Below are 57,671 nucleotides of genomic sequence, written 5' to 3'. Positions count from 1 at the left end.
GATGTACCTGCGCTGGGCGGAGCAGAAGGGCTACAAGACCGAGCTCATCGAGACGTCGTACGCGGAGGAGGCCGGCATCAAGTCGACCACCTTCTCCGTGCAGGCGCCCTACGCCTACGGCACCCTCTCGGTGGAGCAGGGCACGCACCGCCTGGTGCGCATCTCGCCCTTCGACAACCAGGGCCGCCGCCAGACCTCCTTCGCGGGCGTCGAGATCCTCCCCGTGGTCGAGCAGACCGACCACATCGAGATCGACGAGTCCGAACTGCGCGTGGACGTCTACCGCTCCTCCGGCCCCGGCGGCCAGGGCGTGAACACCACCGACTCCGCGGTGCGCCTCACCCACATCCCCACCGGCATCGTGGTCTCCTGCCAGAACGAGCGCTCGCAGATCCAGAACAAGGCCACCGCGATGAACGTCCTCCAGGCCAAGCTGCTCGAGCGGCGCCGTCAGGAGGAGCAGGCCAAGATGGACGCCCTCAAGGGCGACGGCGGCAACTCCTGGGGAAACCAGATGCGTTCGTACGTGCTGCACCCCTACCAGATGGTCAAGGACCTGCGCACGGAGCACGAAGTCGGCAACCCCGAGGCCGTGTTCAACGGAGAGATCGACGGCTTCCTCGAGGCCGGGATTCGCTGGCGCAAGCAGCAGGAGAAGTGACCCTCGCGCGACCCCGCGCGAACACCTCTTTGTCGACAAGGCAACTGCCGCCCACGGGGCGGCAGTTGCCTTTCGCTTGCCGGGGATGTCCGGGATTTACGTCACACTCACAGCTTCCTTGTTCCGCAAAGCGCGCGTAGCCGGACATCGCGCACGCAACGGCCTTGACGTTCTTTTGGAAAGTGGGAAGGGTGAAGCGTGGCATGCGTATCTCTGGGGCGCATGTGAACCGGGGGGCTCCACGACGCAGCAACCCCCGTTGATCACGGCCCCCGAGCGCCGCCTCATTGACGATGAGCTACTGGGGGTAGCAACCACATGACCAAGAAGACGCGGATCCGTGTCGCTCGGATCGCGGCCGGTGCCGTGATCGCGGCCGGCGCCTCGCTGACGGCGGCCGGCGCGGCCTCCGCCCTCGACATCGGTGTGAGCGCCGAGGCGAACGACGCGGGCCTCGCGGTCGGCGTAAACGCCGACCTTGACGACGAAAACCCGGGTGAAGACGACCCGGGCTGTGACGTCGGCACCGGCCCCGAGTGCCCGGGCGATGGTGGCGACACCCCGGGTGACCCGGGCGATGGCGGCGACACCCCGGGTGACCCGGGTGACGGTGGCGACACCCCGGGTGACCCGGGCGATGGTGGCGACACCCCGGGTGACCCGGGCGATGGCGGCGACACCCCGGGTGACCCGGGTGACGGTGGCGACACCCCGGGTGACCCGGGTGACGGTGGCGAGGACCCTGTCGAGGAGCCCTCGGAGGACCCGGCCGCCCCGGGTGACGGGAACGGCGACGGTGGCAACGCCGCCGACCCCAAGGGTGGCACCTCGGCCCAGGAGGAGGGCTCCTCGGCCCTCACCGACACCGGTGAGGAAGCCCCCGCCACCTCGGCCCAGGGCAACGGCAAGGAGCTCGCCGAGACGGGTGCCGCCGAGATGACCTTCCTGGTGATCGGCGCCGCCACGATGATCGCCGGCGGTATCGGCTTCCGGGTGCTGCCGCGCCTGATGACCGGCCGTGGTGGCGCCGCCGCCTGACGGTGGCGTCGCGTGTACGCACCGTACACATGACCTGACCCGGCACGAAGGGCCCGGAGCGCGTCACGCGCTCCGGGCCCTTCGTCACATCCTCGGGTCGGGTGTCAGACGGTCTGCTGGGCGAGCAGCGCCACCGCCGCGATCAGCACGGCCAGCAGGGCGATCAGCGTCAGGGGGTTCAGCCCCGCGAAGAAGTTCTCCTGCTGCAGCCGCTCGCGGTTCGCACGGCACACCGGGCACCGGCCCTCGCTCACGGGCGCGGCGCAGTTCGCGCACACCAGCCGGTCGTACGTCATGCGCTCGCCCTCCTCGCACCGGTTCCGTATGGTTCAACGCCCACGACCGGGTGGACGTTCCCCTCCCACTGTGCCAGGTTCCCGGTGAAGCCGCGCCGGGTCCCGCGGTTCCCCGCACCCCCGGGGGCCCGCTCCTGCCCGGAACAAAAGGGCCCAAGGCTTACACAACCCCTCCGGTGCCTGCGCTCGCCTCCCCGGTTCGCGTATGGTCACGCTCATCTACCCCCGGCTAACCGTGGTGCATCCGTGATCCGATTCGACAACGTGTCCAAGGCCTACCCCAAACAGAACCGTCCCGCCCTCAGGGATGTCTCCCTGGAGGTCGAGAAGGGCGAGTTCGTGTTCCTCGTGGGGTCCTCCGGCTCCGGAAAGTCCACCTTCCTGCGGCTGATCCTCCGCGAGGAGCGGGCCAGCCACGGGCAGGTGCACGTCCTGGGCAAGGATCTCGCCCGCGTCTCCAACTGGAAGGTGCCGCAGATCCGGCGCCAGCTGGGGACGGTGTTCCAGGACTTCCGCCTGCTGCCGAACAAGACGGTCGCCGAGAACGTCGCCTTCGCGCAGGAAGTGATCGGCAAGTCGCGCGGTGAGATCCGCAAGTCCGTGCCCCAGGTGCTCGACCTCGTCGGGCTCGGCGGCAAGGAGGACCGGATGCCCGGCGAGCTCTCCGGCGGTGAGCAGCAGCGCGTCGCCATCGCGCGGGCCTTCGTCAACCGGCCCAAACTGCTCATCTGCGACGAGCCCACGGGCAACCTCGACCCGCAGACCTCCGTCGGCATCATGAAGCTGCTCGACCGGATCAACCGGACCGGCACCACCGTGGTGATGGCGACGCACGACCAGAACATCGTGGACCAGATGCGCAAGCGCGTCATCGAGCTGGAGAAGGGCCGTCTCGTCCGCGACCAGGCACGCGGCGTCTACGGCTACCAGCACTGACGCTCCACGGAAAGGCTTGATCAGACGCCATGCGCGCCCAGTTCGTCCTGTCGGAGATCGGCGTCGGTCTCCGCCGCAACCTGACGATGACCTTCGCCGTCGTCGTCTCCGTCGCCCTGTCGCTCGCCCTGTTCGGCGGGTCGCTCCTGATGAGCGACCAGGTGAACACGATGAAGGGCTACTGGTACGACAAGGTCAACGTCTCCGTCTTCCTGTGCAACAAGAGTGACGCCGAGTCCGACCCCAACTGCGCCAAGGGCGCGGTGACCGACGACCAGAAGGGCCAGATCAAGGCCGACCTGGAGAAGATGTCGGTCGTCGACTCGGTGACGCACGAGTCGCAGGACGAGGCGTACAAGCACTACAAGGAGCAGTTCGGCGACTCTCCGCTGGCCAGCTCCCTCACACCGGACCAGATGCAGGAGTCGTACCGCATCAAGCTGAAGGACCCGGAGAAGTACCAGGTCATCGCGACCGCCTTCGACGGGCGGGACGGCGTGCAGTCGGTGCAGGACCAGAAGGGCATCCTCGACAACCTCTTCGGGCTGCTGAACGGCATGAACTGGGCCGCCCGCGCGGTGATGGCGCTGATGCTGGTGGTCGCGCTGATGCTGATCGTCAACACGGTGCGCGTGTCCGCGTTCAGCCGCCGCCGCGAGACCGGGATCATGCGGCTGGTCGGCGCCTCCGGCTTCTACATCCAGACGCCGTTCATCATGGAGGCCGCCGTCGCCGGACTCATCGGTGGCATCCTCGCGTGCGGATTCCTGGTGGTCGGGCGGTACTTCATCATCGACAACGGGCTGGCCCTGTCCGAGAAGCTGAATCTCATCAACTTCATCGGCTGGGACGCCGTCCTGACGAAGCTGCCGCTGATCCTGGCGACCAGCCTGCTGATGCCCGCGTTGGCCGCGTTCTTCGCGCTGCGCAAGTACCTGAAGGTGTGACTCTTGTCCAGAGGGGCGTGCGGCCAACGTGCCGTGCGCCCCTTCGTGTTGTCCTAGACTCACCGGCATGTCAGGTCGTGCCCTGTTCTGTCAGTCCCGCCGCATCGGCCGTGGGGCCGCCCTGACCTTGGTGTTCGCGAGCGTGCTCGTCGCCGGTGCGGCCACGGGGAACCTCCCCGGGGCGGACCGGGAGGACGCGGCGGACGGGGCCCGTTCGGCCGCCCCGGTGGGTCACCACAGGGACGTCGCCCGGGCGGCGGCGAGGGCCGCCGCGGACGGCACGTCCCCCATGGAGGCCGCCCAGCGCGCCGTCAGCCGCAGTGGCGACCGCTGGGCCGCCGTCTACTCGCCGGACGAGTACGAGGAGTTCGAGGAGTCCCTGGACGGCCGGTACACCGGCGTCGGCCTGTGGGCCCGCGAGCGGGACGGCCGTATCGAGGTGACGCGGGTGGGCAGCGACACGCCCGCCGCCGAGGCCGGGATCCGCGCGGGGGACCGGCTGCGCAGCGTCGACGGCCGGAAGGTCGACGGCCGGCCCGTCACCGAGGTCGTCTCGCTGCTGCGCGGCGACACCACCGGCGAGAGCGCCGGCACCACCGTCCGCCTCGGCCTGGAGCGCGGCCCGCGCGCGTGGAGCGAGACCGTGCGCCGGGCCCGGCTGTCCCGGGACACCGTCACCGTCCGCGAGCTCGCCTCCGGGGGCACCGTCATCGAGGTCGGCGCCTTCACCACCGGATCAGGTGAGCAGGTCCGCACCGCCGTACGGCGGGCCCCGGACGGCGCCGGGATCGTCCTCGACCTGCGGGGCAACCCCGGCGGACTGGTGACCGAGGCGGTCACCGCGGCCTCCGCCTTCCTGGACGGCGGGCTGGTCGCCACGTACGACGTCGAGGGCGAGCAGCGCGCCCTGCACGCCGAGCCCGGCGGCGACACCGCCAGGCCCCTGGTCGCGCTCGTCGACGGCGGGACGATGAGCGCCGCCGAACTCCTCACCGGCGCCCTGCAGGACCGGGGACGGGCGGTCGTCGTGGGTGCCCGCACCTTCGGCAAGGGCTCGGTGCAGATGCCGACGCCGCTGCCCGACGGCTCTGTCGCCGAGCTGACCGTCGGCCACTACCGCACCCCCTCGGGCCGGGCGGTCGACGGCAAGGGCATCACCCCGGACCTGGAGGCCGGCGAGGGGGCGCTCCGGCGGGCCGAGACGGTCCTCGGCGGACTCGGCCGCCCGGGCCCCCGGTAATCGGCTTCCCGCCGGCCCCCTCCGTAGTGCGAAAATGGGCGGCACTATGGCTAAGGAAAAAGGGCGCAAGCTGATCGCGCAGAACAAGAAGGCGCGGCACGACTACCTCATCATCGACACCTACGAGGCGGGGCTGGTCCTCACCGGCACCGAGGTGAAGTCCCTGCGCCAGGGAAGGGCGTCGCTGGTGGACGGCTTCGTCCAGCTCACCGACCACGAGGCGTGGCTGCACAACGTGCACGTCCCGGAGTACAGCCAGGGCACGTGGACCAACCACAGCGCGCGGCGCAAGCGCAAGCTGCTGCTGCACCGCGAGGAGATCGACAAGCTGGAGTCCAAGTCCCAGGAGACGGGGCACACCATCGTGCCGCTCGCCCTGTACTTCAAGGACGGCCGCGCGAAGGTGGAGATCGCGCTGGCCAAGGGCAAGAAGGAGTACGACAAGCGGCAGACGCTCAGGGAGAAGCAGGACCGGCGCGAGGCCGAGCGGACGATCTCGGCGATCCGGCGCAAGCAGCGGGCCTGACGCCCGGGAATGGGCTGGCACGGTCGTGCGTTGGTCACGTACGATGGCACTGCACCTCACAGCGGGTGCGCGTCCTCTTCGGAGGGTTTGAGAAATCAACATGGGGATGATCGGTTTCGACAGCGGTTGTCGAGGCAGGGGAAGCGTGTCGAGGAAGCGGCCATGATCTCGTAAACCACAGGCCGAAAAAAATAATCGCCAATTCCAAGCGCGATTCCTCCCAGCAGGCCTTCGCCCTCGCTGCCTGATCTCAGGTAGCAGAGCGAGCCTCCTACTAAAGGGAGTGTCAGCCCGGGGGTGTTCCCGACCCGGATCCTGGCATCAGCTAGGGAACTAAACCTTGATCCCGGTCACGGGGTGAAGAGGGAAACCACACAGTGACTGAGCCCGTCGGAGACTTGTCCGCGTGATCTCCGGGGCCGAGAAAAGCGAAGCGGACTGCACACGGAGAAGCCCTGGTTCTGCACCGTTGGACGCGGGTTCGATTCCCGCCATCTCCACTTACCCCATGTGGGCAGAGGCCCCGTCGCGTCGAGCGGCGGGGCCTTTGTCGTGCGGCCACATGATCGAGGCCTCCGGATGTGGGGCCCGGCTCCATATCGAGAGCTGGTTCACCCTTCTACCTTCCCTCCCCATGACACAGACCCGAGCCCTCACACAGACCCGGGGCGCACTGCGCCCCACCCTGCTGGCGGCCCTCCTGGCCGCCCTCCTCTCCGTCCTGCTCGCCCCCGCCCCCGCCTCCGCCGCCTCCCTCCAGGAGGTCACCGGCTTCGGCAGCAATCCCGGCGCCCTGAGGATGTACCGGTACGTCCCCGACGGACTGCCCGCCGGCCGGCCCGTGGTCGTCGCCCTGCACGGCTGCACCCAGAACGCCGCCGGCTACGCGGACGGCACCGGCTGGACGCGGCTCGCCGACCGCTGGGGCTTCTCCGTCGTGCTGCCGCAGCAGCAGAGCGGGAACAACCTCAACCAGTGCTTCAACTGGTTCCAGGACGCCGACATCCGGCGCGGGCAGGGCGAGGCCGCCTCCCTCGCCCAGATGGTCGACCGGCAGCTCGCCGACGTCTCCGGCGACGCCTCGCGCGTGTACGTCACCGGACTGTCCGCGGGCGGGGCGATGACCGCCGTGATGATGGCGGCGTACCCGGAGAAGTTCACCGCGGGCGGGGTCGTCGCGGGCCTGCCGTACGGCTGCGCGCAGGCCGCCGGATCGCCGTACGTGTGCATGTACGTCGGCGCCACCCAGACCCCGGGGCAGTGGGGCGACCGGGTGCGCGCCGCGCGGCCCGGGTACACCGGTCCCTGGCCGGTCCTCACGGTCCTGCACGGCACGGCCGACTACACCGTGAAGCCGGCCAACATGACCGACCTGGTGGAGCAGTGGACCGACGTGCACGGCGCCGACCGCTCCGCCGACGTCAGTGACACCGTCGCCGGTCACCCGCACCAGGTCTTCCGCGGCCCGGGCGGCGACGCGGTGGTCGAGACGTACAGCCTCACCGGCATGGGACACGGCCAGCCCGTCGACCCCGGGAGCGGCCAGGAGCAGTGCGGGGCGGCCGGGGCGTACTTCCTGGACGTGGACCTGTGTGCCGCGTACCGGCTCGGCAAGGCCTGGCACCTGGGCTGATCCGGCCCGTCACAGCCCGCGCGGTGCCGTGCTCGCCCGCTGGGTCGGGCGCGGCGGCAGCAGGGTGGCCCCCGGTACGGGAGCACCGGACGGTCCGCGCACCAGCAGGCGCACCGCGCGGGTGCCCGGTTCGGCGGACGGCACGGCGACCGGGGTGACCGGTACGCGGGCCGACGCGGCGACGGGCGCGGGGCCGACGGCGGTGAGGGACGACGCCCGGCCGGCCCGCGGCCGCCGTCCGCGCGACAACCCCGTTCGCGCACGGCGGCCGCGACCCGGCGCCGGGGCGCGTCGGGGACCGGACGCTTGCCGGTGAGCGCGAACGAGACCGTACGGGGCGAGACCCCGGCGCGCCGGGCCACCTCCGTGGTCTTCACCCTGGGGCGTCCTCGTCCGCACGGTCCGCGGGGACGCGGAAAGCGGGTTCGCAGCGCTTCGACGGGTGAAGGCACGGGCGGGACCCGCGACCGTCAAGGGGCCGGGAGGGAATCGGGGGTGCGGTTCGGCGGCCCGGACAGGACCAGGGCGCACAGCGCGACGAGGAGGGCGGTCGCCGCCGCCGCCACGGGCACGCCGTACCCGGCCGTCGCCGAGACGTGCTCCACCGTCCAGCCGCCCGCCGCGCTGCCGCAGGCGATCCCGCCGAGCAGACCGGTCACCGCGAGCGTCATGCCCTCGTTCAGCCGGCCCTCGGGGGTGTGGCGCTGCACCAGGGTCATGGTGGTGACCATCGTCGGGGCGGTCGCCATCCCGGCGAGCAGGAGCGCACCCGCCAGGACCAGCAGGGAGCCGGTGAGCCCGGCCGCGAGCAGCGGCAGGACCATCAGCGCGGTCATCGCGGCCAGGCACCACGGCAGCAGGGACCGGGCGGACCCGGCCGGGCGCACCGCCCCGTACAGCAGCCCCGCCGCGCAGGAACCGGCCGCCTGGAGCGCGAGCACCGCTCCGGACGCCGTGCGGTGCCCCTGGGCGTCCGCGAACGCGAGGGTGACGACCTCCATCGAGCCGAACACCGCGCCCGTCGCCAGGCACACGGTCAGCAGGGGACGCATGCCCGGTGCCCGCAGCGGCGCCCGCGCGGTCGAGCGCCGCACGATGGGCGGCTCGGTCGACCGCTGGGCCGTGAACAGCAGGACACCGGTCAGCAGCAGTACGGCACCCACGAGGGTGCCCGCCTCCGGGAAGAACGTCCCGCACAGGAGGGCCGCGAGCACCGGGCCGAGCATGAAGCACAGCTCGTCCGCCGCCTGTTCGAAGGAGTTGGCGGTGTGCAGCGCCTCGGTGTCCCCCTTCAGCAGGTGGGCCCACCGGGCCCGGGACATGCCGCCGGTGTTCGGGGTGGTGGCGGTGGCCGCGTAGCAGGCGAACAGGGTCCAGTCGGGGGCGCCGTGACGCACGCAGAGCAGCAGCGCCAGCGAACCGAGGACGGCGAGCACCGTGGCCGGCACGGCGACACGGGCCTGCCCGTGCCGGTCGACCAGGCGCGCGGTCCACGGCCCGACCACCGCCGTCGCCGCCAGGCCCGTCGCGGTGACGGCGCCGGCGAGGGCGTACGAACCCCGCGTCCCGGCGATCATCACGACCGCGCTCACGCTGAACATGCCCATCGGCAGCCGGGCGATCAGGTTCCCGGCGGTGAACGCGCGGGCGCCGGGCAGCGCGAAGAGACGGCGGTACGGGCCCTGCGCGCGGCGCCCGCCGCGGGTGCGCGGGCCGAAGTCGACGGCGACCAGGGTGTCGGCGGTGACCGTGAGCAGGGGAGTGTCCCGGGAGGTCGGCTGAGGCATGGCCTCACCGTCACCCGGGGGCGCGCGCCCGGTCCAACACCTTCCCGGTGCCGATTGACGCACCCGTGTTGTAGGTTCGCGGGATGCCCGCCCCTGTCGACCCGCGCCTCCTGCGCGCCTTTGTGACCGTCGCCGAGGAGCTGCACTTCACCCGGGCCGCCGCCCGCCTCTACGTCGCCCAGCAGGCGCTCAGCCGGGACGTGCGGAGGCTGGAACGGGAGCTGAGCAGCGAGCTCTTCGTCCGGACCACCCGGCAGGTGACGCTCACCGCCGACGGTGAACGCCTGCTGCCGTACGCCCGCGCCGTGCTCCAGGCGCAGGACGACCTGCTCGCCGCGGCCGGACAGGCACGGCCGCTGCTGGTGGACCTCAACTCACCGGGCCTCGCGACCCCGCGCCGCGTGCTGCACCGGGCCCGTGAACTCGCCCCCGGGCACGAGCTGATGGCCCGCTACGAGAGCGGGCTGACCGGAGCCGCGGGCGAGCTGCTCGCGGGGCGGATCGACGCGTCGTTCGGACGGTTCGCGGGGCTCGCCCCCGCGCTGCGGGCCGGACTCGACCACCAGCCCGTGCGGTACGAGCCGATGGCGGTCGTGCTGCCCGAGGACCACCGGCTGGCGGCGCTGCCCGAGGTGCCGCTGGCCGCGCTGGCCGGCGAGACGGTGTACGCCGGCGCCGGGAATCCCCGTACGCCGGAGTGGACGGACCTCGCGCGGTCGCTGTTCGAGGGGCGGGGGATCGTGCTCGCTCCGCCCGCGCCGCTGGCCGTCGGGGACGAGGAGTTCCAGCGGATCATGGCCAGGACGCGCCATCCGGTCCTCGCCGTGATCGATTTTCCGCCACTGCCCTCGATGGTGCTGCGCCCTCTCGTGGACCCGATTCCGCTGTCACCCCTGTCCCTTGTGTGGCGTAAAGGGTTGGTTCATCATGCTCTGGATGCTTTGCGGAGGGCGGCGGCCGTGGTCGCCGCGGAGGAGGGCTGGTTGCGGCGGCCGGTCGGGGGGTGGCTGCCCGACCGGGATACTGTCGTGATGGCGGCCCGGTGATGTTTCACTCCTGATACGAATGGCCGCACCGGGAACACGGGACCTCCACGTGCGCTACATTCGGTACCCGAGCACAGTGTGATAAACGGGGCGCTCGGAGCGGGTGGGGGCCCGGTCCGCCGACGGGTGCTCGGGTCGTACGCGCGCCGAAAGGGCCCTCTGGGGGGAAGTGCGTGCGCGTGGAAAAGTGGCGACAAGACGCCCAACCGGAACGGCCTGAGGGTGTGTCGGCGTTCGGCAGGAACACCGAGGACGAGGAGCTGCGGGAGACGAGTGTCCTCCCCCTGGGCGAGACGCCCGCCGGCGCGGACGTGCGCGAGGCCGGCTCCGGTGTCGGCTCCCTGGAGGACCGCTGGGCCCGCCTCGGCGTCCTCCCCAGCGGCAACGACCGGACCCGGCTCCTGCCCGATGCCGCCCACCGGCCCGAGCCGTGGGCCGGTGACGTCGGTGGCCCCGCGGCAGCGGGCCGGGCGGTGCCGTCCGAAGGCCCGGCGGACGGTTCCTGGGACAGCGAGCGCACCACCGCCCTGCGGGTCCCCCGTCAGCCGGGCGCCCACGGCACCGGGACGGCAGGCCCCTCCTCCCGGCCGGGCGGAGCACGCCCCTCGGGCGACCTCGGAGCGGCCGGTTCCCCGCCGTCCTCCCGACGTCCGTCGCCCGACTCCGGCACAGCCGTCTTCCCGGTGGCTTCCGGGCCGTCGTCCGACCCCGGCGCGCCGACCGAGTTCCTGCGCTCCGCCTCGGTCCCCGGCACCCCGACGGCCTCCCGCACCCCCGTCCGTGACCCCTGGCAGGAGGAGACCGGCGACTCCGCCGCGGCCACCCACGACCCGCACGAGGTGACGGTCCAGCTCGACTCCGTGCAGATCGGGGAGGGACTCGAACTGCGCCGGACGCCGGGCCACGCGGTCCGCGGGCAGGAGGCCGCCGGCGGACCCGTGTTCGTCGACGAGTCCGGCCGCCGCAGCCGCCTCTACCGCCGCATCGGCCTGGCCGTCGGCCTCGCCTGCGCCGGCTACGCCGTCGTCATGGTCGCCACCCTGCTGTCCGGCAACTCCGACGCCCCCTGGATGCCCGTCCCCGGCCAGGAGGACAAGCCCGCCGGTCAGGTCGAGACCACACCCCGGCCCGAGGAGACGGACAGCACGCCCAGCGCCGGCACCAGCCTCGTCCCGGGCGACACGTCGACCACCGGCACCCCGACGCTGCCCGCGCCCGACGCCACCGCTCCGGCGACGGACGGCGGGGCCGGCACGGCGGACCGGCCGGACGCCGCCGACCCGACACCGGCGCCGACCGGCAAGAACACCACGGCACCGGCCACCGACGGTGGCACCACCACCACGCCCCCGGACGACACCGTGAGCACGGCGCCCGCCGACCCGCCGGCGTCCGAGGAACCCGACCCCGTGACGACCGCCCCCACCGGCGGCGGTGAGGCCGGCGGCACCGACGACGTCGCCGGCGCCCCCGCCGACCAGCCGGTCGTCGTCACCGACGGCTCCGCCGCCCAACCGGAGCCGTCCACCACTCCCGCCGCACCGTCCCCGGAGAACGTCCTCTGATGGCATCCCGCTCCCCGCGCCGCCGGGCCGCCCGCCCGGCACGCGGCGGCTCCCCGCGCCGCCGTGTGCCCTTGCGCCTGCTGCTCCCGGTGCTCGTCCTCGTCGCCCTGGCGGCCATGCTCATGCTGCGCGGATACGTGCACAGCGAGATCCTCGCCGACCACCGCGTCCAGAAGCCCGCCCCCACCACGAACGTCCCCAAGGAGATACTCGAGGGCGGCCCGGTCATCGACGCCCGCGCCGGGCAGGCCCAGAGCCTGAGCGTGCCCGACCGCCGCCTCGTCCTCACCTTCGACGACGGCCCGGACCCGACCTGGACGCCGAGGGTGCTCGACGTGCTGAAGAAGCACGACGCGCACGCGGTCTTCTTCGTCACCGGCACCATGGCCTCCCGCTACCCGGACCTCGTCCAGCGCATGGTCGACGAGGGCCACGAGATCGGCCTGCACACCTTCAACCACCCCGACCTCGCCCTCCAGTCCGAGAAGCGCATCGACTGGGAGCTGTCGCAGAACCAGTTGGCGATCACCGGCGCGGCCGGCATCCGCACCTCGCTCTTCCGCCCCCCGTACTCCTCCTTCTCCGCCGCCATGGACAACGAGACCTGGCCGGTCACCCAGTACATCGGCAGTCGCGGTTACCTCACCGTCGTCAACAACACCGACAGCGAGGACTGGAAGCGGCCCGGCGCCGACGAGATCATCCGCCGCGCCACGCCCGAGGGCGGCAAGGGCGCCATCGTCCTGATGCACGACTCCGGCGGCGACCGCAGCCAGACCGTCGAGGCGCTCGACCGGTTCCTGCCCGACCTGAAGGCCAAGGGCTACGAGTTCGACAACCTCACCGAGGCCCTGGACGCGCCCAGCGCGCACAGCCCGGTCACCGGCGCCGACCTCTGGAAGGGCAAGGCGTGGATCTTCCTGGTCCAGGCCTCGGAGCACATCACCGACGTCCTGGTGGTCGGTCTCGCGATCATCGGCACCCTGGTCATCGGCCGCTTCGTGCTGATGCTCCTCCTCTCCGGCGTCCACGCCCGCCGCGTCCGCCGCAGGAACTTCCGCTGGGGCCCGCCGGTCCACGAACCCGTGACGGTGCTGGTCCCGGCGTACAACGAGGCCAAGTGCATCGAGAACACCGTCAACTCCCTGATGGCCGGCGAGCACCCGATCGAGGTGCTCGTCATCGACGACGGTTCCACCGACGGCACCGCCCGCATCGTCGAGGCGATGGGCCTGCCCAATGTACGGGTGATCCGCCAGCTCAACGCGGGCAAGCCGGCCGCGCTCAACCGGGGCCTGGCCAACGCCCGTTACGACATCGTCGTGATGATGGACGGCGACACCGTCTTCGAGCCGTCCACCGTCCGCGAACTCGTCCAGCCCTTCGGCGACCCCAGGGTCGGCGCGGTGGCGGGCAACGCGAAGGTCGGCAACAAGGACAGCCTCATCGGCGCCTGGCAGCACATCGAGTACGTGATGGGCTTCAACCTGGACCGCCGGATGTACGACATCCTGGGCTGTATGCCGACCATCCCCGGCGCGGTCGGCGCCTTCCGCCGCTCCGCCCTGGAGCCCATCGGCGGCATGAGCGACGACACCCTCGCCGAGGACACCGACGTCACCATGGCGCTGCACCGCGCCGGCTGGCGCGTGGTCTACGCCGAGAACGCCCGCGCCTGGACCGAGGCCCCGGAGTCCGTCCAGCAGCTGTGGTCCCAGCGCTACCGCTGGTCGTACGGCACCATGCAGGCCATCTGGAAGCACCGCCGCGCGGTGATCGACAAGGGCCCCTCGGGTCGCTTCGGCCGCATCGGTCTGCCCTTCGTCTCCCTGTTCATGATCGTGGCCCCGCTGCTGGCTCCGCTGATCGACGTCTTCCTGCTCTACGGCATCGTCTTCGGCCCGACCGAGAAGACGATCATGGCGTGGCTGGGCGTCCTGGCCATCCAGGCGGTCTGCGCGGCGTACGCCTTCCACCTCGACCGCGAACGCATGACCCACCTGATCTCGCTGCCGCTGCAGCAGATCCTCTACCGCCAGCTCATGTACGTCGTGCTGCTCCAGTCCTGGATCACCGCGCTCACCGGCGGCCGCCTGCGCTGGCAGAAGCTGCGGCGCACCGGCGTGGTCGGAGCGCCCGTCGCCGGAGCGGTGCCGGTCCGGAGCGACCGGCACAGCGATGATCGGAGGCCCGTGGCATGACCCACGGATACACGACCGGCACGGGCACGAGCCCGGAACCGGCGGGCCCGTACGGAACGCCGTACGCGGGGAACACGGGCGCGGCCCCGGACACGCCGTACACGCTCCCGCAGCAGCGCGCGACCGAGCCCGCTCCCGAGCCCGCTCCCGCCCCGGCGCCCAAGAAGCCGGGCCGCGACCGGTACCTGGACCTGCTGCGCTCCATCGCCCTGGTCCGCGTCGTGGTGTACCACCTCTTCGGCTGGGCCTGGCTGACGGTGGTGTTCCCGTCGATGGGCGTGATGTTCGCGCTGGCGGGCTCGCTGATGGCACGTTCGCTGAAGCGTCCGGCGCTGGGTGTGATCCGCGGTCGCGTCCGGCGTCTCCTGCCGCCCCTGTGGGTGTTCTCCGCGGTCGTGCTGGCGATGATGTTCGCCAACGGCTGGAACCCGTCCGAGGATCCGGACCACGGCGGCACCTGGGGCCTGATCGAGCTGTTCAACTACATCGTCCCGATCGGCGCCCCGCCCTACCCCTGGCACGTCGGCTCGAAGTCCGGCCTGCTGGAGGACACCTGGGCGGTGCAGGCCGCGGGCGTCCTGTGGTACCTGCGCGCCTACCTCTGGTTCGTCATCGCGTCGCCGCTGCTGCTGTGGCTGTTCCGCAAGGCCCCCTGGCCGACACTGCTCGCGCCGCTGGGCCTGACGGCGATCGTCGGCACGGGGTGGGTGACGATCCCCGGTGAGACGGGCAACGCGGTCACCGACTTCGCGGTCTACGGCGGCTGCTGGGTGCTGGGCTTCGCCCACCACGAGGGCCTGTTGAAGCAGATCCCCCGGTACGTCTCCGTGTCCTGCGCGTCCCTGGTGATGGCCTTCGGTCTGTGGTGGGCCTCGAACCACCTCGGCCCCGACGGCTGGGACCTCAACGACATCCCGCTGGCCCAGGCCACCTGGTCGTTCGGCTTCGTCGTGATCCTGCTCCAGTACTCCCCGTCCTGGCAGGAACTCCCGGGCCGGCTGGCGACGTGGGACAGGCTGGTGACCCTCTCCAACAACCGCGCGGTCACCATCTACCTGTGGCACAACCTGCTGATCATGGCGACCGTCCCGATCATCGACCTGGCCTACGAACTCCCGTTCATGCAGAGCGAGCGGGCCGTCGCCGCCCTCGACGGCGCGTACACCATCTGGATGTTCGCCCTCGTCTGGCCGCTCATCGGCCTGATGGTCCTCGCGGTCGGCTGGGTCGAGGACATCGCGGCGAAGCGCAGGCCGAGGCTGTGGCCGAACGGCACCAAGGGCAAGAGCCCCCGGCCGAGCGCCGGAGCGCACCGGGCCTGACGTCACGGTCGCGGCCGTGCGGAACGGGCGAGGGCCGTCGGGACCATGTTTCCGACGGCCCTCGCCCGCTCGCGTGGAGCCGCGGTTCACCCGATGGCGATGCGTGTCCTCCCGTGGCCCGACGTCCCGACGTCCCGACGTCCCGATGACCTCGGTGCCCGAGCCCGCGAGTGCCGTACGCCGCAGCCCGCGTACGGACCGCCCGGCCCCTGCGGCGCCCCGCCCAGCGGAACTTTTACGGGCAGCCCCCGCAGCGCTGGAAGCTCACGGCGCCGTAACACCTCTCACCCCGCCTCCGCCCGAGGTGAGAGCAACGTTCCCTACCGGTCACCGCCCGCCACAGCCACGAAACGCCCCCTCCCTACCTTCGGGATCAGCCCCTCGCGGTACCGCCCGCGCCCCGGAGAGCAGTGGAGGCCTCATGACAGCCCGCAGCGGCCGTTGGATCCAGCAGTGGGACCCGGAGGACGAGACCTTCTGGAACCGGACCGGAGAGAGGATCGCCCGGCGCAATCTGCTCTTCTCCGTGCTGTCCGAGCACATCGGCTTCTCGATCTGGACGATGTGGTCCGTGCTGGTGCTCTTCATGGGCCCGGAGTACGGGCTCACCCCGGCCGACAAGTTCCTGCTGACGTCGATGGTCACGCTGGTCGGCGCCGTGGTCCGGGTCCCGTACACCTTCGCCGTGGCGGTCTTCGGCGGGCGGAACTGGACGGTGATCAGCGCGGGGCTGCTGCTCGTGCCCACCGTCGCCGCCTTCGCCGTGATGGAACCGGGCACGTCCTTCTCCACGTTCCTGCTGGTCGGCCTGCTGGCCGGGATCGGCGGCGGCAACTTCGCCTCCTCCATGACCAACATCAACGCCTTCTTCCCGTTGCGGAAGAAGGGCTGGGCGCTCGGAATGAACGCCGGCGGCGGCAACATCGGCGTCCCCGTGATCCAGCTCGCCGCCCTCGCGATCATCGGCGCGAACGGCGGACCGCGGGTGCTGCTCGGCGTCTACGTCCCGCTGATCGTCGCCGCCGCCGTGCTCGCCGCCCTCCACATGGACAACCTCGCCTCGGTGCGGAACGACACCGGTGCCGCCCGGGACGCCGCGCGGGACGCGCACACCTGGATCATGTCCTTCCTCTACATCGGCACCTTCGGCTCGTTCATCGGTTACAGCTTCGCCTTCGGGCAGGTGCTGCAGAACCAGTTCGACCGCACGCCGCTCGAGGCCGCCTACGTCACCTTCGTCGGGCCGCTGCTCGGCTCGCTGATCCGCCCGGTGGGCGGCAGGCTCGCCGACCGGTACGGCGGGGCGAGGATCACGCTGTGGAACTTCGTCGCCATGGGCGCGGCGACCTCCGTGCTGATCGTCGCCTCCCTGCAGAAGTCGCCGGCGCTGTTCACCGTCGCCTTCGTCGTCCTGTTCGTGCTGACCGGCCTCGGCAACGGGTCGACGTACAAGATGATCCCCGGCATCTACCAGGCGAAGGCGCGGGCCCTCGGGCTCCGGGGCGAGGAGGCGGCCGCGTACGGGCGGCGGCTGTCCGGCGCGTCCATGGGGCTGATCGGCGCGGTGGGCGCGCTCGGCGGGGTCGGCATCAACCTCGCCTTCCGCCAGTCCTTCCTCTCCTCCGGCTCGGGAACCGGCGCGTTCGTCGCGTTCCTCGCCTGTTACGCGGTCTGCTTCACGGTCACCTGGGCGGTATACCTTCGCCGCTCGACGGCCCGCCCGGGCGGCACGAGCCCGGCACCGGAGGAGAAGCCGCAGCTCAGCTACGCCGATGTGTGACGGGACGTGACGTAACACTGGTGACACGAAGCCGAACCGGGCCCGTCATGGATCGTTGACAGGCTCGGCCGGCAGGGAGGTGGAGCCGCACCTCCCCGCGGTACACCGACTCGAGCCCGGGACGAATGCCATGTACGACGAAGAACAGCGACCGGAACACGGGCCACTCGCGGGTTTCACCGTGGGGGTGACCGCGGCGCGCCGTGCCGACGAGCTGGGCGCGCTGCTGGAGCGGCGCGGAGCCGCCGTGCTGCACGCCCCGGCCCTGCGGATCGTGCCGCTCGCCGACGACAGCGAACTGCTTTCCGCGACCAAGGAGATCATCGGGCGGGCCCCGGACATCGCGGTCGCCACCACCGCCATCGGCTTCCGGGGCTGGGTGGAGGCCGCAGACGGCTGGGGCCTGGGCGAGGACCTGCTGGCACGGCTGCGGGGGGTGCGGATCCTGGCGCGCGGCCCCAAGGTGAAGGGCGCGATCCGGGCCGCCGGGCTGACGGAGGAGTGGTCGCCCGCGTCGGAGTCCATGGCGGAGGTACTCGACCGGCTGATGGAGGAGGGCGTCGACGGACTGCGGATCGCCGTACAGCTGCACGGTGAACCGCTGCCCGGCTTCGTGGAGTCGCTGCGGGCCGGGGGAGCGGAGGTGGTGGGGGTGCCGGTCTACCGTTGGCTGCCGCCGGAGGACCTCGGTCCCGTGGACCGCCTCGTCGACGCGACCGTCGCGCGCGCCCTGGACGCGGTCACCTTCACCAGCGCGCCCGCCGCCGCGTCCCTGTTGTCCCGCGCGGAGGACCGGGGACTGCTCGACGACCTCCTCGCCGCGCTCGGTCACGACGTGCTGCCCGCCTGCGTCGGCCCGGTCACCGCACTGCCGCTGCAGGCCCGCGGCATCGCCACCGTGCAGCCCGAACGCTTCCGGCTCGGTCCGCTCGTCCAGTTGCTCTGCCGGGAAATGCCCGCGCGGGCGCGCGCGTTGCCCGTCGCCGGGCACCGGATGGAGATCCGCGGGCACGCGGTTCTGGTGGACGGCTTGCTCAGACCCGTCCCCCCGGCAGGGATGTCCCTGCTGCGGGCGCTGTCGCGGCGGCCCGGCTGGGTCGTCCCCCGTGCGGAGCTGCTGCGCGCCCTGCCGGGCGCGGGCCGCGACGAGCACGCGGTGGAGACCGCGATGGCCCGCCTGCGGGCCGCCCTCGGCGCCCCGAAACTGATCCAGACGGTCGTCAAGCGCGGCTACCGGCTCGCCCTGGACCCCACCTTGGAGTCCAAGTACGGGGACGACTGAGTACGGGGGGTTCCGGGGGCCGTGGCGGGCGGGCACTGTGGGAGGGGAACGGTTTCCCGGATCGCTCACCGGCCCCGCGCGCGGGGCCACCCTAGGCGGTGGCAGGAACATGGCACTGGGTACGGTCACGGCGTCCTACGAGCTGAGGTTCGACACCGGGCGGGTCTGTCTGGATCTGCTCGCGACCACCCACCCCGAGGAACGGCTCGACTCCGTGGCGGTGCTGCGCGCCTGGATCATCGGCTCCGGCCTCGTGCCCGGGGACACCCCGCTGGCGCACGCGGACACCTCCTGGCTGGTGGCCTTCCGCGAACTGCGCGGACAGCTCGCCCCGTTGCTGCGCGGCCGTACGGCGCCCGGCGTCCCCTCGTACGACCACGCGCTCGCCCGGGTGAACGAGTGCGCCCGCGCCGCGCCCCCGGCACCCCGCGCGGTGCCCGGTGAGGACGGCGCGCTGGTACGCCGGCTCGACGGGCCGCCCGGCCGGGACGCAACTCTCGCGGCGGTCGCGCGGGACGCGGTGGAGCTGCTCACCGACCCCGCCGTCCGCGCGAGCCTCAGGCAGTGCGAGGGCGACAACTGCCCGATCGTGTACGTCGACACGTCCCGGGGGCGCAGGCGGCGCTGGTGCTCGAGCGAGGTCTGCGGCAACCGGGAACGCGTGGCCCGCCACCGCCGCCGCGCGGCCCTGACCCGCGCCTGAGGTCAGGGCCCGGCTCAACCGCCGTGCCCGTGCGCGGCCTCCGGCAGCCGCCTCGGCGGGGCATCGCCGAAGTGGCGTCCGTCACACCCTTGTTCACTTCTCGCGCGGCGCGGCCGGAAGGGCCTTCCTCGCCGCCGTGTCGGAAATGTAAAGAAGTGGCGGGGGGAATGTGACCTCATGTCCCGGTCGTCGCCTCGGGCCGAAGAAAACTGTCGTCTCTTCTTGAACACCGGCCCCCCGCCGTCCGTACCGGTTGTCGAGCGACCGACTGGGGGAACCCCCGGACACCGGAGGTGGGCGTGCGCAAGGATGCGGCCGTGGCCAATGAACGTGGATCGAGGGCCCGACATCGCATGTCCTCACAGCCCTCGGAACCTGACGAGGAGCTGATGCGTGCGCTGTATCGCGAACACGCCGGGCCTCTGCTGGCCTACGTCCTGAGGCTGGTCGCCGGAGACCGGCAGCGCGCCGAGGACGTCGTGCAGGAGACGCTCATCCGTGCCTGGAAGAACGCCGGTCAGCTCAATCGGGCGACCGGTTCGGTACGCCCCTGGCTGGTGACGGTCGCCCGGCGCATCGTCATCGACGGCCACCGCAGCCGGCAGGCCCGGCCGCAGGAGGTCGATCCGTCGCCGCTGGAGGTCATCCCCGCGGAGGACGAGATCGACAAGGCGCTGTGGCTGATGACGCTGTCGGACGCGCTCGACGACCTGACCCCGGCCCACCGGGAGGTCCTCGTCGAGACGTACTTCAAGGGGCGTACCGTCAACGAGGCGGCACAGACACTCGGCATACCGAGCGGCACCGTCCGTTCCCGTGTGTTCTACGCCCTGCGGTCGATGAAGCTGGCTCTGGAGGAGCGGGGGGTGACGGCGTGATGAGTGTGTACGGGGGAGACCAGGGATTCGGCACGGGCGGTACGGGTATGTCTGGTGCCATGGAGGGATCACCGGTGCCGAACGAGCACGAGACCGTCGGCGCCTATGCCCTCGGCATCCTCGACGACGCCGAAGCGACCGCCTTCGAGGCGCACCTCGCGTCCTGCGAGTGGTGCGCCCAGCAGCTCGACGAACTCGCCGGAATGGAACCGATGCTGGCCGCGCTCGCGGATCTGCCCGGCACGGGGACGCCCGCGCTGGGCGAGTCGCTGTCCGCCAAGCCCTCTCCGCGCGTGGTCGAGAAGCTGGTCGACGAGGTCGCCGAGCGCCGCGCGCGCAAGCGCCGCCGCAACTTCTACATGGTGGCCGCCGCGGGCGCGCTGATCGTCAGCGGTCCGTTCGTGGCCGTGGCGGCGAGCGGCGGGGGCGACGACGGGAGCGGCGGGAGCGGTACCAACCGGACGCTCGCGGCCAACCCCGCGAAGGACGCCTTCGACAAGAGCTCCGACAAGATCATGGCGACCGATCCCGGCACCGGGGTGACCGCGACCGTGGCCCTGGAGAAGAAGCTCTGGGGCACCGAGATCGTCACGGAGCTGAAGAACGTCAAGGGCGAGCAGAAGTGCTCGCTGATCGCCGTCGGCAAGAACGGCGAGCGCGAGACGGTGAACTCCTGGTCGGTCCCCGGCGAGGGCTACGGCATGCCGGAGGCGAAGTCGGACAAGGCCAAGCAGCCGCTGTACGTCCAGGGCGGCGCCGCCTTCCAGCCGAACGAGATCGACCACTTCCAGGTCATCGACTTCGACGGCAAGATCCTCGTCGAGCTCGACGCGTAGCCTTCCGGGGTCCCCTTCGCGTACGGTTGACGGCTGCCCAGCACGTCAGAAGGGGGCCCGGTGGCCGCTCAGGCTCAGCAGGAATCCGCGGTCGAACCGGTTCACGACTCCGTTCGGGACCGGGAGATCCGCGTCGAACAGGAACACCTGGACCGGGTGTACCGGCGCCTAGAGGAGAAGATCCACGAGGCGGAGTTCCTCATGCGCGACGCCGCCCGGCGCGGCCACGTCGGCACGCCCGGCGCCCTCGCCGAGCGGGACGCCCAGGTCTTCCGGGCCGGCATCCACCTCAACCGGCTGAACAACGAGTACGAGGACTTCCTCTTCGGCAGGATCGACCTGCTGCTCGGCAAAGACGGCAAGAAGGGCCCCGACGGCGCGTACACCGCCGTCGAGCCCGCCGAGGGGGCCATCCGGCCCGACAGCACGGCCGACATCGCCGAGACCCTGCACATCGGCCGGATCGGCGTCCTCGACGAGGAGTACGCCCCGCTGGTCATCGACTGGCGGGCCCCCGCGGCCGCTCCCTTCTACCGCTCCACCCCGGTCGACCCCGGCCGGGTCGTGCGGCGCCGCGTGATCCGCTCCAAGGGCCGCCGTGTGCAGAGCGTCGAGGACGACCTGATGCGCCCCGAGCTGAGGGCGTCCCTGGACGGGCGCGAGCTGCCGGTGATCGGCGACGGGGCCCTGATGGCCGCGCTCGGCCAGGCCCGTACCCACACCATGCGGGACATCGTCGCGTCCATCCAGGCCGAGCAGGACCTGGTGATCCGGGCCCCCGCGGCCTCCGTGACCTACGTCGAGGGCGGCCCCGGAACCGGCAAGACCGCCGTCGCCCTGCACCGCGCGGCCTACCTCCTCTACCAGGACCGGCGCCGGTACGCGGGCGGCATCCTGATCGTCTCGCCCACCCCGCTCCTCGTCGCCTACACCGAGGGCGTGCTGCCCTCCCTCGGTGAGGAGGGCCAGGTCGCCATCCGCGCCATCGGCTCCCTGGTCGACGGCGCCGAGGCCACGCTGTACGACTCCCCACCGGTGGCCCGGGTCAAGGGCTCGTACCGCATGCTCAAGGTGCTGCGGAAGGCCGCACGCGGAGCACTGGAGCGACACGACGCACCGCGGCGGCTGCGCGTCGTCGCCTTCGGCCGGCGCCTGGAACTGGACGCGGAGGAGCTGGCGGACATCCGCCGCACGGCCCTCGGCGGCACCGCCCCGGTCAACCTCCTGCGTCCCCGCGCCCGCAAGCTGCTCCTCGACGCCCTGTGGGAGCGCTCCGGTGCCGCGGCCCGGCACACCGACCCGGAGCTGGCCGCCGAGCTGCGTTCCTCCTTCGACGAGGACGTCACCTCCGAGGACGACTTCACCGCCTTCCTCGACGCCTGGTGGCCGGAGCTGACCCCGGCCGCCGTGCTGGACGCCATGGCCGACGAGAAGCGACTGGGCCGCTGGGCCCGCCGCGTCCTCAATCCGGGCGAGGTCCGCAGGGTCGCCCGCTCGCTGAAGCGGGACGGCCACTCCGTGCACGACATCGCGGTGCTCGACGAGCTGCAGGCCGTCCTCGGTGCTCCGGCCCGTCCCCGCAAGAAGCGCGAGATCGACCCGCTGGACCAGCTCACCGGCCTGGAGGAGCTGATGCCGGTACGCGAGGAGACCCAGCGGGAGCGGGCCGAGCGGCTCGCCCAGGAGCGCGTCGAGTACGCGCACGTCATCGTCGACGAGGCGCAGGACCTCACGCCGATGCAGTGGCGCATGGTCGGCCGCCGCGGCCGGCACGCGACCTGGACGGTCGTCGGTGACCCGGCCCAGTCGTCCTGGTCCGACCCCGACGAGGCCGCCCGGGCCCGCGACGAGGCCCTCGGCACCCGCCCGCGCCGCCGCTTCGAGCTCACGGTGAACTACCGCAACCCCGCGGAGATCGCCGGACTGGCGTCGAGGGTGCTCGCCCTGGCCATGCCCGGCTCCGAGGCGCCGAGGGCGGTGCGCTCCACCGGCGTCGAGCCGCGCTTCGCCGTCGCGGGGGGCCCGCTGGGCGAGACCGTGCGCGCGGAGGCGGCCCGGCTGCTGGAGCGCGTGGACGGCACCGTCGGCGTGGTCGTCGCCATGCAGCGCCGCGAGGAGGCCCGGCGCTGGCTCGACGGGCTGGGCGACCAGGTGGTGGCGCTCGGCAGCCTGGAGGCCAAGGGCCTGGAGTACGACGCGACGGTCGTCGTCTCCCCGGCGGAGATCGCCGACGAGTCCCCCGCCGGTCTGCGAGTCCTGTACGTCGCCCTGACCCGGGCCACCCAGCAGCTGACGGTGGTCTCGGCGGACCGCGACGAACCGGACGCGGACGGGGTGCCCGATCTGCTGAGGGACTGAAGCCGGGAAAGCGCCTGTGCCACGGGAATGGCCATCCGGCATCCGTTTGTTAGCCTGGGTGTGGCACCGGCCCGATCCAAGCCCCCGGGCCCAACCTTCGTCGCTACGAGCGACCACTTGCCGCGAGGCGAGCATGGCGGGTCGGTGTCATCAGCGTGCGAGAGGCCCACGTCACCCCGCAGTGACGTGGGCCTCTTTCGTCGTCCGACCACCTCTCAGGTCATCAACTCTCGTATGGTGAAAACTGTTTTCCGGATACGCCACATGCCGGTGAACAAAACGTCCGCAATCCAAGGCGGCTACCACGTACTCAGGGGTAGGTGCGACGATCGGACGGCACGATTCGCGACACGGTGAAAGCAGAGGAAGTCCGCCATGGCAACGGCGCCCAGCGTCTCCTACTCGATGACCATCCGGCTGGAGGTGCCCGCAGGCGGAACCGCGGTCTCCCAGCTCACCGGGGCCGTCGAGTCCCACGGAGGCTCGGTGACCGGCCTCGACGTCACGGCGTCCGGCCACGAGCGGCTCCGCATCGACGTCACCATCGCGGCCACCTCCACCGCCCACGCCGACGAGATCGTCGAGCAGCTGCGCGGCATCGAGGGCGTCACCCTGGGCAAGGTCTCCGACCGTACCTTCCTGATGCACCTGGGCGGCAAGATCGAGATGGCGTCGAAGCACCCCATCCGCAACCGTGACGACCTCTCCATGGTCTACACGCCGGGTGTGGCCCGCGTCTGCATGGCGATCGCCGAGAACCCCGAGGACGCCCGCCGCCTCACCATCAAGCGCAACTCCGTTGCGGTCGTGACCGACGGCTCCGCCGTGCTGGGCCTGGGCAACATCGGCCCCAAGGCCGCTCTGCCGGTCATGGAGGGCAAGGCCGCCCTGTTCAAGCGCTTCGCCGGCATCGACGCCTGGCCGCTCTGCCTCGACACCCAGGACACCGACGCGATCGTCGAGATCGTCAAGGCGATCGCCCCGGGCTTCGCCGGCATCAACCTGGAGGACATCTCCGCGCCGCGCTGCTTCGAGATCGAGGCCCGGCTGCGCGAGGCCCTCGACATCCCCGTCTTCCACGACGACCAGCACGGCACCGCGATCGTCGTGCTGGCCGCGCTGACCAACGCGCTGCGGGTCACCGGCAAGTCGATCGACACCATCCGCGTCGTGATGTCCGGTGCCGGCGCCGCCGGTACGGCCATCCTGAAGCTGCTGATCGCCGCGGGCGTGAAGAACGCCGTGGTGGCCGACATCCACGGAGTGGTCCACGCGGGCCGTGAGGACCTGGTGGACGCCACCCCCGGTTCCGCCCTGTGCTGGATCGCCGACAACACCAACCCCGAGAACCTCACCGGCACCCTGAAGGAGGCCGTGCGCGGCGCGGACGTCTTCATCGGCGTCTCCGCCCCGAACGTGCTCGACGGCGAGGACGTCGCCGCGATGGCCGAGGGAGCGATCGTGTTCGCGCTCGCGAACCCCGACCCCGAGGTCGAACCGGCAATCGCCCGCCAGACGGCGGCCGTCGTGGCCACCGGCCGCTCCGACTTCCCCAACCAGATCAACAACGTGCTGGTGTTCCCGGGTGTCTTCCGCGGTCTGCTGGACGCCCAGTCCCGCACCGTCAACACCGAGATGATGCTGGCCGCCGCGAAGGCGCTGGCCGACGTGGTGACCGAGGACGAGCTCAACCCGAACTACATCATCCCCAGCGTGTTCAACGACAAGGTCGCGGGCGCGGTGGCCGGCGCGGTGCGCGAGGCGGCGAAGGCCGCGGGGGCGTAGACACCGGCGGTACGGGGGCTGTGAGGATCGCCACGGCCGGGTTTGAATCGGCGCGTCGTGGAACCCGTAGGTCCGGGCGGCCCTCTAGGGTGGCGGCCAGACCCGGGCTCCGGCCCCTGCTGTCCGCTGCCGGAAGCGGACGGAGTGTCACCGCATCTCGGCCGTGGCGCTCGTCATGTGACTCCCTCGGGTGTTCTCACGACGTCCCGGGGGTGCCGGATTGGCTTTACCGCCGCAGGTAGAGGCAGGATGCGTCCCTGGGCGCGAGGGTCTGACGACGGACCCGGGTCCGGGGACTCACCGAGGAACCTGGCAGCATCGGCTTCGCCGTGCCCGACATGCGGCTCCGCCGCGTGGCACGCCTCAACGGCAAGAAGAACACGGGAGTAAGAACATGAACCGCAGTGAGCTGGTGGCCGCGCTGGCCGACCGCGCCGAGGTGACCCGCAAGGACGCCGACGCCGTGCTGGCCGCGTTCGCCGAGGTTGTCGGCGACATCGTCTCCAAGGGCGACGAGAAGGTCACCGTCCCCGGCTTCCTGACCTTCGAGCGCACCCACCGGGCCGCTCGGACCGCACGCAACCCGCAGACCGGTGAGCCGATCCAGATCCCGGCCGGCTACAGCGTGAAGGTCTCCGCGGGCTCGAAGCTGAAGGAAGCGGCGAAGGGCAAGTAAGGACGCGCAAGCGCCGCCCGGGCTTGGCGCCGGGGGCGGCTGCGGGTCGGCCGTGGCCGGTCGCGCTCGCGCGACACGTCCGCAGTCCCGCGCCCTTCAGGGGCGCGTCCACTCACGCCGATGGGGCGGTCACCCGGATCAGGGTGACCGCCCCATCGGCGTCGCTGCGACAGGCCCCGGGGGCGACCCCCGGACCCCCGGCCGGGGCGGGGTGGCCCGGGGCGGGGTGGGGGCGGTGTGGGGGGTCGGGCGAGGGCCTTGCCGGGGAGTTCCGCCTTCGCGCCCAGCTCGACCAGCTTCTCCATGCTGTGTCGTCCCGGGGGCGACCCCCGGGCCCCCGGCCGGGGCGGGGTGGCCCGGGGCGGGGTGGGGGCGGTGTGTGGGGTCAGGCGAGGGCCTTGCCGGGGAGTTCCGCCTTCGCGCCCAGCTCCACCAGCTTCTCCATGAAGTTCTCGTAGCCGCGGTTGATCAGGCCGATGCCGTGGACGCGGGAGGGACCCTGGGCGGCGAGGGCGGCGATGAGGTACGAGAAGCCGCCGCGCAGGTCCGGGATGACCAGGTCGGCGCCCTGCAGCCGGGTCGGTCCCGAGACGACCGCCGAGTGCAGGAAGTTCCGCTGGCCGAAGCGGCAGTCGGAGCCGCCCAGGCACTCGCGGTAGAGCTGGATGTGCGCGCCCATCTGGTTCAGCGCGGAGGTGAACCCGAGGCGGGACTCGTAGACCGTCTCGTGGATGATGGACAGGCCCGTCGCCTGGGTGAGCGCGACCACCAGCGGCTGCTGCCAGTCGGTCTGGAAACCGGGGTGCACATCGGTCTCCAGCGCGATGGACTTCAACTGCCCGCCGGGGTGCCAGAAGCGGATGCCCTCGTCGTCGATCTCGAAGGCGCCGCCGACCTTCCGGTACGTGTTGAGGAACGTCATCATCGAGCGCTGCTGGGCGCCGTGGACGTAGATGTTGCCCTCGGTCGCCAGCGCGGCGGACGCCCAGGAGGCGGCCTCCAGCCGGTCGGGGAGGGCGCGGTGGGTGTAGCCGCCGAGTCTCTCCACACCGGTGATGCGGATCGTCCGGTCGGTGTCCATCGCGATGATCGCGCCCATTTTCTGCAGGACGCAGATCAGGTCCTCGATCTCCGGCTCCACCGCCGCGTTGGACAGCTCGGTGACGCCCTCCGCGAGGACCGCCGTGAGCAGCACCTGCTCGGTGGTGCCGACGGACGGGTACGGCAGCCGGATCTTGGTGCCGCGCAGCCGCTGCGGGGCCTCCAGGTACTGGCCGTCCGCCCGCTTCTCGATGGTCGCGCCGAACTGCCGCAGCACGTCGAAGTGGAAGTCGATGGGCCGGCCACCGATGTCGCAGCCGCCGAGGCCCGGGATGAACGCGTGCCCGAGCCGGTGCAGCAGCGGGCCGCAGAACAGGATCGGGATCCGCGAGGAACCGGCGTGGGCATCGATGTCAGCGACGTTGGCGCTCTCCACGTGGGTGGGATCGAGCACCAGCTCGCCCGGTTCCTCACCCGGGCGGACCGTCACGCCGTGCAACTGCAGCAGACCCCGTACGACCCGGACGTCGCGGATGTCCGGGACGTTGCGCAGGCGGCTGGGTGCGCTGCCCAGCAGCGCGGCGACCATGGCCTTCGGTACGAGGTTCTTCGCACCGCGGACACGGATCTCGCCCTCCAGCGGGGTTCCGCCGTGGACAAGCAGGACATCGTCGTTGACGGTCATGAATCTCGCGTTCCGTGGAGTGGGGCAGGGGCCGGAGAGGCAAGCGTAATCGCCCTCGGCCCTCCTTCCGTAAGCCCCGGGAGCCCCGGAAGGCGTCATGGGCCCGTCATAACACGAACGGTTTGCCGGCGGCCACGAGCGGTCACCGCGACCCCCTGCGCGCCGGGCGTGCACCGGTCGGCCCCTCCCGTCTCCCACCACCCCCCTTGAACGACGCCCTACCAGGCGGCTCCTTTCGATTCATGGCCGCGTTCACTCCCGTACCCCCATTGCCTCCCCCTGCGGACGGAAGATGCGGGATCATGTCTGGCATGACCGAGGTGTCCTCGCTCACAGGGCGGCTGCTCGTGGCCACTCCCGCTCTGGCGGACCCGAACTTCGACCGCGCGGTGGTGCTCCTCCTCGACCACGACGAGGAGGGCTCCCTCGGTGTCGTCCTCAACCGTCCGACCCCGGTGGACGTGGGCGACATCCTGGAGGGCTGGGCGGACCTGGCCGGCGAACCCGGTGTCGTCTTCCAGGGCGGCCCGGTGTCGCTGGACTCGGCGCTCGGTGTCGCCGTCGTCCCGGGCGGGGCGGCCGGGGAGACCGCGCCGCTGGGCTGGCGGAGGGTGCACGGCGCGATCGGTCTGGTCGACCTGGAGGCGCCGCCGGAGCTGCTCGCCTCCGTCCTCGGCTCCCTGCGCATCTTCGCCGGTTACGCCGGGTGGGGCCCGGGCCAGCTGGAGGACGAGCTGGTGGACGGCGCCTGGTACGTCGTGGAGTCCGAGCCCGGTGACGTCTCCTCCCCGGTCCCGGAGCGACTGTGGCGCGAGGTGCTGCGCCGCCAGCGCAACGAGCTGGCGATGGTGGCCACGTATCCGGACGACCCTTCGCTCAACTGATGGCTGTGAGCTTCAGTACCCTTGGCTGTTATGAGCACTCTTGAGCCCGAGCGCGGGACAGGTACGGGGACCCTCGTCGAGCCGACGCCGCAGACCTCCCACGGCGACGGAGACCACGAGCGCTTCGCCCACTACGTCCAGAAGGACAAGATCATGGCGAGTGCCCTCGACGGCACTCCCGTAGTGGCGCTGTGCGGCAAGGTCTGGGTGCCCGGCCGCGACCCGAAGAAGTACCCGGTCTGCCCCATGTGCAAGGAGATCTACGAGTCCATGGGTGCCGGCGGCGACGACAACGGCAAGGGCAAGGGCGACAAGTAGCCCTCTTTCTTCCTCCGCCGGTCGGCTCCTCGCGAGGCCCCCGGGGTGCGCTTTGTGCGCCCCGGGGGCCTTTGTGCTGTTCGCGCGTTGCGCAGGGTGCGTCCGCCGGTCACAGAGTGGTTGAGACCTCTTGTCGTGCGGTTCACCCAGTCCCTAGCCTCCGGGGTGTTGTGCACAGCGAAACCGCTATTGCATATGGTGCAACGCGTTCGGAGGAGCAACTCCATGAAGCTGTCCGCCCGCCTGGTCGCCGTCGCGGCCGTCCTCGCCACCGCCGCCTGCGCGCCCCAGACCTCCGGCAACTCCGCCTCCGACAAGGACGAGAAGACCGGCACCCTGCGCGTCTGGCTCTTCCAGGAGGTCAACAACCGGCCCAAGGAAGAGGCCGTCGACTCCGTCCTCGCGGAGTTCGAGAAGGCGCACCCGGGCACCGAGGTCACCGTCGAGTACATACCCGTCGAGACCCGCGCCCAGCGCATCAAGGCCGCCTTCAACGACCCGGGCTCCGCCCCCGACCTCATCGAGTACGGCAACACCGACACCGCCGGCTATGTGAAGGACGGCGGACTCGCCGACGTCACCGAGGAGTTCGGCGCCTGGGACGAGGCCAAGGACACCGACCCCACCGCCAGGCAGTCGGTCACCGTCGACGGAAAGGTCTACGGAACCCCGTACTTCGTCGGTGTCCGCGCGCTGTACTACCGCACCGACGTCTTCGACGAGCTCGGCCTCGACGTCCCGAAGACCCAGGCCGAACTGATCTCCACCGCCAAGGAGATCCGCGCCGCCAGACCGGAGATGTACGGCATCGCGGTCGGCGGCGCCTACACCTACGGCGCGATGCCGTTCATCTGGGCCCATGGAGGCGAACTCGCCACCGGCAAGGGGGGCTCGTACGCCTCCGCCATCGACAGCGCCGACGCCCGCGAGGGCATCGAGGCCTACACCTCGCTGTTCGGCGACGACAACTGCCCGGCCGCCAAGTGCGCCGGCATGGGCGGCAACGACACGGTGACCGCCTTCGCCTCGGGCAAGGCGGCCATGGCGATCGGCGGCGACTTCAGCCACGCGGCCGTGGAGGCCGGGAAGGTCAAGGGCAAGTACGCCGTCGTGCCGCTGCCGGGCGTCGAGGCCGGCTCCATCGCCCCCGCCTTCGCCGGGGGCAACAACCTCGGCGTGCTGAAGTCCACCTCGCACCGCACCCTGGCCGTCGACCTGATGAAGCGGCTCGCCTCGAAGAAGGCCCAGGGCGCCCTCTTCGACGGCATGGGCTTCCTGCCCACCTTCTCCGACGTGCGGGAGCAGGTGGCCGCGAAGGAGACCTTCGTGAAGCCGTTCGTCGAGACGCTCGCCGCCGACACGAAGTTCGTGCCGGCGTCCCCGGCGTGGGCGCGGATCGACGCGTCGCTGGTGCTGCCGACGATGTTCCAGGAGATCGTCTCCGGCAAGAAGAGCGTGGCCGCCGCCTCGGCGGACGCGGCGAAGAAGATGAACGAGGCGTTTGGCTCCGTCGGATGACTTCGCCCATGAGCTCGAGGGCTGTGGAGCGCGGACGGGTGCGGGTCGGTCGTGGTTTCTCGCGCAGTTCCCCGCGCCCCTGGGGGGGTTCTCGTACCCCTTGGCTGTATCTGGCGCCGGCGCTGGTCGTCCTCGGAGGGCTGCTGGCCTACCCGATCTACCAGCTCGGGCTGATCTCGCTCTTCCACTACACCCAGGCGCAGGTCAGTGGCGGGGAGCCGACCACCTTCGAGGGGTTCGGCAACTACGCCGAGCTCTTCGGCGACGAGCAGTTCTGGCAGGTGCTGCTGGCCACCGTGGTGTTCGCGGCGGCCTGCGTCCTCTGCACGCTGGCCGTCGGCTGCGCGCTCGCCGTGCTGCTCACGCGGGTGCGGGCCGTACCGCGGCTGGCGCTGATGCTGGCCGCGCTCGGCGCCTGGGCGACGCCCGCGATCACCGGGTCGACCGTCTGGCTGTTCCTCTTCGACGCCGACTTCGGGCCGGTCAACCGGGTGCTGGGCCTCGGCGACCACGCCTGGACGTACGGCCGGTTCAGCGCCTTCTTCCTGGTGCTGCTCGAAGTGGTGTGGTGCTCCTTCCCGTTCGTGATGGTGACCGTCTACGCCGGGATCCGCTCCGTACCGTCCGAGGTGCTGGAGGCCGCCTCCCTGGACGGGGCCTCGCAGTGGCGCGTCTGGCGTTCCGTGCTCGTCCCGATGCTGCGGCCGATCCTGGTGGTCGTCACCATCCAGTCCGTCATCTGGGACTTCAAGGTGTTCACGCAGATCTACGTCATGACGGGCGGCGGCGGCATCGCGGGCCAGAACCTGGTCCTGAACGTCTACGCCTACCAGCAGGCGTTCGCGTCCTCGCAGTACAGCCTCGGCGCGGCGATCGGCGTGGTGATGCTGCTGATCCTGCTCGCCGTCACGCTGGTGTACCTGCGGCTGCTGCGCCGGCAGGGGGAGGAACTGTGAGTCTTGTGCGCCAGGCCGGGAAATCCCGGGTGAATCCTGTGCGCCGGTTCGTCCGGCGTCCGGGGCGGCTCGCGGCCGAGTCGGCGGCGCTGCTGATCGCCGCCGTGGTGGCCTTCCCGCTGTACTGGATGGTGCTGAGCGCCTTCAAACCGGCCGGGGAGATCGAGTCGACCGAGCCGCGTCCGTGGACGTTCGCGCCCACGCTGGACTCCTTCAGGCGGGTGTTCGGGCAGCAGGAATTCGGCCGGTACTTCCTCAACAGCGTCGTCGTCGCCGTCGCCGTGGTGATCGCCTCGGCACTGATCGCCTTTCTCGCCGCGACCGCCGTGACGCGTTTCCGGTTCCGTATGCGGACCACCGTGCTGATCATGTTTCTGGTGGCCCAGATGGTGCCCGTGGAGGCGCTGACGATCCCTCTGTTCTTCACGATGCGGGACCTCGGCGGGCTGAACACGCTCTGGTCACTGATCCTGCCCCACATCGCGTTCTCCCTGCCGTTCGCGATCTGGATGCTGAGGGGGTTCGTGAAGGCCGTTCCCCAGGCGCTGGAGGAGGCCGCCGCCATCGACGGGGCGAGCCGCGCGCGCTTTCTCTGGCAGATCCTTTTCCCGCTCGTCCTGCCGGGGCTCGTGGCCACCAGCGTGTTTTCCTTCATCTCCACCTGGAACGACTTCCTGTTCGCCAAGTCGTTCATCATCAGCGACATCTCGCAGTCCACCCTGCCGATGGCGCTGCTGGTCTTCTACAAACCCGACGACCCGGACTGGGGCGGGGTCATGGCGGCGTCCACGGTGATGACGATTCCGGTACTGGTCTTCTTCGTACTCGTGCAGCGGCGCCTGGTCTCCGGACTGGGCGGCGCGGTGAAGGACTGACGTGACTGATCTGATTCCGGCGCCCCGCAGTGTGGTCGCCGGTTCCGGCGAGGTGCGGCTGACGGCGCACTCGCGGCTGTACGCCGGTGACGGGACCGAGGGTGTGGAGCACTGGCTGCGCACCGTCCTGGGGCAGGCGACCGGACTGCCGCTGCGCGAGGGGCGGGAGCACGACGAGGCGGCCGGGGACGGCATCGCGCTCCGGCTCGACCCCCGTCTCGGCCCCGAGGAGTACCGCCTCGTCAGCGACCGCCGCGGCGTCCTGGCCGAGGGCGGCAGCGCGGCCGGTGTCTTCCGGGGCGCCCAGACGCTGCGGCAGCTCCTCGGCCCGGACGCGTTCCGCAGGGCCACGCTCGGCCGCGGCCGGGTGTGGGCCGTACCGCACGTGACGATCGAGGACGGCCCCCGCTTCCGCTGGCGGGGGCTGATGCTGGACGTCGCGCGGCACTTCATGCCCAAGGACGGCGTCCTCCGCTACATCGACCTGATGGCGGCCCACAAACTCAATGTGCTGCACCTGCACCTGACGGACGACCAGGGCTGGCGCGTCGAGATCCGGAGGTATCCGAGGCTCACCGAGACCGGCTCCTGGCGCGCCCGGACGAAAATCGGCCACCGGGCCTCACCCTTGTGGGACGACAGGCCGCACGGCGGTCACTACACCCAGGACGACCTCCGCGAGATCGTCGCCTACGCGGCCGAGCGGCATATCAGTGTCGTCCCCGAGATCGACGTACCCGGGCACTCACAGGCTGCCATCGCCGCGTATCCCGAACTCGGCAACGCCGACGTCGTCGACACCGCCTCCCTGACCGTCTGGGACACCTGGGGGATCAATCCGAACGTACTTGCCCCCACGGACCACACTCTGCGCTTCTACGAAGGGGTGCTCGAGGAAGTCCTGGAACTGTTCCCCGCGGACGCCGGCCCGTTCTCGCCGTTCGTGCACATCGGCGGCGACGAATGCCTCAAGGACCAGTGGCGCGCGTCAAAGACCGCCCAGAAGCGGATCGGCGACCTCGGACTCGCCGGCGAGGACGCGCTGCAGGCCTGGTTCATCGGGCACTTCGACGGCTGGCTCGCCGCGCGGGGGCGCCGGCTGATCGGCTGGGACGAGATCCTGGAGGGCGGCCTTGCCCCCGGTGCCGCGGTGTCCTCCTGGCGTGGTTACGCGGGCGGGGTCGGCGCCGCCCGGGCGGGGCACGACGTCGTCATGTGCCCCGAGCAGCAGGTGTACCTGGACCACCGTCAGGACGCCGGCCCCGACGAGCCGGTGCCGATCGGGTACGTGCGCACCCTGGAGGACGTCTACCGGTTCGAGCCCGTACCGGCGGAGCTGACGCCCGGGGAGACCGCGCGGGTGCTGGGGACCCAGGCCAACGTGTGGACCGAGGTGATGGAGGACCAGGGGCGCGTGGACTACCAGACATTCCCCCGGCTCGCCGCGCTCGCCGAGGTCGCCTGGAGCGACCTGCCCGCCCCCGCCGACCGGGACTTCGCCGGCTTCGAACGGCGGATGACCACCCACTACCGGCGTCTCGACGCCCTCGGCGTCGCCTACCGTCCGCCCACCGGACCGCTGCCCTGGCAGCGGCGCCCGGGCGTGCTGGGACGCCCGATCGACGGGCCCCCGCCCCGGCTGTAGCCCTCACGCCCCCTGCCCACCGCCCGGCCCGAACAGGCCGGGCGACAGGGCGCAAGACCCACCGAAGAGTGTCAATCGCGATGCACCGGTGAAGCCGGGTGAAAACGGTCAAGTCCGGGGTGAGGTGGGTGAATGCCTCCTAGCGGACCCCCGTCTTCGGCGCCTGCCAAGATGTGCCAGAGTTGCCACGTCCGCCCTGTCAGCACGTACCGTACGGCGCACAGGTGGGACCAGGTGGGGCAGCGGGAAGGGGCAGCCGGTTTTGAGCACGCACGCACCGCAGGCGGCGCAGGCCGTGACGCTGCCCACGACGCTGGACGAGGCCGTGGCGGCCCTCACGGCCATGCCCGCCGCCGTGCCCGTCGCGGGCGGCACCGACCTCATGGCCGCCGTCAACTCCGGGCAGCTCAGGCCCGCCGCGCTGGTCGGCCTCGGCAGGATCAGCGAGATCCGCGGCTGGCAGTACCTGGACGGACACGCGCTGCTCGGCGCGGGTCTCACCCACGCGCGCATGGGCCGCCCCGACTTCGCCGCCCTCATCCCGGCGCTCGCCGCCTCCGCGCGGGCCGCCGGACCGCCGCACATCCGCAACGCGGGCACCCTCGGCGGCAACATCGCCTCCGCCGCCCCCACCGGGGACGCGCTGCCGGTGCTGGCCGCGCTGGAGGCGACGCTGGTCGTCGCGGGCCCGGACGGCGGCCGCCGCGAGGTCCCGGTGTCGCACCTGCTGGCCGGAATGGACCTGCTGCGCCCCGGTGAACTCATCGGCTACGTGCGCGTGCCGCTGCTGCACGCCCCGCAGGTCTTCCTCAAGGCGACCGGCCGCACCGGCCCCGGCCGTGCCGTCGCCTCCGTCGCCCTCGTGCTCGACCCCGCCCGGCGCGGGGTGCGCTGCGCGGTGGGTGCCATCGCGCCGATGCCGCTGAGGCCCCTGGAGGCCGAGCAGTGGGTCGCGCAGCTCATCGACTGGGACAACAACCGCGCGATCGTGCCCGAGGCACTGACCGCGTTCGGGGAGTACGTCGCCGCGGCCTGCATCCCCGACGCCGCCCCCGAAGAGGACGGCACCGTCCCACCGCTTCCGCCCGCGGTACTGCACCTGCGGCGCACCGTCGCCGCGCTGGCCCGACGAGCACTGGGGAGGGCACTGTCGTGACCGACGACCAGCACGGAGAGGGCACGCCCCCCGGCGGCAGCCGCTGGGACCCGCTGCCCCAGGGCGACTACGACGACGGCGCCACGGCCTTCGTGAACCTCCCCGAGGGGGGCATCGACGCCCTGCTGGACTCCATGGAGAGTCCGCTCGCCGCGCCCGGCCACGGCTACGTCCCGCCGCCGATCACGGTCACCCCCGCGACCACCGCGGGCACCGACCCGGCGGCCACCGGCACGTGGGCGGCCCCCGGCGCGCCCGTCGACGGCGCCCAGTGGCACGACCCGCAGGCCCCCGCGGCGGACGGGGCGGCGGGGGACCGGTTCGCGTACCACCCGGGCGCCACCGGGCAGTGGGACTTCGGGGAGGCGGCCGCGGAGAACCCCGCCCCGGGACAGGACGTCACCGGCCAGTGGTCGATCCCCGTCGCGGACGGCGACCTGCCGGACGAATCGGGCGAGTTCACCACCTCCGCCCTCGTCGAGCAGTGGGGCGGCGGCACGCCCCCGGCCACCCTGCCGGGCGGCGCCCCGGCCCCCTGGGCCGGCACCCAGTCCATCGGCCGGCCGTGGGGCCCCGGCGTGCCCGGTGTCCCGCAGGACCCGGAGCACCGGGGCGGCGAGCACGGCCCCGTACCGGAGCAGCGGGACGCGGGAACGCGGCCGCACGGCGAGGGCCACGGGCCCGCGTTCGATGAGCACCCGGCGGCGGGCGGATACGGCGAGCAGCCCGAGGCGGACGCGTACGCCGGTCCCGCGCAGGGGTACCCGGACGCCGCCGCCCCGCCGGAGACGCCCGGCGTGCCCGGCCACAGCCCCGGACAGCCCCCGCACGGCGACGGCCACGCGCCGCAGGAGCCGTACGACGGGGACGCGCACGCCGGGCGTCACTCGTCCGGTGTCCCCCAGCCGTTGCCCGCCGAGGACTACGCGGAGCCGCGGTGGCAGCCCGGCGCGGAGGCCGCCGGCGGCGCCCCCGCCGGACCCGGCGAGCAGGAGCCCGGCGAGCAGGAGCCCGGGGGGTACGCGCCTTCGGAGCACGCACCGGGCGAGCACCCGCACCCCGGTCCCCAGGAGGCCGTGGAGCCCGCTCCGGGGGCCGGTGAGTCCTCCGTCGAGCCCGCGGGTGCCGACCGCGCTCCTGAGGCCGCCGGGAGCCCGCCGGAACCCTCCACGGCCCACAGGGAGGCCGCGCCGGAGGCGGACCCCGAGGCGGACCCCGAGGCGGACCCCGAGGCGGACCCCGACGACGGCGCGACCGCGGACGCCACCGGGACCACCGAGGCGCCACCGCACACGTCGGGCGAACCGGACCCCCCGGGCCGACCGGAAACCCTGGGCTTCCCCCACGACGACCACCCCCTCGCCTCGTACGTGCTCCGCGTCAACGGCACCGACCGGCCCGTCGCCGACGCCTGGATCGGCGAGTCGCTGCTCTACGTGCTGCGCGAGCGGCTCGGCCTGGCCGGTGCCAAGGACGGCTGCTCGCAGGGCGAGTGCGGCGCGTGCAACGTGCAGGTCGACGGCCGGCTCGTGGCGTCGTGCCTGGTCCCGGCCGTCACCGCGGCCGGCAGCGAGGTCCGCACCGTCGAGGGCCTGGCCCAGGACGGCCGGCCCTCCGACGTGCAGCGGGCGCTCGCGCGGTGCGGCGTCGTGCAGTGCGGCTTCTGCGTCCCGGGCATGGCGATGACCGTGCACGACCTCCTGGAGGGCAACCCGGCGCCCACCGAGCTGGAGACCCGGCAGGCCCTGTGCGGCAACCTGTGCCGCTGCTCGGGCTACCGGGGCGTGGTGGACGCGGTCAAGGAGGTCGTCGCCGAACGCGAGGCGCACGCCGGGACCGCCGAGTCCGACGCCGACGACGAGAGCGGCACACCGCGCATCCCGCACCAGGCCGGCCCCGGCGCCGGTGGCGTCAACCCGACGGCGTTCGGCGGCCCCGGCCCCTTCGAGCAGCCCCAGGACCGGCCCCACGGCCAGGACGGAGGCCAGGCGTGAGCAACGAAGCAGCCACCGTGCAGGCCGCGCAGGCCGACGGGACCGCCCCCGAGCCGGAACCCCTCCCGCACGGACTCGGCGCCTCGCTCCCGGCCGCCGACGCCCGCGCCAAGACCGAGGGCACCTTCCCTTACGCCGCCGACCTGTGGGCCGAGGGCCTGCTGTGGGCGGCCGTGCTGCGCTCCCCGCACCCGCACGCGCGCATCGTCTCCATCGACACCACCCACGCGCGTGAGATGCCCGGCGTCCGCGCGGTCGTCACGCACGAGGACGTCCCCGGCGCCCCGGTGCACGGCCGCGGCAAGGCCGACCGCCCGGTCTTCGCCTCCGAGGTCGTGCGCCACCACGGCGAGCCCATCGCCGCCGTCGCCGCCGACCACCCCGACACCGCGCGGATGGCCGCCGCCGCCGTCATCGTCGAGTACGAGGTGCTCGACCCGGTGACCGACCCCGAGCAGGCGTTCGAGGCCGCGCCGCTGCACCCCGACGGCAACCTGATCCGGCACATCCCGCTGCGCCACGGCGACCCCGAGGCGGCCGGCGACGTCGTCGTCGAGGGCCTGTACCGCATCGGCCGTCAGGACCCCGCCCCCATAGGGGCCGAGGCCGGGCTGGCCGTGCCCCGCCCGGACGGCGGCGTCGAGCTGTACCTGGCGTCCACCGACCCGCACGGCGACCGGGACACCGCCGCCGCCGCGTTCGGCCTGGAACCCGACCGGGTGAAGATCGTCGTCACCGGGGTGCCCGGCGCCACCGCCGACCGCGAGGACCAGAGCTTCCAGCTCCCCCTCGGCCTGCTCGCGCTGCGGACCGGCTGCCCGGTGAAGCTCACCGCCACGCGCGAGGAGTCCTTCCTCGGCCATGCCCACCGCCACCCCACACTGCTGCGCTACCGCCACCACGCCGACGCCGAGGGCCGGCTGGTCAAGGTCGAGGCGCAGATCCTGCTCGACGCGGGCGCCTACGCCGACACCTCCTCCGAGGCTCTGGCCGCCGCCGTCGCCTTCGCCTGCGGTCCGTACGTCGTCCCGAACGCCTTCATCGAGGGCTGGGCGGTACGCACCAACAACCCGCCCTCCGGCCATGTGCGCGGAGAGGGCGCGATGCAGGTGTGCGCCGCCTACGAGGCGCAGATGGACAAGCTGGCCAAGAAGCTCGGGGTCGACCCCGCGGAGCTGCGGCTGCGCAACGTCATGGCGACGGGCGACGTGCTGCCCACCGGCCAGACCGTGACCTGCCCGGCGCCGGTCGCCGAACTCCTCCAGGCGGTGAGGGACTTCCCGCTGCCGCCGTTGCCCAAGGACACCCCCGAGGACGAGTGGCTGCTGCCCGGCGGCCCCGAGGGCGCGGGCGAACCGGGCGCGGTGCGCCGGGGCGTGGGCTACGGTCTCGGCATGGTGCACATGCTCGGCGCGGAGGGCGCGGACGAGGTGTCCACGGCCACCGTGCGGGTCCAGGGCGGCGTGGCGACCGTGCTGTGCGCGGCCGTGGAGACCGGCCAGGGCTTCTCCACCCTGGCCCGGCAGATCGTCCAGGAGACCCTCGGCGTCGACGAGGTGCACGTGGCGCCCGTGGACACCGACCAGCCCCCGGCGGGACCGGGCTGCCGCGGCCGGCACACCTGGGTCTCGGGCGGCGCCGTGGAGCGCGCGGCCAAGATGGTCCGCACCCAGCTCCTCCAGCCGCTCGCGCACAAGTTCGGCATGTCCACCGAGCTGCTCCAGATCACCGACGGCAAGATCACCTCGTACGACGGCGTGCTGTCCACCACCGTCACCGAGGCGATGGAGGGCAAGGAGCTGTGGGCCACCGCCCAGTGCCGCCCGCACCCGACGGAGCCGCTGGACGAGTCAGGCCAGGGCGACGCCTTCGTCGGCATGTCCTTCTGCGCGATCCGCGCGGTGGTCGACGTCGACATCGAGATCGGCTCGGTGCGGGTCGTGGAACTGGCCGTCGCCCAGGACGTGGGCCGGGTGCTGAACCCGGCGCAGCTGGCCGCCCGGATCGAGGCGGGTGTGACCCAGGGGCTGGGTGCCGCGCTCACCGAGAACCTGCGCACACCGCGCGGCCTGGTCCGCCACCCCGACCTGACCGGCTACGCCCTGCCGACCGCGCTGGACGCGCCGGACATCCACATCGTGAAGCTGGTCGAGGAGCGGGACGTGGTCGCGCCGTTCGGCGCGAAGGCGGTCAGCGCGGTGCCGGTGGTGGCCTCGCCGGCGGCCGTCGCGTCCGCGGTCCGGGCCGCCACCGGCCGCCCGGTGAACCGGCTGCCGATCCGACCGCAGGCCGCGGTGGTCACCGGCACCTGAGACCCCTTTCGGGGTGTTTTTCCCGCGCCGGGGCAACGAAAGCGGTTGCCCGCGCGTCTTGTGGGACGAGGGCGCCGGTTCCGGCGCGCCCTCGGTCCGGGGGCGTTGTCAGTGGTGGCGCGTAGTGTTCCGATCAGTGGGGACGGCCGCCGGGGCCCGGAAGGGCACGCGCCGTCCCGCCCGGGGCGGGGTGTTCGCGGGCCCGGGACCGAGCACACGTATCGCGGGGGAATCATGAGCAGGACCGACACCGTTGTCGCAGGGGCGAGCACTTTCGCCGGCCCCGACCTCGACCCCTTCATCACGCACGCCTCCACGCGCGGCTGGCTGACGGACCCCGGACTCCCGGCGGACAGCGGCCTGTTCGCCTTCGCGGAGCCGGCGCGGCAGGGCGTCCCGCACACCGTGGCCGCCTCCACGCGCGGCCCCGCCGACCGGCTCCCGGCCGGGCTGCGGGACCAGCTGGTCATCGGCCGTCTGCTGGGCCCGGCCGGCCTGGAGACGGAGTCGGTGCTGCTCGACGGCACGACCGGTGAGGTCTCCACGGCGTACTTCTTCCACGACCGCCCGGAGCTGATGGACCGCCGTCCGCTGGCCCCGTCCCTGCCGACGCTGGTGCGCTTCGCCGCGGCGACGGACGAACTGGCCGGCCTGCGCGGCCAGTTCGCCGCCTACGCCGGCCGGTACGGGACCAAGGCGGTCGCGGAGGCCTCCCGTCAGCTGCTGGCGGTCTTCGAGGAGGGCGCGGACGGGCAGCCGGCGCCGTTCTGGCGGATGGCCGCGCTGATCCGCCCGCTGGCCCTGGTGGCGGGCCCCGGCACGGCCTCGGGCCTGGCCCTGGACCTCCCCGTCCGCCTCCTCGACGACGAGTTCGGCCGGGGCGGCGTGGTCCGGTTCGAGGAGGTCGACTTCCCCGCGACGCTCACGCACGAGCCGACCCGGCGCTTCCTGTGCGGGACGGGCCTTCCCGAGGACGGCTTCCTCTTCGCCCTGGACACGGACCTGCCGCTGCGCACGCTCACGGAGTACCACGCCGACGACTGCCGCAGCGCGCTCCCCGACGGCCGCCTCCCCGCCCGCGCGGAGCACCTGATACGCCTCGGCCACCTGGTCGACGACCACAGCCTGGTCGTCGACGGAACCACGGGCGCGGTCCTCAGCTGGAACGAACCGGACGCCGTGCTCCATCCCCTGAACACGGACATCTCCACGCTCGCCTTCACGCTCTGGCTGCTGCACCGGGAGCGCTCCCTCGACGAGGAGTCGGGTCACGCGCTGACCACCGAGGCCTACGACCAGCTGGCCCTGACGATGATCCAGGTCCTGTCCTCCATCGACCCCACGGGCACGACCACGGACGCGGACTGGCACTACTGGACGGAGCTGTTCCAGGACGAGGCGGGCGGCGTGCTCTAGCGCACCCGCGGCGCGGGCGAGGCCCGTGGGGCGCCGGGGACCTACGACCAAGGTCCCGGTGCCGGTACCGACCCCCGACAGGGGTCAAACAGCGGCGTGGACCTTACCCTGGCGGTCATGACCGCCCCGAACCCGCGCGACACCGGTGTCGCCGTGCCCGCCGACGCCCTCGCCACGGCCGCCGACCCCGACGAGACCGTGCTCAGCCGCCCCTACCGGGCGCTGAGCATCGGGGTCGTCTCCGTGGTGCTGCTGATCGCCTTCGAGGCGACGGCCGTCGGCACGGCGATGCCGGTGGCGGCGCGGGAGCTGGACGGGGTGTCGCTGTACGCGTTCGCGTTCTCGGGGTACTTCACGACCAGCCTGTTCGGGATGGTGCTGTCCGGCCAGTGGTCGGACCGGCGGGGCCCGCTCGGGCCGCTCACCTGGGGCATCGCCTCCTTCGCGGCCGGACTGCTGCTCGCCGGGACGGCCGGTGCGATGTGGCTGTTCATCCTGGGGCGGGCCGTGCAGGGGTTCGGCGGCGGACTGGTGATCGTCGCGCTGTACGTCATCGTCGGGCGGGCCTATCCCGAGAGGCTGCGGCCGGCGATCATGGCGGCGTTCGCGGCGAGCTGGGTGGTGCCGTCGATCGTCGGCCCGCTCGCGTCCGGCGCGGTGACGGAGCACGTCGGCTGGCGCTGGGTGTTCCTCGGCATACCGGTGCTCGTGGTGTTCCCGCTGGCCCTGGCGCTGCCGCAGATACGCCGGCTGGCGTCCGGCCCGGTGAACGAGGACACCGGCGCCGCGGCCTCCGCCGACCGCCGCCGCATCAAGCTGGCCCTGGCCATCTCCTTCGGCGCCGGGTTCCTGCAGTACGCCGCCCAGGACCTGCGCTGGGCGTCGCTGCTGCCGGGTGCGCTGGGCCTGGCGCTGCTCGTCCCGGCGGTGCTGGGCCTGCTCCCGCGCGGCACGTACCGCGCGGCGCGCGGCCTGCCCTCGGTGGTCCTGCTGCGCGGTGTGGCCGCCGGCTCCTTCATCGCGGCGGAGTCCTTCGTCCCGCTGATGCTGGTCACCCAGCGCGGCCTCAGCCCGACCCTCGCCGGCTTCTCGCTCGCGGCGGGCGGCGGCACCTGGGCGCTGGGCTCCTGGGTGCAGTCCCGGCCCCGGCTGGAGCCGTACCGGGAGCGGCTGATGACCCTCGGGATGGTGCTGGTGGCGGCGGCCATCGCCGCGGCGCCCAGTGTGCTGATCGACGCGGTGCCCGCCTGGACGGTCGCGGCCGCCTGGGCCTTCGGCTGCTTCGGCATGGGCCTGGTGATCTCCTCCACCAGCGTTCTGCTGCTCCAGCTCTCCGCCCCCTCGGAGGCCGGCACCAACTCCGCCGCCCTCCAGATCTCCGACGGCCTCTCCAACGTCCTCCTCCTCGCCGCGGGCGGCGCCGCCTTCGCGGCCCTCGGCGGCGGCACGGTCAGCCACGCGGCCACCCAGGCCACGGCCTCCCACCCGGCCGCCTTCGTCGCGGTCTTCCTGCCCATGGCGGCGGTGGCCCTGGCGGGGGCGTGGGTGGCTGCGCGGGTGCGTCCCGCAACGACATGACACCGCGTGGTACCACGTAGTACCGTCGACGTCATGGCTGGACTGAACCTGCGGTTTACCGAGGAAGAGCTCGACGCCCTGCGTGAGCGCGCCGCAGCGGAAGGGCGCAGCATGCAGGCCTTCGCCCACGATGCCGTGATCTCGGCCGTAAACGAACATTCGCGTCTGTTCAACGAGGCGGCCGACCATGTGCTGAAGGCCAGTGCGGAGCTGAACCGGAGGCTCGCCTGATGCACTACCTCACGTTGCCCGAGCTGCTGAACCTCGCGAAGCGGCTCGGGGCGGACGAGGTACGCGATTACGGGCTGTTGGACTCGGCGCTGGCACGGCCTCAGTCGAGCGTGTTCGGGCAGGACGCGTATCCGGACGTGTGGCACAAGGCCGCGGCGCTCATGGAGTCCCTCGCTCGCAATCCCGCGCTCGTTGACGGGAACAAGCCTCTCGCCTGGTACGGGACCTGGGTCTTCCTCCATGTGAACGGACATCCACTGGACACGGACTTCGACGTGGACGAGGCAGAGCGCTTCGTGCTGGATGTCTGTCAGGGCGCGCTGGACGTCCCCAAGATCGCGTCCCGGTTGCCGGGCTTCGCGCGCTGATTGTGACCTCGGTCCCACCCCCGGGTGGCGTGGCCCGGTGCCGGCGTTGACGGTACCGGGCCCTCGGTAGGGTGGCCCGGTCGTCATGCGCCGATGCGCCGTACCCGAGCTACCCCCGACGGAGATCGTGACTACCACCGCCGGCACCGCGTCCCACTCGCACCACCTGTCCCCGGCGTTTCCCGGACGTGCCCCCTGGGGCACCGCCGGCAAGCTGCGCGCCTGGCAGCAGGGGGCGATGGACAAGTACATCCAGGCCCAGCCCCGTGACTTCCTGGCGGTGGCCACGCCCGGCGCCGGCAAGACGACCTTCGCGCTGACGCTGGCGTCCTGGCTGCTGCACCACCACGTCGTGCAGCAGGTGACGGTCGTCGCGCCCACCGAGCACCTGAAGAAGCAGTGGGCGGAGGCCGCCGCGCGGATAGGCATCAAGCTCGACCCGGAGTACAGCGCGGGCCCGCTCGGCAAGGAGTACGACGGAGTCGCCGTGACGTACGCCGGTGTCGGCGTGCGCCCCATGCTGCACCGCAACCGCGTCGAGCAGCGCAAGACCCTCGTCATCCTCGACGAGATCCACCACGCCGGTGACTCCAAGTCCTGGGGCGAGGCCTGCCTGGAGGCGTTCGAACCGGCCACGCGACGGCTCGCGCTGACCGGTACGCCGTTCCGGTCCGACACCAACCCCATCCCGTTCGTGACGTACGAAGAGGGCGACGACGGCATCCGGCGGTCGTCCGCCGACTACACCTACGGGTACGGGTCCGCCCTCGCCGACCACGTCGTCCGTCCCGTGATCTTCATGTCGTACAGCGGCAACATGCGCTGGCGCACCAAGGCCGGCGACGAGATCGCCGCCCGCCTCGGCGAGCCCATGACCAAGGACGCCGTCAGCCAGGCCTGGCGCACCGCGCTCGACCCGCGCGGCGAGTGGATGCCGGCCGTGCTGCGCGCCGCCGACCAGCGGCTCACCGAGGTCCGCAAGGCGATCCCGGACGCCGGCGCCCTCGTCATCGCCTCCGACCAGGAGTCCGCCCGCGCCTACGCCAAGCTGATCCGCGACATCACCGGTCACAAGGCCACCCTCGTGCTGTCCGACGACACCGGCGCGTCCAAGCGGATCGACGAGTTCAGTGGCAGCGACGACCGCTGGATGGTCGCCGTCCGCATGGTGTCCGAGGGCGTCGACGTACCGCGCCTCGCGGTCGGCGTGTACGCCACCACCATCTCCACCCCGCTGTTCTTCGCCCAGGCCGTGGGCCGTTTCGTACGGTCGCGGCGGCGCGGCGAGACCGCGTCCGTGTTCCTGCCGACCATCCCGGACCTGCTCGGTTTCGCGAACGAGATGGAGCGCGAGCGCGACCACGTCCTCGACAAGCCCAAGAAGGAGGGCGAGGAGGACCCGTACGCCGAGTCCGAGAAGGAGATGGAGGAGGCGAACCGGGAGCAGGACGAGGACACCGGTGAGCAGGACATGCTGCCCTTCGAGGCGCTGGAGTCCGACGCCGTCTTCGACCGGGTGACGTACAACGGGGCCGATTTCGGCATGCAGGCCCACCCCGGAAGCGAGGAGGAGCAGGACTACCTCGGCATCCCCGGACTCCTCGAACCCGACCAGGTGCAGCTGCTGCTGCAGAAGCGGCAGGCCCGGCAGATCGCGCACAGCCGGAAGAAGCCGGCCGAGGAGGCCGACCTGCTGGAGCTGCCCGCCGAGCGGCGGCCGGTGGTCTCCCACAAGGAGATGATGGAGCTGCGCAAGCGGCTCAACAGCCTGGTCGGCGCGTACGTCCACCAGAGCGGCAAACCGCACGGCGTCATCCACACCGAGCTGCGCCGGGTCTGCGGCGGCCCGCCCTCGGCGGAGGCCACGGCGGGACAGCTGCGCCAGCGGATCGAGAAGGTGCAGGAGTGGGCCACGCGCATGCGGTGACCGCGGTGTGCGTATGGGGACAAACGGAACCACTTCGCCGGGAGAGTGCCCGGATTCTGGACGGAGCCTTCCGCTCACCGAACCGGCTCGCTACTGTCCCCGCTACGCACACGCCCCGTGGCAGCGCCGCCGCGGAGCGCAGCCGTGAAGCGACTGTGCCCGGGACACTGCCGGGCCGCCGGCCGATCGGCGGCCTCTGAAGCGCGTGACCGACGGGACTCGGTGACGCATCCGCCGCGAGAGGGCCGCCGACCTCACCACTAAGGAGTGGGCGTCGTGACCGCGGAGACCTCTCAGACGCTCGACAGGGGACTACGTGTCCTCAAGCTGCTCGCCGACACGGACCACGGGCTGACCGTCACCGAGCTGTCCCACAAACTGGGCGTGAACCGGACCGTCGTGTACCGGTTGCTCGCCACGCTGGAACAGCACGCCCTCGTACGCCGCGATCTGGGCGGACGGGCCCGGGTCGGGCTGGGTGTCCTCAGGCTGGGACGGCAGGTGCATCCCCTGGTGCGGGAAGCGGCCATGCCGGCGCTGCGGTCGCTCGCGGAGGACATCGGCGCGACCGCGCACCTGACGCTGGTGGACGGGGCGGAGGCACTGGCCGTGGCCGTCGTGGAGCCGTCGTGGACGGATTACCACGTGGCGTACCGGGCCGGGTTCCGGCATCCGCTGGACCGGGGGGCCGCGGGAAAGGCGATCCTGTCCGCCCGGCAGGGGGCCGGGGAACCGGGCTACACGCTGACGCGCGGAGAGCTGGAGGCGGGGGCCTGCGGGGCGGCCGCGCCGCTGCTGGGGGTGACGGGCGTCGAGGGCAGCGTAGGGGTCGTCATGCTGGCGGACGTCGTGCCCGAGCGGGTCGGGACGAGGGTCATGGACGCGGCGCGTGAGGTCGCAGAGGCGTTGCGCTGATCGGCGTCCGTCCGCGGACCTCGTGCCGCCGGGGGCCGTCCACCGGGCCGTCCGGGCACCGGGGGAGGCACGGCCGCCCCCGGCGGCGGCAGGTTAGATTGGCCCCGTGCTCTCTCGTCTCACGCGTCGCCAGAAAGCGGCCGGCCTCGCCGTGCCCGTAGCGGCCCTGCTGGCCACCGCGGGCTTCGCGCCGCTGCCCTTCTCCGTGGCGCAGCCCGGGATGACGGCCGACGTGCTCGGTGAGAACAAGGGGGAGCAGGTCATCACGATCTCCGGCGCACCCGTGCGGGAGACCGGCGGACAGCTGCGGATGACGACCATCGAGGCCACCTCCCCGGACACCCGCGTCGGCCTCCCCGACGTGATCGACAGCTGGTTCAGCACCGACCGGGCCGTCATGCCCCGTGACTCGGTCTACCCCAGCGGCGACAGCGTCACGGAGATCGAGCAGTACAACCGCGAGCAGATGGAGGCGTCCCAGGACGAGGCGACCCGGGCGGCGCTGAACTACCTGGACCGTGAGGACGACGGCATCCAGGTCACCCTCGAACTCGCCGACGTCGGCGGCCCCAGCGCGGGCCTGCTGTTCTCCCTGGGGATCGTCGACAAGCTGAACGGCGACGGCAGCGGCGGCGATCTCACCGGAGGCCGGGTCGTCGCCGGCACCGGCACGATCGACGAGGACGGCACCGTCGGCCCGGTCGGCGGCGTCCCGCTGAAGACGCAGGCGGCCAGGCGGGACGGCGCCACGGTCTTCCTGGTCCCGAGGGACGAGTGCTCCGACGCGAGGGCGGAACTGCCCGAGGGCCTGCGCCTGGTCCCGGTCACCACCCTCAAGGGCGCCGTCGACGCCCTGGTCGCCCTGGAGCAGGGCACCGGCGAGGTCCCCTCCTGCTAGGTCCCCGTCAGTTCTCCTTGACGAACCCTTCCCGCACCATCCAGTCCAGCGCCACCTGGTGCGGGTCCTCCCCGGCGACGTCCACCTTGGCGTTCAGGGTCTGCGCCACGTCGTTGTCCAGCTTCGCCGTCACCGGGGCGAGGACGTCGGCGATGGCCGGCCATTCCTCGAACGTGTCGGAGTTGACCGTCGGCGCCGCGTTGTAGTTGGGGAAGAACTTCCTGTCGTCCTCCATCACCACCAGGTTCATGGACTTGATGCGCCCGTCGGTGGTGAAGACCTCGCCGAAGGTGCACGCTCCCTCGGCGGTCTGGGTGTAGATGATCCCGGTGTCCATCTGCGTGACGCCGCGCGCCGGGACGTTCATGCCGTACGCCTTCTCCATGCCCGGCAGCCCGTCCGCGCGGTTGGCGAACTCGCCCTCCACGCACAGCGTCACCGCGCCCGGGTCGGACTTCGCCAGCGCGGCCACGTCGGAGAGGGTCCGCGTGCCGTACCTCTCGAAGTTCTCCTGGTTCACGGCGAGGGCGTAGGTGTTGTTCAGCTCCGACGGCTCCAGCCAGGTCACCCCGTTCCCGGCGTCCGCGTCCCGCACCGCCTCCCACTGCTCGCGCGGATCGGGGATCGGCTTGCTGTTGCCCTGGTAGGTGATCCAGGCCGTGCCCGTGTACTCGAACCCGGCGTCCGCCTCACCCTTGACGACGGCCTCCCGCGAGCCGACCGAGCCCTGGATGCCGGTCCGGTCGACGACCTCCGCGCCGGCCGCCTCGAACGCGATGCCCATGATCGCCCCGAGGATCAGCTGCTCGGTGAACTCCTTCGAGGTGACGGTGAGTTCCGCGCCCTCCAGCGGCCTGCCCCCGCCGATCGAGCCCGGTGCCACGTCGTCGACCATGGGGGAGCCGCTGGTCAGACCGCAGCCGGAGGACGCCGCCAGCAGGGCCCCGGCCAGGAGCAGGCGGACGCGTCTCACCGGCCCGCCTCCAGACCCCGCGGCCGCAGCAGCAGCTCGGCCAGGGAGGCGAGCCAGTCGACCAGCAGGGCGAGCGCGACGGTGAGGACCGAGCCCACCATCAGCACCGGCATCCGCTGGCTGGTGATCCCGGTCGTGATGAGGACGCCCAGCCCGCCGCCCCCGCCGAAGGTCGCCAGCGTCGCCGTGCCGACGTTGAGGACGAGCGCCGTCCGCACGCCCGCCAGGATGAGGGGAACGGCCAGCGGCAGCTCCACCCGGGTGAGCACGCCCAGCGGGGACATGCCGATGCCGCGCGCCGCCTCCAGCAGCGTGGGGTCGTTGGCCTTCAGGCCGGCGATGGTGTTGGACAGCACCGGCAGCACGGCGTAGGCGATGATGCCGATCAGCGCGGCCCTGCGGCCGATGCCCAGCCAGATCACCAGCAACGCCAGCAGTCCGATCGCCGGGGTGGCCTGGCCCATGTTGGCGAACGCCATCGCGGCGGGTGTGGCCCTGCGGAACGTGCGGCGGGTCAGCAGGACGCCCAGCGGGATGGCGATGATCAGCACGAAGAACGTCGAGATCGCGGTGAGCTGGATGTGCTGCCACAGTGCCTTCGACACCTGCCCGTCCGACAGCGCGTTGCGGGTGAGCGCGTCGAGCTCCGCCTGCTCGAACCACAGCCAGGTCGCGAGCAGGACGGCGATCAGCACCGCCGGCAGGAAGATGAGCTTCTGCCGGCTCACCCGTGGGCGCGGGGCGGCCGTGGGCCGGGGAGCGCCCTGCGCCCCGTCGGACCGCCCGCCGCCCCCGTCCCGGAAGGCGAGCCCCCTCACCTCGTGCTCGCCCTCGGGCGGCCGTCCGGAAGAGGTCCTCACGTCTTCGCCTCCCCGCCGAAGAAGCCCTCCTGCTCCGCGTGGGTCTGCGCGGCCCGCTGCTCCTCGATGTCGGCCTGCGCCTCCCTCGCCTCCAGCCGGTCCGCCTCCAGCAGCTCGTGCACGGAGTTCATCAGCGTCTCCACGTCCACGACACCCTCGTACGCGCCGCGCCGGCCGGTGACCGCGACCCGGCCGGTGCTGTCGGTGAGCACCGCCTCCAGCGCGTCCCGCAGGGTCGCGTCCCGGGTCACCGTGTCGTGCACCGGCGTGCCCGCGCGGGCCAGCGATCCCCCGGCGCGCATCAGGTCGCCGCGCCGGAGCCACTTGTAGGGGCTGCCCCGCTTGTCGAGCAGCAGGACCTCGTCGGTTCCGCCGGAGCGCAGCTTGTCGACGATGTGCTGGTGCGGGTCGTCGACGCTCACCGTCGGACAGTCGCTGATCCCGATGTCCCGCACCCGGGTGAGGTTGAGCCGCTTCAGGGCCGCCCCGGCGCCGACGAAGCCCGACACGAAGTCGTCGGCGGGGTGGGTGAGGATCGCCTCAGGGGTGTCGAACTGGGCGATGTGGGAGCGTTCGCGCAGCACCGCGATCCGGTCGCCGATCTTGATCGCCTCGTCGAAGTCGTGGGTGACGAAGACGATCGTCTTGTGCAGCTCCCGCTGGAGCCTGATCAGCTCGTCCTGGAGGTGGTCCCGGGTGATCGGGTCGACCGCGCCGAACGGCTCGTCCATCAGCAGCACCGGCGGGTCCGCCGCGAGGGCCCGCGCCACGCCCACCCGCTGCTGCTGGCCGCCGGACAGCTGACGCGGATAGCGACCGTGGAACTCGGCCGGGTCGAGGCCCACCAGGTCCAGCATCTCCTCCACCCGCGCCCGCACCCGGGCCGCCGGCCAGCGCAGCATCTTCGGCACCAGCGCGACGTTCTGCGCCACCGTCATGTGCGGGAACAGTCCGCTCGCCTGGATCGCGTAGCCGATCGTGCGGCGCAGCCGCACCGGGTCCATGTCGGTGACGTCCTCGCCGCCGATGCGGATCCGGCCGCCCGTCGGCTCGATCAGCCGGTTGATCATCTTGAGCAGGGTGGACTTCCCGCACCCCGACGGGCCGACGAGGATCACGGTCTCGCCCGCCCTGATGTCCAGGGTCACGCTCTCCACGGCCGGCAGCGCACTGCCCGGGTAGCGCTTGGTCAGAGCCTCCAGCTCGATGGTCGCCCCGACCGACCGGGGCCCGGTCCCGGGGGTCCCGGCATCGGGGACGGGCGGCTCAGGCACGGATCCCCCTGGGAATGGTCAGCCGCCCGATCAGGACGTACGCGGCGTCGAACAGCAGGGCGAGGACGATGATCCCGAGGGTTCCCGCGAGCACCTGGTTCAGCGCGTTCCTGCTGCCCAGCGAGGCGATCCCGCGGAAGATCAGGTTGCCCAGGCCGGGACCGGAGGCGTAGGCGGCGATGGCGGCGATGCCCATCAGCATCTGCGTGGAGACCCGGATCCCGGTCAGGATCGGCGGCCAGGCCAGCGGCAGCTCCACCCGCGCCAGCCGGGCCGGGCGCGACATCCCGATCCCCGTGGCCGCGTCCACCAGCGACGGATCGACCCCGCGCAGGCCCACGATGCAGTTCCGCACGATCGGCAGCAGCCCGTACAGCGTCAGCGCGATCACCGTCGGCGGCACCCCGAGCCCCACGACGGGGATCAGCAGACCGATCATGGCCAGCGCCGGAATGGTCAGCAGGGTGGAGGTCGCGGTCGTGGCGAGGTTCCCCGCCCACTCGCTGCGGTAGGTGACCACGCCGATCAGCACGCCGAGCACGGTCGCCACCACCATGCACTGGAAGACGACGCTGGCGTGCTGGTAGGTGTCGATGAGCAGTTGCTGATGCCGGCTCCCCAGGTACTCCCAGAAGTTCACATCCGCTCACCCCAGCTCGGCCAGGTCCGGTCACTCGCCGAGCGCCGCCTGCTCCACCAGCGGGATGATCCGCAGCGGAACGGGGTTCTCCATGACGATCGCCGTGGAGGCCCGGACGATGCCATCAAAACCGACGACGCGGTCGATCACCCGCTGGAGATCGGCGTTGGAGCGTGCCACCAGCCGGCACATCATGTCCCCGGTACCGGTGGTGGTGTGCAGCTCCAGCACCTCCGGGACGGTGGCCAAGTGGGCCCGTACGTCGGCTCCTTGGCCCTGCCGGATCTGCAGCGTGGCGAACGCGGTGACGGGGTAGCCGAGGGCCGCCGGATCCACCTCGGGGCCGAATCCGCGGATGACTCCGTTCGACTGAAGCCGGTCCAGCCGGGCCTGCACGGTCCCGCGCGCCACGCCGAGCCGGCGGGACATCTCCAGCACCCCGATCCGCGGCTCCCGCGCCAGCAGCACGATGATCCGCCCGTCCAGATGATCGATCGCCATACCGGCCCCTCCCATGGTCATCCTGTACAGAGAGCCCGCCATCGCGGGCATTCGGCTGAACACATTGCCCAGTGAACAGGCAAACTATTGCGCACCTTGCAGTGCTGGCCCACCCTGCACCTATGACGCAGACCACACACCACACTCCCGACGTGACCACCCGGCAGGCCGACCCCTTCCCGGTCAAGGGAATGGACGCGGTCGTCTTCGCCGTGGGCAACGCCAAGCAGGCGGCGCACTACTACTCCACCGCCTTCGGCATGAAGCTGGTCGCCTACTCCGGACCGGAGAACGGCAGCCGCGAGACCGCTTCCTACGTCCTGGAGAGCGGGTCGGCCCGCTTCGTGCTCACCTCGGTGATCAAGCAGTCCACCGAGTGGGGCGCCTTCCTCGCCGACCACGTGGCCGCGCACGGCGACGGCGTCGTCGACCTCGCCATCGAGGTCCCGGACGCGCGGGCCGCGTACGCCTACGCCGTCGAGCACGGCGCCCGCTCCGTCGCCGAGCCGTACGAGATGAAGGACGAGCACGGCACCGTCGTCCTCGCGGCCATCGCCACGTACGGCAGGACCCGCCACACCCTGGTCGAGCGCACCGGCTACGACGGCCCCTACCTGCCCGGCTACGTCGCCGCCGGCCCGATCGTCGAGCCGCCGGCGAAGCGCTCCTTCCAGGCCATCGACCACTGCGTCGGCAACGTCGAGCTCGGCCGGATGAACGAGTGGGTCGAGTTCTACAACAAGGTCATGGGCTTCACGAACATGAAGGAGTTCGTGGGCGACGACATCGCCACCGAGTACAGCGCGCTGATGTCGAAGGTGGTGGCCGACGGCACGCTCAAGGTCAAGTTCCCGATCAACGAGCCCGCCATCGCCAAGAAGAAGTCCCAGATCGACGAGTACCTGGAGTTCTACGGCGGCGCGGGCGTCCAGCACATCGCCCTCAACACGAACGACATCGTGCAGACCGTCCGCCAGATGCGCGCGGCCGGTGTGCAGTTCCTGGACACCCCGGACTCGTACTACGACACCCTCGGCGAGTGGGCCGGCGAGACGCGGGTGCCGGTCGAGACGCTGCGCGAGCTGAAGATCCTCGTCGACCGGGACGAGGACGGCTACCTGCTGCAGATCTTCACCAAGCCGGTCCAGGACCGCCCGACGGTGTTCTTCGAACTCATCGAGCGCCACGGCTCCATGGGCTTCGGCAAGGGCAACTTCAAGGCCCTCTTCGAGGCGATCGAACGCGAACAGGCCAAGCGCGGCAACCTGTAAGCCGCCCTCCGCGGACACGACGGCCCGCGACTAGAGGGACTCGGGGCCCGCCTGGACAGAAGGCTCACCCAGGCGGGCTAGGGCCCGCTGCGCCTGCGGCACGCCCAGCGGCGAGAACCACGGGTTGATCCGCAGCGCCTCCTGAAGGTGCCGCCGCGCCGCCCCGTACCGCTCCAGCGACCGCTCGATCATCCCCCGGTGGAACACGTACAGCGCACTGCGCACACCCCCGCCCTGCGTCCCCTCGGTCGCCCGCACCGCGAACGGCAGCGCCTCCTCGTGCCGCCCGGCCCGGTGCAGCGCCCATCCCAACGCGTCCGCCACCTCCGTGGACGGCTGCCGCGTCCACTCCGCCCGCAGCCGCCGCACGGCGTCCCCCGCGTCGCCGTGGTCCGTCTCGAACCGGCCCAGCACCAGCTCCTCGTCCGCCCCGTGCGCCGCGGCCACCCGCACCCGCTCCCGCAGCACCCCGTACTGCACCCGCGCCGCCCGCGTCAGACCCAGCGACTCGTACAGCTCGCCCAGCTCCAGCGCGTACTCCGGCCGGGGATGCTTCGCCAGCGCCACCCGGTACGCGCTCAGCGCCTCCGTCGTCCGCCCCAGCGACGCCAGCGCCCTGCCCTGCCCGGCCTGCGCCGCCCGCTGGTCGGGGTCGATCCGCACCGCCTCCCGGAAGTGCCGCAGCGCGTCCTCCCGGTCGCCGCGTTCCCAGGCGAGCTGCCCAGCCCGCTCCAGGTACGCCGCCCGCTCGGCCGGCTCCCCGGCGGCCGACACCGCGTCCGCGAGCTTCGCCGCCGCGTCCTCCCGCCAGCCCCTGTCCCGGTACACGGCCGCCGCCCGCGCCATCACTGCCGGACCGGTGCGCAGCGCGGTCAGCTTCTCCAGCAGCCTGCCCGTCTCCTCGTGGTCCCCGAGTCCCGCCGACGCCTCGATCAGCGGCGGATACGTCGTCCACCGCTCCGGCTCCAGTTTCCGCGCCGCCTCGCCCCACTCGCGCGCCGCGGCGAAGTCCCGCCGCGCGTTCGCCAGCGCGGCCAGTCCCCGCAGTGCCGGGGCGTTGCCCTCCGGCCGTACCTTCAGCGAGGCGCGCAGCGCCTTCTCGGCCCGCGGCCAGTACGCCGGGTCCGCCAGCCGCAGCCCCTGCTCCACGCGGGCCGAGCCGAGCACCGCCCAGGCCCGGGCGTCCCGGGGGTGACGGTCCAGGTGCCGCTGCCGCTCCTCGACCAGTGCCTCCAGGTCGGGCAGCGCGGCCGGCACCCCGATGGTGACCGCCGCCAGCGCCCGGGCCTGCGGGGTGAGGGCGGGCGGCGCCTGCTGCCCCCAGGGCAGCAGCACCAGCACCCCGCCCAGCACCGCGCACCCGGCGACCGAGGCGAGCAGCACCCGGCGGCGCGCTCCCCGCCGGTGCTCACGTGGCTTGTCGTCCATGGCGCACACTGTGCGTCACGCCCCGTATGCGTACGATGATCACACCCCGGTGTCACGCGGCTGCTCACGCGGGGTTCACACCGATGGCCCCGGGTGCGACGCTGTGATCATGAGCCGCCTCGAAGCGCGACGCGATGACCACACGGTGACGGCCGGCCCTCTCGTCGACCGGCTGCTCGACGGCCTGCCCCCCGAGGCCGTCCTCACCGACCCCGGCGTCACGGCCTCCTACGCCCGCGACATGGCGAGCTTCTGCCCGGCCGGCAGCCCCGCGGTGGTCGTCCTGCCGCGCACGGTCGAGCAGGTCCAGCACGTCATGCGCACCGCCACCGGGCTCCGGGTCCCCGTCGTCCCCCAGGGCGCCCGCACCGGCCTGTCCGGCGCCGCCAACGCCACCGACGGCTGCGTCGTGCTCTCGCTGACCAGGATGGACCGCATCCTGGAGATCAGCCCCGTCGACCGGATCGCCGTCGTCGAACCCGGCGTCGTCAACGCCGCCCTCTCCCGCGCTGTCGGCGAGCACGGCCTGTACTACCCGCCGGACCCCTCCAGCTGGGAGACGTGCACCATCGGCGGCAACATCGGCACCGCGTCGGGCGGGCTGTGCTGCGTCAAGTACGGGGTGACCGCCGACTACGTCCTCGGCCTGGACGTCGTCCTCGCCGACGGCCGGCTGATGTCCACCGGCCGCCGCACCGCCAAGGGCGTCGCCGGATACGACCTGACCCGCTTGTTCGTCGGCTCGGAGGGGTCCCTCGGCATCGTCGTCCGCGCGGTCCTCGCGCTGCGGCCCAAACCCACCGGACAGCTGGTGCTGGCCGCCGAGTTCTCCTCCGGCGCCGCCGCCTGCGACGCCGTGTGCCGCATCATGGCGGGGGGCCACGTCCCCTCGCTCCTGGAACTCATGGACCGTACGACGGTCAAGGCCGTCAACGACATGGCCCGCATGGGCCTGCCGGAGTCCACCGAGGCACTGCTGCTGGCCGCCTTCGACACCACCGACCCCGCCGCCGACCTGGCGGCCGTCGGCGCGCTGTGCGAGGCCGCCGGCGCCACCCAGGTCGTCCCGGCCGAGGACGCCGCGGAGTCCGAACTGCTGCTGCAGGCACGGCGGATGTCCCTCGCCGCGCTGGAGGCGGTCAAGGGCACCACGATGATCGACGACGTGTGCGTGCCCCGCTCGCGGCTCGGTGAGCTCGTCGACGGCGTCGAGCGGATCTCCGGGAAGCACCGGCTCACCATCGGCGTCGTCGCGCACGCGGGCGATGGCAACACCCACCCGACGGTCTGCTTCGACGCCACCGACCCCGAGGAGTCGCGGCGGGCCCGTGAGTCCTTCGACGAGATCATGGCGCTCGGCCTGGAGCTGGGCGGGACCATCACCGGCGAGCACGGCGTGGGCGTCCTGAAGAAGGAGTGGCTGGCGCGCGAACTCGGTCCCGTGGGCCTGGAGATGCAGCGGGCCGTCAAAAAGGCGTTCGACCCGCTCGGCATTCTGAACCCGGGCAAGCTCTTCTGACCACGAAGGTGCCCGAAAGGGGTGGGGTCCTGCCGGACGAGCGGTCAGGCCCCGTCCCGTCTGATAGATGTGGTTCCCCCCGACCCACCCCTCGAGCAGATACGGGACGACGGAATGAGTGCCCCAACCCCGGCCCCCGGTGACGACAGGCCCCGCGAAGGGTACTACCCGGACCCGTCCATCCCCGGATACGTCCGGTACTGGAACGGTGCCTCCTGGGTCCCGGGCACGAGCCGTCCGGCGCCCCAGGACGGCGAGCCGCTCGCCCCGCCGCCCGGCGCGGGCCCGGCGCGGTCCTCCGTGGAGGAGACCGGCCCGCACTTCTTCGACGAGGACCCGGCGGACGAACCGGCGTTCCCGTCCCCGGCTGCCGCGCCGCCCTCCGCCGAGGTCCAGCACGGAAGCCGGCCCGAACCCGCCTCGGCCTGGGGTGCCGACCGCTCCCGCCAGACCGGCTTCGGCGGCGACCAGGACCGCAAGGTCTCCTGGGGCGCCGACCCGAGGGTGCCGCACACGGCGGCGCCGTCCGCACCGGAGGAGCCCGCGGACGCGGGCACCCCGGACGCGGGCGCCCCGGACGCGGGCGCCGCCGGCAGCACCTTCGTGTTCCGCAGGCCGGCGGGGACGCCGCGGCAACCGGCCGACGCCGGTGCCGAGGACCAGGGCACGATGACCTTCCGTGCCGTCACCCCGCGCGCGGCGGAGCGGAACGCGGGGCAGGGGCCCGCGGCACAGCCCGGACCCGCCGCCGGAGGGCCGGGTTTCGCTGCCGGAAAGGCCGCCGCCGCCCGTGCCGCCGCCACCACCGCCCCGGCGCCCTCCGGACCGCGGCAGGCCACCGCCCCGCCCGTGCCCCCGCAGACCGCCGGCCCCGCCGCCGCTCCCGGCGCCGCGCCCCTGACGAGCGGCCCCGGCGGCGGCCAGTCCTCCTGGGCGCAGCAGGTGCACCGGCTCGCCGGGGGTGAGGAGCCGCCGGTCGCACCGTGGAAGCCGCCGGTCGAGGACGTGTTCCAGGCCGCCGCCCGCCGCCAGGCCGCGGCCCGTCCCGCCGGGCTCGGCAGGCGGCTGGCCGCCCGGCTGCTGGACACCGTCGTCCTCGGCGCCGTCACCGCCACGGCCGGTGTCCCGCTCGGCATCAGGGCCATGGACCACATCGACGCGAAGATCGAGGCGGCCAAGCTGTCCGGCGAGACCGTCACGGTCTGGCTGCTCGACGGCACCACCTCCGTCCACCTCGGCATCGTCGTGGCCGTCCTCCTCCTCGCCGGGGTCCTCCTCGAGGTGCTGCCCACCGTCAAGTGGGGCCGCACCCTGGGCAAGAGGCTGCTCGGCCTGGACGTACGGGACATCGAGGGGCACGAGGCCCCGGGCTTCGGCGCCGCCCTGCGCCGCTGGCTGGTCTACAGCGTGCCCGGGCTGCTCGTCGTCGGTGTCGTCGGCGTCCTGTGGTGCCTGTTCGACAAGCCCTGGCGCCAGTGCTGGCACGACAAGGCGGCGCACACGTTCGTCGCCGGCTGAGCCCGCGTCACCCGTGCCGCCCGCTGCCGGGGACGCCCGCTACTCCGGACGGCCGCTCGCCGGATGCGGGTCCGGAGGGTTCACGGTCGACTCGGGGGCATGACCACCGAACCGCCCCCCGGCTCCGGTCGGCAGCCGCCGGACGACGACCCGTTCAAGAAGCAGCCCCCACCCGGCGGCCCCGGAGCACCGGGGCCGGGCTCCCCGTACGACACCCCCGGCCCGCACGGCGGAGGCGGCGGAGGCGGCGGGGGCGGCCCCTACGGCGGAGGCGGCGGTCCCTACGGTGAAGGCCCCCCGGGAGGCGGCGGGTTCGGCGGTGGCGGCCCCTACGGAGGCACCCCCGGCGGCCCCGATCCGCTCGCCGGCATGCCCCCGCTGGCGGACAGCGGCAGGCGCACGCTCGCCCGCCTCATCGACATGGTTCTCGTCGGTGCCGTCGTGGTGCTGCTCACCCTGCCGTTCGGGGTCAGCGAGTACAGCGTCAACGGCGACACCATCAACGTCGGGAACGGCTTCGCGCAGTCGGTCGTCGCCGCCGTGCTCTACATCGCCTACGACACCTATCTGATCACCCGCTCGGGCCAGACCCTCGGCAAGAAGTGGCTGCGCATGCGGGTGGCCGACCTCGCCGACGGTTCGAACCCGTCCGTGCAGACGGCGCTGACCCGCGCCGCCGTGCTGTGGCTGCCGTTCGCGTTCTGCTGTGCCTGCGTCTGGACCGCGATCGCGGGCGGCTGGAGCTACTTCGACCGGCCCTACAAGCAGGGCCTGCACGACAAGGCGGCCAGGACCGTGGTGGTCAGCACCGGTTGAGAGCCGGCACTCCTCGGCACCGGCCGGCGGTCAGGACGCCGCCCTTTCGCGCACCGGCTCCCGCACCTTCTCCCGCACGGGGGAGGGGACGGTCGCCCGTACCGGCTCCGGCGCCGCGGTCCCGTGCACCGCGGCGGGCCGCCGGGGAGCGAGGTGCGGAACCTTCATGGCCACCACGAGTCCGAGGGCGAGTGCCGAGACCGCGACCACCGCGACGGCCGGGGCGGAACTCGCCCCGGACAACAGCAGCATGACGAAGGTCGAGAAGACCACGGTGCACGAACCGCAAGCGAGCTGAGCGACAGTAGGACGGGGCATGGCCATCGTGTCCTCGGGAGTCGGGGGCTGTCGGCCTGGCTTTCCACCGGTTCAGGGCGTGCCGCCAAGCGACTCTAACCGCGAGCGTGCCCGAGGGGAACGGACAGTAAGCGTGACCTAACCGACAGGGCCGGTGCACAGGGGGCGCACGGAGTCATGGCGTCCACCCAGTGGACGTTTGCACGCGCCTGCCGAGGTTTCGCGCGGAAGTGTCCGGAAAGCGAACCGGGGCTCCGCATAGTGCCATTGAGCTGTTCAAGTCAAGGTCTGTTTTTTCTGCCGAACCTCTAGTCCAATGTCGTCACTTGACTACACGCGTCGATCACGTACGCGCGGGACC

General features: G+C 72.3%; 50 protein-coding genes, 1 other RNA gene and 1 pseudogene (1 of these 52 cut by a window edge). 40 read left to right on the top strand and 12 right to left on the bottom strand.

Annotated features, from left to right (window positions below):
* Both prfB and BU52_RS11220 read left to right on the top strand, forming a co-directional pair.
* Window positions 1-661, top strand: the 3' portion of a protein-coding gene (gene prfB, locus BU52_RS11225; RefSeq protein WP_037932118.1) for a peptide chain release factor 2. Its footprint begins 446 nt before the window's first position; 661 of the gene's 1,107 nt are visible here — the last part of the coding sequence; its start codon lies beyond the left edge, outside the window; it ends in the stop codon at window positions 659-661.
* Between the two features lie 318 nt (window positions 662-979).
* Window positions 980-1,699 (top strand): hypothetical protein, encoded by a 720-nt coding sequence (locus tag BU52_RS11220; protein WP_037932116.1) that lies wholly within the window; start codon window positions 980-982, stop codon window positions 1,697-1,699.
* Window positions 1,700-1,803: 104 nt separating this feature from the next.
* Here the strand turns inward: BU52_RS11220 and BU52_RS11215 are convergent, their stop codons facing one another.
* Complete coding sequence (locus tag BU52_RS11215) at window positions 1,804-1,995, bottom strand: hypothetical protein (RefSeq protein ID WP_037932114.1); 192 nt, start codon at window positions 1,993-1,995, stop codon at window positions 1,804-1,806.
* Between the two features lie 246 nt (window positions 1,996-2,241).
* On the opposite strand from BU52_RS11215, the gene ftsE reads away from it, so the two are divergent.
* The 6 genes from ftsE to BU52_RS11190 all read left to right on the top strand — a co-directional run bounded on the left by ftsE (window position 2,242) and on the right by BU52_RS11190 (window position 7,277).
* Window positions 2,242-2,931, top strand: a complete 690-nt coding sequence (gene ftsE / locus BU52_RS11210) for a cell division ATP-binding protein FtsE (protein WP_030224873.1) — start codon at window positions 2,242-2,244, stop codon at window positions 2,929-2,931.
* 29 nt (window positions 2,932-2,960) lie between these two features.
* Window positions 2,961-3,878, top strand: a complete 918-nt coding sequence (gene ftsX / locus BU52_RS11205) for a permease-like cell division protein FtsX (RefSeq protein WP_037932112.1) — start codon at window positions 2,961-2,963, stop codon at window positions 3,876-3,878.
* A 67-nt stretch (window positions 3,879-3,945) separates the two neighbouring features.
* On the top strand, window positions 3,946-5,118 hold the full coding sequence (locus tag BU52_RS11200) for a S41 family peptidase (protein WP_200881176.1): 1,173 nt from the start codon (window positions 3,946-3,948) through the stop codon (window positions 5,116-5,118).
* Between the two features lie 46 nt (window positions 5,119-5,164).
* Window positions 5,165-5,644, top strand: a complete 480-nt coding sequence (smpB, locus tag BU52_RS11195; protein WP_037932106.1) for an SsrA-binding protein SmpB — start codon at window positions 5,165-5,167, stop codon at window positions 5,642-5,644.
* Window positions 5,645-5,746: 102 nt separating this feature from the next.
* Window positions 5,747-6,147: a transfer-messenger RNA gene (ssrA, locus tag BU52_RS33020) on the top strand.
* A gap of 131 nt (window positions 6,148-6,278) precedes the next feature.
* Window positions 6,279-7,277: an extracellular catalytic domain type 1 short-chain-length polyhydroxyalkanoate depolymerase gene (locus BU52_RS11190; RefSeq protein ID WP_200881175.1), complete on the top strand. Its 999-nt coding sequence runs from the start codon at window positions 6,279-6,281 to the stop codon at window positions 7,275-7,277.
* Between the two features lie 9 nt (window positions 7,278-7,286).
* Here the strand turns inward: BU52_RS11190 and BU52_RS11185 are convergent, their stop codons facing one another.
* From BU52_RS11185 to BU52_RS11180, 3 genes and pseudogenes are all read right to left on the bottom strand, one after another.
* Window positions 7,287-7,526: a hypothetical protein gene (locus tag BU52_RS11185; protein WP_037932103.1), complete on the bottom strand. Its 240-nt coding sequence runs from the start codon at window positions 7,524-7,526 to the stop codon at window positions 7,287-7,289.
* 17 nt (window positions 7,527-7,543) lie between these two features.
* Window positions 7,544-7,639: pseudogene (locus BU52_RS36800) on the bottom strand (LacI family DNA-binding transcriptional regulator); the annotation flags it as partial.
* Window positions 7,640-7,747: 108 nt separating this feature from the next.
* On the bottom strand, window positions 7,748-9,064 hold the full coding sequence (locus tag BU52_RS11180; RefSeq protein ID WP_037932101.1) for an MFS transporter: 1,317 nt from the start codon (window positions 9,062-9,064) through the stop codon (window positions 7,748-7,750).
* 83 nt (window positions 9,065-9,147) lie between these two features.
* Between BU52_RS11180 and BU52_RS11175 the strand changes: the two genes are divergently transcribed.
* From BU52_RS11175 to BU52_RS11120, 12 genes are all read left to right on the top strand, one after another.
* Window positions 9,148-10,110 carry a LysR family transcriptional regulator gene (locus BU52_RS11175; RefSeq protein ID WP_037932099.1) on the top strand — a complete coding sequence of 321 codons (963 nt, stop codon included), beginning with the start codon at window positions 9,148-9,150 and terminating at the stop codon, window positions 10,108-10,110.
* 224 nt (window positions 10,111-10,334) lie between these two features.
* Window positions 10,335-11,675, top strand: coding sequence for a hypothetical protein (locus BU52_RS11170; RefSeq protein WP_235216308.1), 1,341 nt, complete (start codon window positions 10,335-10,337; stop codon window positions 11,673-11,675).
* Complete coding sequence (locus BU52_RS11165; RefSeq protein WP_037932093.1) at window positions 11,675-13,876, top strand: polysaccharide deacetylase family protein; 2,202 nt, start codon at window positions 11,675-11,677, stop codon at window positions 13,874-13,876. The genes BU52_RS11170 and BU52_RS11165 overlap by 1 nt, the downstream gene beginning before the upstream one ends.
* Window positions 13,873-15,198 carry an acyltransferase family protein gene (locus BU52_RS11160; RefSeq protein WP_037932091.1) on the top strand — a complete coding sequence of 442 codons (1,326 nt, stop codon included), beginning with the start codon at window positions 13,873-13,875 and terminating at the stop codon, window positions 15,196-15,198. The genes BU52_RS11165 and BU52_RS11160 overlap by 4 nt, the downstream gene beginning before the upstream one ends.
* A 421-nt stretch (window positions 15,199-15,619) precedes the next feature.
* Window positions 15,620-16,978 (top strand): nitrate/nitrite transporter, encoded by a 1,359-nt coding sequence (locus tag BU52_RS11155; RefSeq protein WP_037932088.1) that lies wholly within the window; start codon window positions 15,620-15,622, stop codon window positions 16,976-16,978.
* Between the two features lie 130 nt (window positions 16,979-17,108).
* Window positions 17,109-18,260: a uroporphyrinogen-III synthase gene (locus BU52_RS11150; protein WP_037932085.1), complete on the top strand. Its 1,152-nt coding sequence runs from the start codon at window positions 17,109-17,111 to the stop codon at window positions 18,258-18,260.
* A gap of 109 nt (window positions 18,261-18,369) precedes the next feature.
* A complete protein-coding gene (locus tag BU52_RS11145; protein ID WP_037932082.1) occupies window positions 18,370-18,963 on the top strand; it encodes a CGNR zinc finger domain-containing protein in 594 nt (197 codons plus the stop codon).
* 293 nt (window positions 18,964-19,256) lie between these two features.
* Complete coding sequence (locus BU52_RS11140) at window positions 19,257-19,841, top strand: sigma-70 family RNA polymerase sigma factor (protein WP_037932079.1); 585 nt, start codon at window positions 19,257-19,259, stop codon at window positions 19,839-19,841.
* A 74-nt stretch (window positions 19,842-19,915) separates the two neighbouring features.
* Window positions 19,916-20,677: a zf-HC2 domain-containing protein gene (locus BU52_RS11135; RefSeq protein ID WP_078903199.1), complete on the top strand. Its 762-nt coding sequence runs from the start codon at window positions 19,916-19,918 to the stop codon at window positions 20,675-20,677.
* A gap of 60 nt (window positions 20,678-20,737) precedes the next feature.
* A complete protein-coding gene (locus BU52_RS11130) occupies window positions 20,738-23,035 on the top strand; it encodes a HelD family protein (protein ID WP_037932073.1) in 2,298 nt (765 codons plus the stop codon).
* A gap of 375 nt (window positions 23,036-23,410) precedes the next feature.
* Window positions 23,411-24,820 (top strand): NAD-dependent malic enzyme, encoded by a 1,410-nt coding sequence (locus BU52_RS11125; RefSeq protein WP_037932070.1) that lies wholly within the window; start codon window positions 23,411-23,413, stop codon window positions 24,818-24,820.
* Between the two features lie 394 nt (window positions 24,821-25,214).
* Window positions 25,215-25,496, top strand: coding sequence for an HU family DNA-binding protein (locus tag BU52_RS11120; protein WP_004987462.1), 282 nt, complete (start codon window positions 25,215-25,217; stop codon window positions 25,494-25,496).
* Between the two features lie 385 nt (window positions 25,497-25,881).
* Here the strand turns inward: BU52_RS11120 and murA are convergent, their stop codons facing one another.
* Window positions 25,882-27,222: a UDP-N-acetylglucosamine 1-carboxyvinyltransferase gene (gene murA / locus BU52_RS11115; protein WP_037932067.1), complete on the bottom strand. Its 1,341-nt coding sequence runs from the start codon at window positions 27,220-27,222 to the stop codon at window positions 25,882-25,884.
* Between the two features lie 311 nt (window positions 27,223-27,533).
* Here murA and BU52_RS11110 point away from each other — a divergent pair, with 311 nt between their 5' ends.
* The 16 genes from BU52_RS11110 to BU52_RS11035 all read left to right on the top strand — a co-directional run bounded on the left by BU52_RS11110 (window position 27,534) and on the right by BU52_RS11035 (window position 46,213).
* A complete protein-coding gene (locus tag BU52_RS11110; protein WP_037932064.1) occupies window positions 27,534-28,106 on the top strand; it encodes a YqgE/AlgH family protein in 573 nt (190 codons plus the stop codon).
* A gap of 30 nt (window positions 28,107-28,136) precedes the next feature.
* Entirely contained in the window at window positions 28,137-28,424 is a 288-nt protein-coding gene (locus BU52_RS11105; RefSeq protein ID WP_037932061.1) for a DUF3039 domain-containing protein, read from the top strand.
* A gap of 225 nt (window positions 28,425-28,649) precedes the next feature.
* Window positions 28,650-29,942 carry an extracellular solute-binding protein gene (locus BU52_RS11100; protein WP_037932059.1) on the top strand — a complete coding sequence of 431 codons (1,293 nt, stop codon included), beginning with the start codon at window positions 28,650-28,652 and terminating at the stop codon, window positions 29,940-29,942.
* Between the two features lie 8 nt (window positions 29,943-29,950).
* A complete protein-coding gene (locus BU52_RS11095; protein WP_107061137.1) occupies window positions 29,951-30,898 on the top strand; it encodes a carbohydrate ABC transporter permease in 948 nt (315 codons plus the stop codon).
* Window positions 30,899-30,927: 29 nt separating this feature from the next.
* On the top strand, window positions 30,928-31,773 hold the full coding sequence (locus BU52_RS11090; protein WP_037932054.1) for a carbohydrate ABC transporter permease: 846 nt from the start codon (window positions 30,928-30,930) through the stop codon (window positions 31,771-31,773).
* Between the two features lies 1 nt (window position 31,774).
* Window positions 31,775-33,418 (top strand): beta-N-acetylhexosaminidase, encoded by a 1,644-nt coding sequence (locus BU52_RS11085; RefSeq protein WP_037932052.1) that lies wholly within the window; start codon window positions 31,775-31,777, stop codon window positions 33,416-33,418.
* 262 nt (window positions 33,419-33,680) lie between these two features.
* On the top strand, window positions 33,681-34,574 hold the full coding sequence (locus BU52_RS11080) for an FAD binding domain-containing protein (RefSeq protein ID WP_037932049.1): 894 nt from the start codon (window positions 33,681-33,683) through the stop codon (window positions 34,572-34,574).
* Window positions 34,571-36,568, top strand: coding sequence for a 2Fe-2S iron-sulfur cluster-binding protein (locus BU52_RS11075; protein WP_037932046.1), 1,998 nt, complete (start codon window positions 34,571-34,573; stop codon window positions 36,566-36,568). The genes BU52_RS11080 and BU52_RS11075 overlap by 4 nt, the downstream gene beginning before the upstream one ends.
* Window positions 36,565-38,880: a xanthine dehydrogenase family protein molybdopterin-binding subunit gene (locus tag BU52_RS11070; RefSeq protein WP_037932043.1), complete on the top strand. Its 2,316-nt coding sequence runs from the start codon at window positions 36,565-36,567 to the stop codon at window positions 38,878-38,880. The genes BU52_RS11075 and BU52_RS11070 overlap by 4 nt, the downstream gene beginning before the upstream one ends.
* A 234-nt stretch (window positions 38,881-39,114) precedes the next feature.
* Window positions 39,115-40,296, top strand: coding sequence for an SUKH-4 family immunity protein (locus tag BU52_RS11065; protein ID WP_037932040.1), 1,182 nt, complete (start codon window positions 39,115-39,117; stop codon window positions 40,294-40,296).
* Between the two features lie 117 nt (window positions 40,297-40,413).
* Window positions 40,414-41,874 carry an MFS transporter gene (locus BU52_RS11060; protein WP_037932039.1) on the top strand — a complete coding sequence of 487 codons (1,461 nt, stop codon included), beginning with the start codon at window positions 40,414-40,416 and terminating at the stop codon, window positions 41,872-41,874.
* Window positions 41,875-41,907: 33 nt separating this feature from the next.
* Entirely contained in the window at window positions 41,908-42,105 is a 198-nt protein-coding gene (locus BU52_RS11055; protein WP_037932035.1) for a hypothetical protein, read from the top strand.
* Window positions 42,105-42,473 (top strand): type II toxin-antitoxin system death-on-curing family toxin, encoded by a 369-nt coding sequence (locus BU52_RS11050; RefSeq protein WP_037932032.1) that lies wholly within the window; start codon window positions 42,105-42,107, stop codon window positions 42,471-42,473. Before BU52_RS11055 ends, BU52_RS11050 begins: the two co-directional genes overlap by 1 nt.
* 85 nt (window positions 42,474-42,558) lie before the next feature.
* On the top strand, window positions 42,559-44,400 hold the full coding sequence (locus BU52_RS11045; RefSeq protein ID WP_107061136.1) for a DEAD/DEAH box helicase: 1,842 nt from the start codon (window positions 42,559-42,561) through the stop codon (window positions 44,398-44,400).
* Between the two features lie 276 nt (window positions 44,401-44,676).
* Window positions 44,677-45,315: an IclR family transcriptional regulator gene (locus BU52_RS11040; protein WP_037932025.1), complete on the top strand. Its 639-nt coding sequence runs from the start codon at window positions 44,677-44,679 to the stop codon at window positions 45,313-45,315.
* 106 nt (window positions 45,316-45,421) lie between these two features.
* Window positions 45,422-46,213, top strand: coding sequence for a S16 family serine protease (locus BU52_RS11035; RefSeq protein ID WP_037932023.1), 792 nt, complete (start codon window positions 45,422-45,424; stop codon window positions 46,211-46,213).
* A gap of 7 nt (window positions 46,214-46,220) precedes the next feature.
* Here the strand turns inward: BU52_RS11035 and BU52_RS11030 are convergent, their stop codons facing one another.
* From BU52_RS11030 to BU52_RS11010, 5 genes are read right to left on the bottom strand one after another with little or no spacing between them, the layout of a single operon-like run.
* Window positions 46,221-47,186 carry a glycine betaine ABC transporter substrate-binding protein gene (locus BU52_RS11030; protein ID WP_037932020.1) on the bottom strand — a complete coding sequence of 322 codons (966 nt, stop codon included), beginning with the start codon at window positions 47,184-47,186 and terminating at the stop codon, window positions 46,221-46,223.
* A complete protein-coding gene (locus BU52_RS11025) occupies window positions 47,183-48,004 on the bottom strand; it encodes an ABC transporter permease (RefSeq protein ID WP_407702035.1) in 822 nt (273 codons plus the stop codon). The genes BU52_RS11030 and BU52_RS11025 overlap by 4 nt, the downstream gene beginning before the upstream one ends.
* Before the next feature lie 38 nt (window positions 48,005-48,042).
* Window positions 48,043-49,320 (bottom strand): ABC transporter ATP-binding protein, encoded by a 1,278-nt coding sequence (locus BU52_RS11020; protein WP_037932013.1) that lies wholly within the window; start codon window positions 49,318-49,320, stop codon window positions 48,043-48,045.
* Window positions 49,313-49,960, bottom strand: coding sequence for an ABC transporter permease (locus tag BU52_RS11015; RefSeq protein WP_037932010.1), 648 nt, complete (start codon window positions 49,958-49,960; stop codon window positions 49,313-49,315). The genes BU52_RS11020 and BU52_RS11015 overlap by 8 nt, the downstream gene beginning before the upstream one ends.
* A 30-nt stretch (window positions 49,961-49,990) precedes the next feature.
* Window positions 49,991-50,461: an Lrp/AsnC family transcriptional regulator gene (locus tag BU52_RS11010; RefSeq protein ID WP_030825456.1), complete on the bottom strand. Its 471-nt coding sequence runs from the start codon at window positions 50,459-50,461 to the stop codon at window positions 49,991-49,993.
* Between the two features lie 122 nt (window positions 50,462-50,583).
* On the opposite strand from BU52_RS11010, the gene hppD reads away from it, so the two are divergent.
* Window positions 50,584-51,732: a 4-hydroxyphenylpyruvate dioxygenase gene (gene hppD / locus BU52_RS11005; protein ID WP_037932007.1), complete on the top strand. Its 1,149-nt coding sequence runs from the start codon at window positions 50,584-50,586 to the stop codon at window positions 51,730-51,732.
* A gap of 30 nt (window positions 51,733-51,762) precedes the next feature.
* Here the strand turns inward: hppD and BU52_RS11000 are convergent, their stop codons facing one another.
* Complete coding sequence (locus BU52_RS11000) at window positions 51,763-53,160, bottom strand: tetratricopeptide repeat protein (protein ID WP_037932004.1); 1,398 nt, start codon at window positions 53,158-53,160, stop codon at window positions 51,763-51,765.
* A gap of 103 nt (window positions 53,161-53,263) precedes the next feature.
* On the opposite strand from BU52_RS11000, the gene BU52_RS10995 reads away from it, so the two are divergent.
* The 3 genes from BU52_RS10995 (at window position 53,264) to BU52_RS10985 (ending at window position 57,013) form a co-directional block, all read left to right on the top strand.
* Window positions 53,264-54,679, top strand: coding sequence for an FAD-binding oxidoreductase (locus BU52_RS10995; protein WP_037932001.1), 1,416 nt, complete (start codon window positions 53,264-53,266; stop codon window positions 54,677-54,679).
* A 114-nt stretch (window positions 54,680-54,793) separates the two neighbouring features.
* Window positions 54,794-56,197 carry an RDD family protein gene (locus BU52_RS10990; protein WP_037931999.1) on the top strand — a complete coding sequence of 468 codons (1,404 nt, stop codon included), beginning with the start codon at window positions 54,794-54,796 and terminating at the stop codon, window positions 56,195-56,197.
* A 99-nt stretch (window positions 56,198-56,296) separates the two neighbouring features.
* Window positions 56,297-57,013 (top strand): RDD family protein, encoded by a 717-nt coding sequence (locus tag BU52_RS10985; RefSeq protein WP_037931995.1) that lies wholly within the window; start codon window positions 56,297-56,299, stop codon window positions 57,011-57,013.
* A 30-nt stretch (window positions 57,014-57,043) separates the two neighbouring features.
* On the opposite strand, the gene BU52_RS10980 is transcribed toward BU52_RS10985, so the two are convergent.
* Complete coding sequence (locus BU52_RS10980; protein ID WP_037931992.1) at window positions 57,044-57,337, bottom strand: hypothetical protein; 294 nt, start codon at window positions 57,335-57,337, stop codon at window positions 57,044-57,046.
* Between the last annotated feature and the right edge of the window lie 334 nt (window positions 57,338-57,671).

Source organism: Streptomyces toyocaensis, from assembly GCF_000725125.1.
Lineage (GTDB): Bacteria > Actinomycetota > Actinomycetes > Streptomycetales > Streptomycetaceae > Streptomyces > Streptomyces toyocaensis.
Note: the sequence above shows the minus strand (reverse complement) of the source record. Positions and strands in the feature narration are given on the sequence as shown.

What these genes read in the sequence shown, in the direction of transcription:
- BU52_RS11220 (WP_037932116.1), top strand. Translation starts at nt 980, where the DNA reads ATGACCAAGAAGACGCGGATCCGTGTCGCTCGGATCGCGGCCGGTGCC.
- BU52_RS11215 (WP_037932114.1), bottom strand. Translation starts at nt 1,995, where the DNA reads ATGACGTACGACCGGCTGGTGTGCGCGAACTGCGCCGCGCCCGTGAGC.
- ftsX (WP_037932112.1), top strand. Translation starts at nt 2,961, where the DNA reads ATGCGCGCCCAGTTCGTCCTGTCGGAGATCGGCGTCGGTCTCCGCCGC.
- BU52_RS11200 (WP_200881176.1), top strand. Translation starts at nt 3,946, where the DNA reads ATGTCAGGTCGTGCCCTGTTCTGTCAGTCCCGCCGCATCGGCCGTGGG.
- smpB (WP_037932106.1), top strand. Translation starts at nt 5,165, where the DNA reads ATGGCTAAGGAAAAAGGGCGCAAGCTGATCGCGCAGAACAAGAAGGCG.
- BU52_RS11190 (WP_200881175.1), top strand. Translation starts at nt 6,279, where the DNA reads ATGACACAGACCCGAGCCCTCACACAGACCCGGGGCGCACTGCGCCCC.
- BU52_RS11180 (WP_037932101.1), bottom strand. Translation starts at nt 9,064, where the DNA reads ATGCCTCAGCCGACCTCCCGGGACACTCCCCTGCTCACGGTCACCGCC.
- BU52_RS11175 (WP_037932099.1), top strand. Translation starts at nt 9,148, where the DNA reads ATGCCCGCCCCTGTCGACCCGCGCCTCCTGCGCGCCTTTGTGACCGTC.
- BU52_RS11165 (WP_037932093.1), top strand. Translation starts at nt 11,675, where the DNA reads ATGGCATCCCGCTCCCCGCGCCGCCGGGCCGCCCGCCCGGCACGCGGC.
- BU52_RS11160 (WP_037932091.1), top strand. Translation starts at nt 13,873, where the DNA reads ATGACCCACGGATACACGACCGGCACGGGCACGAGCCCGGAACCGGCG.
- BU52_RS11155 (WP_037932088.1), top strand. Translation starts at nt 15,620, where the DNA reads ATGACAGCCCGCAGCGGCCGTTGGATCCAGCAGTGGGACCCGGAGGAC.
- BU52_RS11150 (WP_037932085.1), top strand. Translation starts at nt 17,109, where the DNA reads ATGTACGACGAAGAACAGCGACCGGAACACGGGCCACTCGCGGGTTTC.
- BU52_RS11145 (WP_037932082.1), top strand. Translation starts at nt 18,370, where the DNA reads ATGGCACTGGGTACGGTCACGGCGTCCTACGAGCTGAGGTTCGACACC.
- BU52_RS11125 (WP_037932070.1), top strand. Translation starts at nt 23,411, where the DNA reads ATGGCAACGGCGCCCAGCGTCTCCTACTCGATGACCATCCGGCTGGAG.
- BU52_RS11120 (WP_004987462.1), top strand. Translation starts at nt 25,215, where the DNA reads ATGAACCGCAGTGAGCTGGTGGCCGCGCTGGCCGACCGCGCCGAGGTG.
- murA (WP_037932067.1), bottom strand. Translation starts at nt 27,222, where the DNA reads ATGACCGTCAACGACGATGTCCTGCTTGTCCACGGCGGAACCCCGCTG.
- BU52_RS11110 (WP_037932064.1), top strand. Translation starts at nt 27,534, where the DNA reads ATGACCGAGGTGTCCTCGCTCACAGGGCGGCTGCTCGTGGCCACTCCC.
- BU52_RS11105 (WP_037932061.1), top strand. Translation starts at nt 28,137, where the DNA reads ATGAGCACTCTTGAGCCCGAGCGCGGGACAGGTACGGGGACCCTCGTC.
- BU52_RS11100 (WP_037932059.1), top strand. Translation starts at nt 28,650, where the DNA reads ATGAAGCTGTCCGCCCGCCTGGTCGCCGTCGCGGCCGTCCTCGCCACC.
- BU52_RS11095 (WP_107061137.1), top strand. Translation starts at nt 29,951, where the DNA reads ATGAGCTCGAGGGCTGTGGAGCGCGGACGGGTGCGGGTCGGTCGTGGT.
- BU52_RS11065 (WP_037932040.1), top strand. Translation starts at nt 39,115, where the DNA reads ATGAGCAGGACCGACACCGTTGTCGCAGGGGCGAGCACTTTCGCCGGC.
- BU52_RS11060 (WP_037932039.1), top strand. Translation starts at nt 40,414, where the DNA reads ATGACCGCCCCGAACCCGCGCGACACCGGTGTCGCCGTGCCCGCCGAC.
- BU52_RS11055 (WP_037932035.1), top strand. Translation starts at nt 41,908, where the DNA reads ATGGCTGGACTGAACCTGCGGTTTACCGAGGAAGAGCTCGACGCCCTG.
- BU52_RS11050 (WP_037932032.1), top strand. Translation starts at nt 42,105, where the DNA reads ATGCACTACCTCACGTTGCCCGAGCTGCTGAACCTCGCGAAGCGGCTC.
- BU52_RS11045 (WP_107061136.1), top strand. Translation starts at nt 42,559, where the DNA reads ATGCGCCGATGCGCCGTACCCGAGCTACCCCCGACGGAGATCGTGACT.
- BU52_RS11010 (WP_030825456.1), bottom strand. Translation starts at nt 50,461, where the DNA reads ATGGCGATCGATCATCTGGACGGGCGGATCATCGTGCTGCTGGCGCGG.
- hppD (WP_037932007.1), top strand. Translation starts at nt 50,584, where the DNA reads ATGACGCAGACCACACACCACACTCCCGACGTGACCACCCGGCAGGCC.
- BU52_RS11000 (WP_037932004.1), bottom strand. Translation starts at nt 53,160, where the DNA reads ATGGACGACAAGCCACGTGAGCACCGGCGGGGAGCGCGCCGCCGGGTG.
- BU52_RS10990 (WP_037931999.1), top strand. Translation starts at nt 54,794, where the DNA reads ATGAGTGCCCCAACCCCGGCCCCCGGTGACGACAGGCCCCGCGAAGGG.
- BU52_RS10985 (WP_037931995.1), top strand. Translation starts at nt 56,297, where the DNA reads ATGACCACCGAACCGCCCCCCGGCTCCGGTCGGCAGCCGCCGGACGAC.
- BU52_RS10980 (WP_037931992.1), bottom strand. Translation starts at nt 57,337, where the DNA reads ATGGCCATGCCCCGTCCTACTGTCGCTCAGCTCGCTTGCGGTTCGTGC.